This window comes from Sphingomonas sp. AC435, assembly GCF_979253005.1.
Map to the genome: position 1 here is coordinate 108711 of NZ_CEEDCJ010000007.1, position 53464 is coordinate 162174.

The 53464-nt window shown below is 68.0% G+C and carries 60 protein-coding genes and 1 tRNA gene (2 of these 61 only partly in view); 27 read left to right on the plus strand and 34 right to left on the minus strand.

The window, feature by feature from the left end:
• Positions 1-1712, minus strand: the 5' portion of a protein-coding gene (locus tag AC0CH8_RS14025) for an acyl-CoA dehydrogenase (protein ID WP_465240434.1). 4 nt of this gene lie to the left of the window's left edge; the window shows 1712 of its 1716 coding nt (coding positions 1-1712); its start codon is at positions 1710-1712; its stop codon lies beyond the left edge, outside the window.
• Positions 1713-1752: 40 nt separating this feature from the next.
• Here AC0CH8_RS14025 and AC0CH8_RS14030 point away from each other — a divergent pair, with 40 nt between their 5' ends.
• Entirely contained in the window at positions 1753-2703 is a 951-nt protein-coding gene (locus tag AC0CH8_RS14030) for an L-threonylcarbamoyladenylate synthase (protein WP_465240435.1), read from the plus strand.
• A 21-nt stretch (positions 2704-2724) separates the two neighbouring features.
• On the opposite strand, the gene AC0CH8_RS14035 is transcribed toward AC0CH8_RS14030, so the two are convergent.
• Together AC0CH8_RS14035 and msrA (AC0CH8_RS14040) are read right to left on the minus strand one after the other, a co-directional pair.
• Complete coding sequence (locus tag AC0CH8_RS14035; protein WP_465240436.1) at positions 2725-3012, minus strand: hypothetical protein; 288 nt, start codon at positions 3010-3012, stop codon at positions 2725-2727.
• Between the two features lie 93 nt (positions 3013-3105).
• Positions 3106-3642, minus strand: coding sequence for a peptide-methionine (S)-S-oxide reductase MsrA (gene msrA, locus AC0CH8_RS14040; RefSeq protein WP_465240495.1), 537 nt, complete (start codon positions 3640-3642; stop codon positions 3106-3108).
• Positions 3643-3710: 68 nt separating this feature from the next.
• On the opposite strand from msrA (AC0CH8_RS14040), the gene galE reads away from it, so the two are divergent.
• Together galE and AC0CH8_RS14050 are read left to right on the plus strand one after the other, a co-directional pair.
• Positions 3711-4700 carry a UDP-glucose 4-epimerase GalE gene (galE, locus tag AC0CH8_RS14045; RefSeq protein WP_465240437.1) on the plus strand — a complete coding sequence of 330 codons (990 nt, stop codon included), beginning with the start codon at positions 3711-3713 and terminating at the stop codon, positions 4698-4700.
• A complete protein-coding gene (locus AC0CH8_RS14050; RefSeq protein ID WP_465240438.1) occupies positions 4697-5533 on the plus strand; it encodes an HpcH/HpaI aldolase/citrate lyase family protein in 837 nt (278 codons plus the stop codon). Before galE ends, AC0CH8_RS14050 begins: the two co-directional genes overlap by 4 nt.
• Here the strand turns inward: AC0CH8_RS14050 and AC0CH8_RS14055 are convergent.
• Positions 5513-6181 (minus strand): phosphatase PAP2 family protein, encoded by a 669-nt coding sequence (locus AC0CH8_RS14055; RefSeq protein WP_204198555.1) that lies wholly within the window; start codon positions 6179-6181, stop codon positions 5513-5515. The genes AC0CH8_RS14050 and AC0CH8_RS14055 overlap by 21 nt on opposite strands.
• Positions 6182-6238: 57 nt before the next feature.
• On the opposite strand from AC0CH8_RS14055, the gene AC0CH8_RS14060 reads away from it, so the two are divergent.
• Positions 6239-6562 (plus strand): PilZ domain-containing protein, encoded by a 324-nt coding sequence (locus AC0CH8_RS14060; protein ID WP_204198554.1) that lies wholly within the window; start codon positions 6239-6241, stop codon positions 6560-6562.
• A gap of 133 nt (positions 6563-6695) precedes the next feature.
• Positions 6696-7220, plus strand: a complete 525-nt coding sequence (locus tag AC0CH8_RS14065) for a GAF domain-containing protein (RefSeq protein ID WP_465240439.1) — start codon at positions 6696-6698, stop codon at positions 7218-7220.
• A 40-nt stretch (positions 7221-7260) separates the two neighbouring features.
• Here AC0CH8_RS14065 and AC0CH8_RS14070 read toward each other — a convergent pair.
• Positions 7261-7336 (minus strand) — tRNA-Lys (locus tag AC0CH8_RS14070).
• A gap of 25 nt (positions 7337-7361) precedes the next feature.
• Positions 7362-7850, minus strand: a complete 489-nt coding sequence (folK, locus tag AC0CH8_RS14075) for a 2-amino-4-hydroxy-6-hydroxymethyldihydropteridine diphosphokinase (protein ID WP_465240440.1) — start codon at positions 7848-7850, stop codon at positions 7362-7364.
• Positions 7851-7872: 22 nt separating this feature from the next.
• Between folK and AC0CH8_RS14080 the strand changes: the two genes are divergently transcribed.
• Positions 7873-8538: a uracil-DNA glycosylase gene (locus tag AC0CH8_RS14080; RefSeq protein ID WP_465240496.1), complete on the plus strand. Its 666-nt coding sequence runs from the start codon at positions 7873-7875 to the stop codon at positions 8536-8538.
• Here the strand turns inward: AC0CH8_RS14080 and AC0CH8_RS14085 are convergent.
• The 7 genes from AC0CH8_RS14085 to rpsD form a co-directional block, all read right to left on the minus strand.
• Positions 8519-8905: a hypothetical protein gene (locus AC0CH8_RS14085; RefSeq protein ID WP_465240441.1), complete on the minus strand. Its 387-nt coding sequence runs from the start codon at positions 8903-8905 to the stop codon at positions 8519-8521. The two genes, AC0CH8_RS14080 and AC0CH8_RS14085, sit on opposite strands and share 20 nt — an antisense overlap.
• A 252-nt stretch (positions 8906-9157) precedes the next feature.
• A complete protein-coding gene (locus tag AC0CH8_RS14090) occupies positions 9158-9346 on the minus strand; it encodes a hypothetical protein (protein ID WP_465240442.1) in 189 nt (62 codons plus the stop codon).
• Positions 9346-10194, minus strand: a complete 849-nt coding sequence (aguB, locus tag AC0CH8_RS14095; RefSeq protein WP_465240443.1) for an N-carbamoylputrescine amidase — start codon at positions 10192-10194, stop codon at positions 9346-9348. The genes AC0CH8_RS14090 and aguB overlap by 1 nt, the downstream gene beginning before the upstream one ends.
• A gap of 10 nt (positions 10195-10204) precedes the next feature.
• Positions 10205-10555, minus strand: a complete 351-nt coding sequence (locus AC0CH8_RS14100; RefSeq protein ID WP_465240444.1) for a DUF3147 family protein — start codon at positions 10553-10555, stop codon at positions 10205-10207.
• A gap of 1 nt (position 10556) precedes the next feature.
• Positions 10557-11522 (minus strand): agmatine deiminase family protein, encoded by a 966-nt coding sequence (locus AC0CH8_RS14105; RefSeq protein ID WP_465240445.1) that lies wholly within the window; start codon positions 11520-11522, stop codon positions 10557-10559.
• Entirely contained in the window at positions 11519-13168 is a 1650-nt protein-coding gene (locus AC0CH8_RS14110) for a M28 family metallopeptidase (protein ID WP_465240446.1), read from the minus strand. The genes AC0CH8_RS14105 and AC0CH8_RS14110 overlap by 4 nt, the downstream gene beginning before the upstream one ends.
• A gap of 195 nt (positions 13169-13363) precedes the next feature.
• A complete protein-coding gene (gene rpsD / locus AC0CH8_RS14115) occupies positions 13364-13978 on the minus strand; it encodes a 30S ribosomal protein S4 (protein WP_204198545.1) in 615 nt (204 codons plus the stop codon).
• A 194-nt stretch (positions 13979-14172) separates the two neighbouring features.
• Here rpsD and AC0CH8_RS14120 point away from each other — a divergent pair, with 194 nt between their 5' ends.
• The gene (locus AC0CH8_RS14120; protein ID WP_204198544.1) at positions 14173-14475 is read left to right on the plus strand and encodes a chorismate mutase; all 303 of its coding nucleotides are present in this window, start codon (positions 14173-14175) and stop codon (positions 14473-14475) included.
• Here the strand turns inward: AC0CH8_RS14120 and AC0CH8_RS14125 are convergent.
• The 5 genes from AC0CH8_RS14125 to rpiB all read right to left on the minus strand — a co-directional run bounded on the left by AC0CH8_RS14125 (position 14410) and on the right by rpiB (position 18084).
• Positions 14410-15570 carry a TrmH family RNA methyltransferase gene (locus AC0CH8_RS14125; RefSeq protein WP_465240447.1) on the minus strand — a complete coding sequence of 387 codons (1161 nt, stop codon included), beginning with the start codon at positions 15568-15570 and terminating at the stop codon, positions 14410-14412. The genes AC0CH8_RS14120 and AC0CH8_RS14125 overlap by 66 nt on opposite strands.
• 81 nt (positions 15571-15651) lie before the next feature.
• A complete protein-coding gene (nrdR, locus tag AC0CH8_RS14130; RefSeq protein WP_465240448.1) occupies positions 15652-16116 on the minus strand; it encodes a transcriptional regulator NrdR in 465 nt (154 codons plus the stop codon).
• An 8-nt stretch (positions 16117-16124) separates the two neighbouring features.
• Entirely contained in the window at positions 16125-16298 is a 174-nt protein-coding gene (locus tag AC0CH8_RS14135; protein WP_168377296.1) for a small multi-drug export protein, read from the minus strand.
• 5 nt (positions 16299-16303) lie between these two features.
• Positions 16304-17614, minus strand: coding sequence for a serine hydroxymethyltransferase (gene glyA, locus AC0CH8_RS14140; protein WP_465240449.1), 1311 nt, complete (start codon positions 17612-17614; stop codon positions 16304-16306).
• Positions 17611-18084, minus strand: a complete 474-nt coding sequence (gene rpiB / locus AC0CH8_RS14145) for a ribose 5-phosphate isomerase B (protein ID WP_465240450.1) — start codon at positions 18082-18084, stop codon at positions 17611-17613. Before rpiB ends, glyA begins: the two co-directional genes overlap by 4 nt.
• Before the next feature lie 188 nt (positions 18085-18272).
• Here rpiB and AC0CH8_RS14150 point away from each other — a divergent pair, with 188 nt between their 5' ends.
• The 3 genes from AC0CH8_RS14150 to AC0CH8_RS14160 are packed head-to-tail and all read left to right on the plus strand — an operon-like array spanning position 18273 to position 20092.
• Complete coding sequence (locus tag AC0CH8_RS14150) at positions 18273-18797, plus strand: sigma-70 family RNA polymerase sigma factor (protein WP_239474426.1); 525 nt, start codon at positions 18273-18275, stop codon at positions 18795-18797.
• Positions 18787-19500, plus strand: a complete 714-nt coding sequence (locus tag AC0CH8_RS14155; protein ID WP_465240451.1) for an anti-sigma factor — start codon at positions 18787-18789, stop codon at positions 19498-19500. The genes AC0CH8_RS14150 and AC0CH8_RS14155 overlap by 11 nt, the downstream gene beginning before the upstream one ends.
• 22 nt (positions 19501-19522) lie before the next feature.
• Positions 19523-20092: a Uma2 family endonuclease gene (locus AC0CH8_RS14160; RefSeq protein ID WP_465240452.1), complete on the plus strand. Its 570-nt coding sequence runs from the start codon at positions 19523-19525 to the stop codon at positions 20090-20092.
• Between the two features lie 127 nt (positions 20093-20219).
• Here the strand turns inward: AC0CH8_RS14160 and AC0CH8_RS14165 are convergent, their stop codons facing one another.
• Positions 20220-20492, minus strand: coding sequence for a hypothetical protein (locus tag AC0CH8_RS14165; RefSeq protein ID WP_465240453.1), 273 nt, complete (start codon positions 20490-20492; stop codon positions 20220-20222).
• Positions 20493-20544: 52 nt separating this feature from the next.
• Complete coding sequence (locus AC0CH8_RS14170; RefSeq protein WP_204198535.1) at positions 20545-21543, minus strand: ligase-associated DNA damage response exonuclease; 999 nt, start codon at positions 21541-21543, stop codon at positions 20545-20547.
• 94 nt (positions 21544-21637) lie between these two features.
• Here AC0CH8_RS14170 and AC0CH8_RS14175 point away from each other — a divergent pair, with 94 nt between their 5' ends.
• From AC0CH8_RS14175 to AC0CH8_RS14185, 3 genes are all read left to right on the plus strand, one after another.
• Positions 21638-21844, plus strand: a complete 207-nt coding sequence (locus tag AC0CH8_RS14175) for a hypothetical protein (protein WP_055841837.1) — start codon at positions 21638-21640, stop codon at positions 21842-21844.
• 14 nt (positions 21845-21858) lie between these two features.
• On the plus strand, positions 21859-24246 hold the full coding sequence (locus AC0CH8_RS14180) for a ligase-associated DNA damage response DEXH box helicase (protein WP_465240497.1): 2388 nt from the start codon (positions 21859-21861) through the stop codon (positions 24244-24246).
• Positions 24247-24308: 62 nt separating this feature from the next.
• Positions 24309-25253: an aspartyl protease family protein gene (locus AC0CH8_RS14185; RefSeq protein ID WP_465240454.1), complete on the plus strand. Its 945-nt coding sequence runs from the start codon at positions 24309-24311 to the stop codon at positions 25251-25253.
• 119 nt (positions 25254-25372) lie between these two features.
• Here AC0CH8_RS14185 and AC0CH8_RS14190 read toward each other — a convergent pair whose 3' ends face one another.
• Positions 25373-25714, minus strand: a complete 342-nt coding sequence (locus tag AC0CH8_RS14190; RefSeq protein WP_465240455.1) for a hypothetical protein — start codon at positions 25712-25714, stop codon at positions 25373-25375.
• A gap of 102 nt (positions 25715-25816) precedes the next feature.
• Between AC0CH8_RS14190 and pdeM the strand changes: the two genes are divergently transcribed.
• On the plus strand, positions 25817-26479 hold the full coding sequence (gene pdeM / locus AC0CH8_RS14195; protein ID WP_204198531.1) for a ligase-associated DNA damage response endonuclease PdeM: 663 nt from the start codon (positions 25817-25819) through the stop codon (positions 26477-26479).
• Positions 26480-26763: 284 nt separating this feature from the next.
• Here pdeM and msrA (AC0CH8_RS14200) read toward each other — a convergent pair whose 3' ends face one another.
• The 4 genes from msrA (AC0CH8_RS14200) to pabB form a co-directional block, all read right to left on the minus strand.
• Positions 26764-27390: a peptide-methionine (S)-S-oxide reductase MsrA gene (gene msrA / locus AC0CH8_RS14200; protein WP_465240498.1), complete on the minus strand. Its 627-nt coding sequence runs from the start codon at positions 27388-27390 to the stop codon at positions 26764-26766.
• Between the two features lie 28 nt (positions 27391-27418).
• Positions 27419-27562 carry a hypothetical protein gene (locus AC0CH8_RS14205; protein WP_204198529.1) on the minus strand — a complete coding sequence of 48 codons (144 nt, stop codon included), beginning with the start codon at positions 27560-27562 and terminating at the stop codon, positions 27419-27421.
• A 183-nt stretch (positions 27563-27745) separates the two neighbouring features.
• A complete protein-coding gene (locus AC0CH8_RS14210; RefSeq protein WP_465240456.1) occupies positions 27746-28945 on the minus strand; it encodes a pyridoxal phosphate-dependent aminotransferase in 1200 nt (399 codons plus the stop codon).
• A gap of 60 nt (positions 28946-29005) precedes the next feature.
• The gene (pabB, locus tag AC0CH8_RS14215; RefSeq protein WP_465240457.1) at positions 29006-30742 is read right to left on the minus strand and encodes an aminodeoxychorismate synthase component I; all 1737 of its coding nucleotides are present in this window, start codon (positions 30740-30742) and stop codon (positions 29006-29008) included.
• Between the two features lie 69 nt (positions 30743-30811).
• On the opposite strand from pabB, the gene AC0CH8_RS14220 reads away from it, so the two are divergent.
• The gene (locus AC0CH8_RS14220) at positions 30812-31474 is read left to right on the plus strand and encodes an MBL fold metallo-hydrolase (protein ID WP_465240458.1); all 663 of its coding nucleotides are present in this window, start codon (positions 30812-30814) and stop codon (positions 31472-31474) included.
• A 37-nt stretch (positions 31475-31511) separates the two neighbouring features.
• On the opposite strand, the gene AC0CH8_RS14225 is transcribed toward AC0CH8_RS14220, so the two are convergent.
• Both AC0CH8_RS14225 and AC0CH8_RS14230 read right to left on the minus strand, forming a co-directional pair.
• The gene (locus AC0CH8_RS14225; protein WP_465240459.1) at positions 31512-33137 is read right to left on the minus strand and encodes a M28 family peptidase; all 1626 of its coding nucleotides are present in this window, start codon (positions 33135-33137) and stop codon (positions 31512-31514) included.
• Positions 33134-33571 carry an MAPEG family protein gene (locus tag AC0CH8_RS14230; RefSeq protein ID WP_465240460.1) on the minus strand — a complete coding sequence of 146 codons (438 nt, stop codon included), beginning with the start codon at positions 33569-33571 and terminating at the stop codon, positions 33134-33136. Before AC0CH8_RS14230 ends, AC0CH8_RS14225 begins: the two co-directional genes overlap by 4 nt.
• 248 nt (positions 33572-33819) lie before the next feature.
• Between AC0CH8_RS14230 and rpmF the strand changes: the two genes are divergently transcribed.
• The 7 genes from rpmF (at position 33820) to AC0CH8_RS14265 (ending at position 39873) form a co-directional block, all read left to right on the plus strand.
• Positions 33820-33999: a 50S ribosomal protein L32 gene (gene rpmF / locus AC0CH8_RS14235; RefSeq protein ID WP_055841808.1), complete on the plus strand. Its 180-nt coding sequence runs from the start codon at positions 33820-33822 to the stop codon at positions 33997-33999.
• Between the two features lie 24 nt (positions 34000-34023).
• Positions 34024-35097, plus strand: a complete 1074-nt coding sequence (gene plsX, locus AC0CH8_RS14240; protein ID WP_465240461.1) for a phosphate acyltransferase PlsX — start codon at positions 34024-34026, stop codon at positions 35095-35097.
• Complete coding sequence (locus AC0CH8_RS14245; protein WP_239474233.1) at positions 35094-36059, plus strand: beta-ketoacyl-ACP synthase III; 966 nt, start codon at positions 35094-35096, stop codon at positions 36057-36059. The genes plsX and AC0CH8_RS14245 overlap by 4 nt, the downstream gene beginning before the upstream one ends.
• A gap of 115 nt (positions 36060-36174) precedes the next feature.
• Entirely contained in the window at positions 36175-36480 is a 306-nt protein-coding gene (locus tag AC0CH8_RS14250; RefSeq protein WP_204198522.1) for an integration host factor subunit alpha, read from the plus strand.
• Positions 36481-36482: 2 nt separating this feature from the next.
• Positions 36483-36881: a MerR family transcriptional regulator gene (locus tag AC0CH8_RS14255; protein ID WP_465240462.1), complete on the plus strand. Its 399-nt coding sequence runs from the start codon at positions 36483-36485 to the stop codon at positions 36879-36881.
• A gap of 971 nt (positions 36882-37852) precedes the next feature.
• Positions 37853-38398, plus strand: a complete 546-nt coding sequence (locus AC0CH8_RS14260) for a hypothetical protein (RefSeq protein WP_465240463.1) — start codon at positions 37853-37855, stop codon at positions 38396-38398.
• Positions 38395-39873 carry a PepSY-associated TM helix domain-containing protein gene (locus tag AC0CH8_RS14265; RefSeq protein ID WP_465240464.1) on the plus strand — a complete coding sequence of 493 codons (1479 nt, stop codon included), beginning with the start codon at positions 38395-38397 and terminating at the stop codon, positions 39871-39873. Before AC0CH8_RS14260 ends, AC0CH8_RS14265 begins: the two co-directional genes overlap by 4 nt.
• On the opposite strand, the gene AC0CH8_RS14270 is transcribed toward AC0CH8_RS14265, so the two are convergent.
• Positions 39870-40880, minus strand: coding sequence for a histone deacetylase family protein (locus AC0CH8_RS14270; protein ID WP_465240465.1), 1011 nt, complete (start codon positions 40878-40880; stop codon positions 39870-39872). The two genes, AC0CH8_RS14265 and AC0CH8_RS14270, sit on opposite strands and share 4 nt — an antisense overlap.
• Positions 40850-42076 carry a Na+/H+ antiporter NhaA gene (gene nhaA, locus AC0CH8_RS14275; RefSeq protein ID WP_465240466.1) on the minus strand — a complete coding sequence of 409 codons (1227 nt, stop codon included), beginning with the start codon at positions 42074-42076 and terminating at the stop codon, positions 40850-40852. Before nhaA ends, AC0CH8_RS14270 begins: the two co-directional genes overlap by 31 nt.
• A 371-nt stretch (positions 42077-42447) precedes the next feature.
• On the opposite strand from nhaA, the gene AC0CH8_RS14280 reads away from it, so the two are divergent.
• Positions 42448-42657 (plus strand): hypothetical protein, encoded by a 210-nt coding sequence (locus tag AC0CH8_RS14280; RefSeq protein ID WP_465240467.1) that lies wholly within the window; start codon positions 42448-42450, stop codon positions 42655-42657.
• Between the two features lie 9 nt (positions 42658-42666).
• Here AC0CH8_RS14280 and AC0CH8_RS14285 read toward each other — a convergent pair whose 3' ends face one another.
• Entirely contained in the window at positions 42667-44244 is a 1578-nt protein-coding gene (locus tag AC0CH8_RS14285) for a lysine--tRNA ligase (protein WP_465240468.1), read from the minus strand.
• A 48-nt stretch (positions 44245-44292) separates the two neighbouring features.
• On the opposite strand from AC0CH8_RS14285, the gene AC0CH8_RS14290 reads away from it, so the two are divergent.
• Genes AC0CH8_RS14290 through AC0CH8_RS14305 form a run of 4 tightly spaced genes read left to right on the plus strand, consistent with a single transcriptional unit; the run spans position 44293 to position 49182 of the window.
• On the plus strand, positions 44293-45297 hold the full coding sequence (locus AC0CH8_RS14290; RefSeq protein WP_465240469.1) for a cupin-like domain-containing protein: 1005 nt from the start codon (positions 44293-44295) through the stop codon (positions 45295-45297).
• Positions 45298-45340: 43 nt separating this feature from the next.
• Positions 45341-45907, plus strand: coding sequence for a Uma2 family endonuclease (locus tag AC0CH8_RS14295; protein ID WP_465240470.1), 567 nt, complete (start codon positions 45341-45343; stop codon positions 45905-45907).
• A gap of 31 nt (positions 45908-45938) precedes the next feature.
• On the plus strand, positions 45939-48638 hold the full coding sequence (locus AC0CH8_RS14300; RefSeq protein WP_465240471.1) for an ATP-dependent DNA helicase: 2700 nt from the start codon (positions 45939-45941) through the stop codon (positions 48636-48638).
• Between the two features lie 10 nt (positions 48639-48648).
• Positions 48649-49182, plus strand: coding sequence for a SixA phosphatase family protein (locus AC0CH8_RS14305; protein ID WP_465240499.1), 534 nt, complete (start codon positions 48649-48651; stop codon positions 49180-49182).
• Positions 49183-49295: 113 nt separating this feature from the next.
• On the opposite strand, the gene nadB is transcribed toward AC0CH8_RS14305, so the two are convergent.
• The 4 genes from nadB to AC0CH8_RS14325 form a co-directional block, all read right to left on the minus strand.
• A complete protein-coding gene (gene nadB, locus AC0CH8_RS14310; protein WP_465240472.1) occupies positions 49296-50876 on the minus strand; it encodes an L-aspartate oxidase in 1581 nt (526 codons plus the stop codon).
• Positions 50877-51115: 239 nt separating this feature from the next.
• A complete protein-coding gene (locus tag AC0CH8_RS14315) occupies positions 51116-52975 on the minus strand; it encodes an ABC transporter ATP-binding protein (RefSeq protein WP_465240473.1) in 1860 nt (619 codons plus the stop codon).
• A gap of 139 nt (positions 52976-53114) precedes the next feature.
• Positions 53115-53357, minus strand: a complete 243-nt coding sequence (locus tag AC0CH8_RS14320; RefSeq protein ID WP_465240474.1) for a hypothetical protein — start codon at positions 53355-53357, stop codon at positions 53115-53117.
• A 90-nt stretch (positions 53358-53447) separates the two neighbouring features.
• Positions 53448-53464, minus strand: partial view of a hypothetical protein gene (locus AC0CH8_RS14325; RefSeq protein WP_465240475.1) — the end only. 151 nt of this gene lie beyond the right edge of the window; only the last 17 of its 168 coding nucleotides appear in the window; its start codon lies beyond the right edge, outside the window — the gene reads right to left on this strand; the stop codon is at positions 53448-53450.

A 53464-nucleotide genomic window follows, 5' to 3' on the forward strand; every position in this document is an offset into this window, starting at 1 on the left:
GCCGCAAACATCTCCGCCTGCACCGCATAGAGCGCCTCCGCCGACGCATTCGCGGCCGCGACCAGCCCCAGCGCCTCCGGCACGATCTGCTCCAGATAGAAGCGCGCGCTCGCCCGCTTCATCGTCGCAAAGTCGTCATCCCCGGTCGCCGCCGCGGCCTCGCGCTCCATCAGCCAGCCGCAGGTCGCGACCGACAGCATCGTTAGGAACGGATAGCTCGCCGCCAGCTTGTCGTCGGCGTCCGCGGTGGCGAGCCGGCGACCGGCGGCGTCGCACGCCTCGACCAGCTCGACCAAACCCGCCGTCTTCGCCTCCGCCCGCATGTCAGCGATCAGCGCCGCAAACACCGCGCCGTTCTCCAGCCCCAGCTTACGCCCCACCAGATCGGCCGCCTGAATCCCGTTCGTCCCTTCGTAGATCGGTGTAATCCGCGCATCACGGAAGAAGCGCGCCGCCCCCGTCTCTTCGATATAGCCCATGCCCCCGTGCACCTGGATGCCGATGCTCGCGACCTCGTTGCCGAGATCGGTCGCGTGCGCCTTCGCCAGCGGCGTGACGAGTTCCAGCCGCCCCTTCGCCGCCGCATCGCCCAGCGTCGCACGATCGACCTGTCCCGCCGCGTAATAGACCAACGCCCGCGCCGCTTGCGTCTGCGCCTTCATCCGCAGCAGCATGCGGCGCACGTCGGGGTGATCGACGATGCGGATCGGTGCCTTGTCCGGCGACCCCGCCCGCGCCGACTGCACGCGGTCCAGTGCATAGGCGACCGCCGCCTGCGTCGCGCCCTCCGCGATCTGCACGCCCTGAAGCCCAACGTTGAGGCGCGCGTTGTTCATCATCGTGAACATCGCCCGCAGGCCGCCATGCTCCGGCCCGATCAGCTCGCCGAGACACTCGTCGTGATCGCCGAACGACAGCACGCAGGTGGGGGAGGCGTGCAGCCCCATCTTGTGCTCGATCGACACGACGCGGACGTCGTTGAACGCGCCCGGCTTCCCGTCCGCATCCAGCCGGTATTTCGGCACGAGGAACAGCGAAATGCCGCGCGTGCCCGGCGGCGCGTCGGGCGTCCGCGCCAGCACGAGGTGGACGATGTTCGGGGCCATGTCGTGGTCCCCGAACGAGATGTAGATCTTCGTCCCCTTGATCGACCATTGGTTGCCGCCGCGCGGCGTCGCCATCGTCCGCAGCGCGCCGACATCGCTGCCCGCCTGCGGTTCGGTCAGGTTCATCGTCCCCGTCCATTCCCCGGTCGCAAGGTGCGGCAGGTACAGCGCCTGCTGTTCCGGCGATCCGTGATGCCGGAGCGCCTCGATCGCCCCCACCGTCAGCGTCGGGCACAAGGCGAAACCGGTATTGGCCCCGCCCAGCGTCTCCAGCACCGCGGTCTGGAGCGCGAAGGGCAGCCCCTGACCGCCCCACGCTTCCGGCGCGCCGATCGTGCCCCAGCCACCCTCAACATAGGCGCGGTACGCCTCCGGATAGCCCGCCGGCATGATCACGCCCTTGGTCGTCCAGGTCGCGCCCACGGTATCGCCGACCTTCGCGAGCGGCGCCCACTCACCCTCTGCGAACTGGCCGGCGCCTTCCAGCACGGCATCGACCACGTCCTCGCTCGCAGCGGCGAACAGGTCGGTTCGGGCAAGTTCGGGCAGGCCGACGACGTGATCGAGGACGAAGCGCTGTTCCGCGACGGGGGCTGCGAAGGCCAAGATTTCTCTCCTGTGTTTGGCAAGGCTATAGCCCGCGGCGATGACCGCTCCAAACGCCTCCATCTTCCCCTACGGCCCGGCGGCGATCGCGGCGGCGGCGGACATGATCCGGGGCGGCGGGATCGTCGCGGTGCCCACCGAAACCGTCTACGGCCTCGCTGCCGACGCCAGCGATTCGGCGGCGGTGGCGCGCATCTACGCGGCCAAGGGTCGTCCGGCGTTCAACCCCCTGATCGTGCATGTCGGCGACCTCGCGGCGGCCGACGCGCTGGCGGAGTTCGACGACGATGCGCGCGCGCTGGCGGCGGCGTTCTGGCCGGGGCCGCTGACGCTGGTGCTGCCACTGCGCCCCGGTGCTCCGGTTGCGTCGATCGTCACGGCCGGCTTGGGGACTGTGGCCATCCGCATACCGGCACACCGAGCCATGCAGGCGCTGATCACGGCGAGCGGTCGCGCCTTGGCCGCTCCGTCCGCCAATCGCAGCAACGGCATCAGCCCCACCCGAGCGGAGCATGTCGTCGCCAGCCTCGGGGACGCGGTACCGCTGGTGATCGACGACGGACCGTGCGCGGCCGGGCTGGAATCGACGATCGTCATGGGGCGCGACGTGTTGCGGCCCGGACCTATCACCTCGGCGAACCTGATGTCGGTCCTGTCGTTGTCGGCACCCGGCGGGACGCGATCCCCGCCGCTTCTGGCCGGCGACATCGTCGCACCCGGCCAGCTTGCGACGCACTACGCGCCGCACAAGCCTCTGCGGTTGAACGCCCTGACGGCCGAGCCGGACGAATGGCTGATCGGGTTCGGAGCGATTCTCGGTGACGAGACGCTCTCGGCCAGCAGCGACCCCGTGGCGGCGGCAGCACAGCTGTTCGATGCCCTGCACCGGGCCGATGCCTCGCCGAAGGCGCGCATCGCCGTTGCTCCCATTCCATCGGACGGCATCGGCGAGGCGATCAACGACCGCCTCGCCCGCGCCGCGACGCGCTAGACGTCGCCAGCGCGATTGCCGTTAGCGAACGGCCGCTGCCTCGTTGGCGACGATGTCCGCCTTGCGCTCCGGCGACATGGCCTGGGCATTCACATCGGCCGCGTCGATCGCGTCGGCACGCTGTTCGCCCACATCGCGCGTCCGCTCCGCCCGCTCCTGAAGATTGTCCGCCATGGCTTCCAGCGAGTCGGCGCGGTTGTCGGCGGCATCCTCCACCCGTTCGGCCAGCTTGTCGTCACCTTTGCCCCCGCAGGCAGCCAGCGGCAGGGCGAGCAACGACAGGCACGCGAGCGGGAGGATGGCTTTCATCGGAAAATGTCCTGTTGGCATCGCTCCGGGTCCGGAACGGTCGGCATCAGCGATCCTGATCCATGATCGTTCCTCGGCGAGAGCGCCTTGCGATCAGACACTCACCGCCCGTGACCGCGCCGCGAAGCTCTTCCGCAGCTTTTGCAGCTTGGGCGGGATGACGGCCATGCAATACGGGTTCGACCGGCCCGACGTTTCCCAATAATCCTGATGATAACCCTCCGCCGGGTACCACGTCGTCATCGGCTCGATCGTCGTCACGATCTTTCCTCCCGTTTCGCCCGCTCGCTCGATCGCGGCGCGCGCTTCGGTTTCCTGCGCCTCGTCGGCGGGGAAGATCGCCGAGCGGTACTGCGTCCCGACATCGTTGCCCTGACGGTTCAGCTGCGTCGGGTCATGCGTCGCGAAAAAGATGTCGAGCAGGTCGGCATAGCGAAGCTGGTCGGGATCGTAGCCGACCCGGATCGCCTCGGCATGACCCGTGTCGCCGCCGCACACCTGCTTGTAGGTCGGATCGGGCACATGCCCGCCGATATAGCCGCTCTCGACGCTTTCGACGCCGATCACGTCCTTGAACACCGCTTCCGTGCACCAGAAGCAACCACCGGCCAACGTGGCATATTTGGTCATCATCGTCTCCTTTGATCGGCAGATAGGAAGTCGCTAGGGCCACCGTAAGGGTCAGGGAGCATGCGACGATGGCGGTGATGGTGACGGGCGGTGCGGGCTATATCGGCAGCCACGCCGTACTGGCGCTGCTCGATGCGGGGGCGGAGGTCGTCGTCGTGGACAATCTCGTCACCGGTTTCGACTGGGCGGTGGACGACCGCGCGACGCTGATCGAATGCGACGTGTCGGACGAGGGCCGTGTGCGCGCTGCGATCCGCGGGCACGACGTGGACGCGATCCTCCACTTCGCAGGATCGGTGGTGGTGCCGGAGTCCGTCAGCGATCCGCTCAAATACTACCGCAACAACACAGCGGCTTCGCGCTCCCTGATCGAGAGTGCAGTGACGGAGGGCGTGAAGCACTTCATCTTCTCCTCCACCGCCGCGACCTACGGCACGCCGGACAAGGTGCCGGTGGCGGAGGGCGACCCGACCGTGCCGATCAACCCGTACGGCATGTCGAAGCTGATGACGGAGACGATGTTGCGCGATGTCGCGGCCGCCCACCCGATCAACTATGCGGCACTGCGCTATTTCAACGTCGCAGGCGCGGACCCGCAGGGGCGTACCGGCCAGTCGACGGCGGGCGCGACTCACCTGATCAAGGTCGCGGTCGAGGCGGCGACGGGCAAGCGCGACAGCGTCGCGGTCTTCGGTACGGACTTCCCGACCACGGACGGCACCGGCGTGCGCGATTACATCCACGTCAGCGACCTCGCCGCCGCGCATGTCGCCGCCCTTGCCCTGTTGCGCAGCGAGCCGGCGCGCAGCCACACGCTCAACTGCGGCTATGGTCGCGGCTTTTCCGTCAATCAGGTGCTCGACGCCGTCGCCCGCGTCACGAACGTCACGATCGCGCGCCGCTACGAAGGGCGCCGCGCCGGCGACCCCGCGGAGCTGATCGCCGACAACCGTGCGATTCTGGCGGCGACCGACTGGCGGCCGGAACGCGACGACCTCGACCTGATCGTCCGCGATGCGCTGGCGTGGGAGCGCGCACTGGCCGAACGCGGCGTATGAGGCTGCGCTCGCTGCTGTTCGTACCCGGCGACCGGCCGGAACGAATGGAAAAGGCGCTGACTCTCGGGGCCGACGCGCTGATCCTCGATCTGGAGGATGCGGTCGCGCCGCCGGCCCGGCCGATCGCGCGCGACGCGGTCACCGATTTCGTCACGCGCCGACGCGGGCATGGCCCGACGCTCTTCGTCCGCATCAATCCGCTGGATGGCGAGGAAGCGGCGCTCGATCTTGCGGCGATCCTGCGCGCTGTCCCGGACGGCATCGTCCTGCCCAAGGCGGAGGGTGCAGACGGCGTTCGGACGCTGGCGGAGCGGCTGCCGGGCACCCCGATTCTGCCGATCGCAACGGAAACGCCCTCGGCATTGTTCCGGCTGGGCGACTATGCCGCCGTCTCGGGTCAGCTTGCCGGCCTGACCTGGGGCGCGGAAGATCTGCCTGCGGCGATCGGCGCCACAACCTCGCGAGAGCAGGACGGCAGCTATACCGCGCCCTACCAGCTGGCGCGGTCGCTCACGCTGTTCGGCGCGCACGCGGCGGGCGTGGCGGCGATCGAGACGGTGTACCCGGATTTCCGGGATCTCGACGGCCTTGCCAGCTATGCCGCACGCGGACGGCGCGATGGGTTCACCGGCATGATGGCCATCCACCCGGCGCAAGTGCCGATCATCAACGCCGCTTTTTCGGCCACGCCCGAGGAGCTCGCGAGGGCGCAGGCGATCGTCGACCTGTTCGCGGCGAACCCCGGCGCGGGCGCGTTGCAACTCGACGGCCGGATGGTCGATGCGCCGCATCTGAAGGCGGCCCGCCGCCTGCTAGCGCTCGCCGCCGATTGACGCGCGGATACGCGCGGTCGCCCACCAGCTGCCGAGTGTCCAGAGCGTCCCGAAGCTCCACCCGGCCAGCACGTCGGACGGCCAGTGCACGCCCAGATACACCCGGCTGAGCCCGATCGCCCCGACCAGCAGGATCGCACACGTCATCAGATAGCGCCGAATTGGTGGTTCCGGCGCGACCTGACTGGCGAGCGCGGCGAGGGTCAGGTACACGATCGCGCTGTTCGCTGCGTGCGCGCTCGGAAAGCTGGCGCTGGAGACCGGCACCAGATGCGCGACGACATCCGGGCGCGTCCGCCCGACGATGTCCTTCGCCAGCCCCACCAGCCAAGCCCCGGACGCGCAGGCCACGACGATCGCCGCTGCCGTCAGCCACAGTCGCCGCACCAGCAGCAAGCCCGCCACCAGCGCGACCGCCAGCGTCAGCACGGTGCCGCCGCCAAGCGCGGTCAGGTCCACCGCCACTTTGCCGAGCCACCGCGGCCCGCCCCATGCGCGTAAATTCGTCAGGATCGTCTGGTCCCACGCCAGCGGCCACCGCCCGAGCAGCGTGCCGGCGATCAGCAGCAGGGCCACCGCCACCGATGCAGTGGCTGCTCCCGCCAGCAACGGCGGCAAGGGCCGACGGTGCGCGCCTTCAGCTTTCATTTACGATGTTTCTCCTATCGTGCGGCTCATGATCGGACAGCTTGCAGGACCCCGGCGATGACCATCCAGCGTGTCGAACCGCAACGGGACGGGCGCGGCGCGCTGCGCATCCCGGTCCGGTTGCAATCCACCATCTGTAGCTCCGCCGTGCGCAAGGTCGCCGCCGACCTCGTCGATCTGTCGACCGGGGGATGCCGCATCGCGACCGGCCTGTACATGGCCGACGGCGCGCACCTGACGGTCACGATCCCGACCCTCGAACCGGTCGGCGCGCGCGTCCGGTGGTGCCATCATTTGGGTCTTGGCGTCGAATTCCTGCGACCGCTGCATCCGCTCGTCGTACAAAGGCTGGCCGGGATGAGTGTTTCGCAACTTCACTGACAACAGGTCGCCGGCTTTCTGCACCGTTCCGGCGGTGACGATGAACCATTTCTGTTCCGATACAGTTTGCCCCATTGTAGCTGTTATGCAACCATTTTGGTGCAGCGTGTGTATCGCAGACGAGGAGCGGCCCGTGGGCATTACTTTCTATACCCCGCCGCCAGAGCCTCATGACGAGGACGAACGCTCGCGCGCCGTCATCGCATCGGGCGCGCTGGAAATCATCGACGATCCCGAATTGAACCGGTTGGTCGAACGCGCCCGCGCGTCGCTCGGCACGTCGGTGGCCGCGGTGTCGATCGTCCACCAGGAATGGCAGTATCTGATCGCGACTGCCGGGCTGAAGCCGGGCGTCTACAGCCGGCGCACGTCGTTCTGCGGACACACCGTCGTCGCGTCGGACGATGTATTCCTCGTCCCCGATGCCGGACAGGATGCGCGGTTCGCCGGCAACCCTGCGGTGGTCGACGGCATGCTGCGCTTCTACGTCGGTGCGGTCTTGCGCGACGATCACGGGCAGCCGCTCGGCGCTCTGTGCGCTTTCGATCCCCTTCCCCGCACCGGCGTGACGCAGCGGCAGGAGCAGCAGTTCCGCGACCTCGCCGCGGCCGTGATGGTCAGGCTGGAAGAACTCCGCGAGTTCGTCTCCAGCGACTGAACGCCGCCGTCCGTCCATGCGCGGGCCAAGCGGCAGGCGATGGTGGGTCCGCCGGGGCTCGAACCCGGGACCTCTCGATTAAAAGTCGCTTGCTCTACCAACTGAGCTACGGACCCCGGCCATCGCGTGCCGCGGCCGGACCTAGGTGGATGGTCGGCGGCGGTCAACCAGCGACGACATCTGGCGCATCGTTCTGCCCGTACGGGAGTCGCGCCAATCGGGGGCGATCGCGGTCACCGGCGTCAGCACGAACGCTCGCGCGGCATAGGCAGCATGCGGGATCATGAGCGATCGACGGCGCCACTGCCCTCCTGACCACAGGACGATATCCAGATCGATCGCTCGCGCGCCCCAGCGGCGCCCCGCCCGCCGGCCGAGCGCGCGCTCGATGCGCTTCAGCCGGGCGAGCAGTGCCGGGGGGCTCTCGACCGTTTCGACCACAGCCGCGGCGTTGGCGAAACGGCGGATGGAAGGACCGAGCGGCGCGGTGGCGATCACCGGCGACACCGCGCGCACCCCGCCGATCTGCTCCAGCGCGACCGTAATCGCCTGCGTCGGGCTGCCATATCGTCCCCGCCGGTTCGAACCGAGCGCGACGACGTAGCGATAGGGGGGCGTTGCCGGGGACACCGTGCCGACCTACCTCGGAATGATGTATTTCGCACCCTCCCCCATCGCCGACACCGAACCGCCCCGCGACTGCCCGCTCTGTCCGCGGCTCGTCGGCGTGCGCGCGGCATTGCGCGCCGAGTATCCGGACTGGTGGAACTCCCCGGTCAACGCGTTCGGCGATCCGGCGGCGTGGCTCGCTATCGTCGGACTGGCGCCCGGCAAACATGGCGCGAACCGTACCGGGCGCCCTTTCACCGGCGACTATTCGGGCGACCTGCTATTCTCCACGCTGGCGAAATACGGACTGGCGACGGGCGTCTATGCGGGGGCACCCGAGGACGATCTGGCGCTGACCGGCGCGATCATCGTCAACGCGGTCAAGTGCCTGCCGCCGGCCAACAAGCCGACGCCGGAGGAAATACACACCTGCCGCCCCTTCCTGGCTGGCCAAATGGGCGTGCTGCCGAATGTCCGCGTGGTCGTGGCGCTTGGGCAGATCGCACATCAATCGGCGGTGAAGGTCCTCGGCGGGCGCCTGCCAAAGGCAAAGTTCGGTCATCTGGCGGAACATCTGATGCCGAGCGGCGTGACGCTGATCGATAGCTACCACTGCTCACGTTACAACCAGAACACCGGCCGCCTGACGACCGAAATGTTCGAAGCCGTCTTCGCGCGGGCCGTGGAAGTCAGGCGTCGGCCGGAATGAGACTGTCGACACCCTTGGCCGCGACCGCCCAACGATAAACCGCATCGGCGATGTACATGCGGAATTGGGAAGGGTCGAAATAGACGCGTTTGGCATTGCCGACGCAGGCGAGACCACCATTCACAATTAACGCCTCCAGCCGGGCGATCTGGCTGGCATCGTCGGTCTTGACCAAACGGACGGACAGTTCAGGCTGCAGGCGTACGAGGCAGATCGCCATTTCGAAATATGTACGATCTACCGGAAGCCGGAATTTCGCGAGCTCGATCTCCCGAGCGTTGAAAAGCGCCTGCACGCCGGGATCAGCCGTTTGCGATTTTGCTAGGTGAAGGTCGGGCGCGAACAAAGTGATCGCGCGGATGAACATCGCCCCCCGGTCATAATAGGTCGTATCGTACCCGTCGATAATCGTGGCTACGCCCGTTTGCCTAGCGATTTCGGCGTCTTGGGCGCATCCCGATCGCGTCTGGACAAGGCGAGCCTGGGCAAACCGCTGACCCGCGCCGTTGATCGCACCGTCCAGTGCTCCGCGCAATAAAGAAGTAGCCGCATCTTTTTTGATGGCGCATGTCGCAAATCGCGACGCTAGCGTCAGAGCCTCCTGACTTCGCCGCGCTCCTCAGCCGGTACGTCCGCTCCCGAGCGTCGAATGCGTTACGGCCGACGCCGGATCGTCGATATCCCGCAAACCATCGACAACGATGTCGTCAGACGGCACCGTCGCCGGCGGCGGAAGCGTCTGCTGTGGAGCCGTCAACGACGACATGGCGGCGGCGGCAAGAAGGAAGGTCACCGCCGCTGCCAGCATCACCGATCCTCCACCAACCTGCCGTAAAGCTCCGGCCGCCGATCGCGGAAGAAGCCAAAGGCGGCACGGTGCCGCTTGATGCGGTCGAGATCAAGCGTGGCTGCGATCACCCCTTCCTCCTCGCGGCCCAACTCCGCGACGATGTCGCCGCGCTCATCCGCGATGAAGCTGGTGCCGTAGAAGGTCTGGCCATGTTCGGTACCGATCCTGTTGGCGGCGACGATCGGGACCACGTTCGACACCGCATGACCGACCATCGCCCGCCGCCAAAGCCTTGCCGTATCGAGAGAAGTATCGTGCGGCTCGCTGCCGATAGCGGTGGGGTAGAACAGCACTTCAGCGCCCATCAGCATCATCGCGCGCGCGGTTTCGGGGTACCACTGGTCCCAACACACGCCGACGCCGAGCGTCGCGGCGGGATGCGGCCAGACCTTGAAGCCCGTGTTGCCCGGGCGGAAATAAAATTTTTCCTCGTACCCGGGTCCGTCGGGGATGTGGCTCTTGCGATAGACGCCCTGCACCTCCCCGTCCGGGCCGATCATCGCCAGCGAATTATAATGATGCGGCCCGTCCACCTCAAAGAAACTGGTCGGGATCGTCACCCGCAGCGCCTCGGCGAGGGCCTGCATCGCCAGGACCGCCTTGTGCTCGCCGACCGGCTTGGCATTGGCGAACAGCCCCTCGTCCTCGACGCGGCAGAAATATTCGCCCTCGAACAACTCCGGTGGCAGGATCACCTGCGCGCCCTGTCCGGCCGCCTCGCGGACCAGCCGCGACACGTTGGCGATGTTCGTTTCGAGGTCGTCGGAAAACGCCAGTTGCAAGGCGGCGACGGTGATCTGGGTCATCGGTTCAGTCCTACAGCGTGACGCCGAAGCGCGCCGCAATCGCGACGGTGGCGAGGTAAAGAAGCATCGTCAGCACGCACCCCGCGGCCAGCGCCAGCGGAAAGCCGACATCGTGGCGGAGCAGCGCCGGGATCAACAGGAACATGGGAAGCGACGGCAGCACGTACCAGAAGGTCGCCTCCGCATGCGCCGCCATCCGCACGCGGTCGCCCGTGTCGCGCCACAGCCAGATCATGCCGAGCACCGACACCAAAGGCAGCGATGCCATCAGCGCGCCCGCTGCCGGACTGCGCCGCGCGATCGACGCCACGAGCGCGACGATCACGCCCGACAGCGCCGCCCGAACGACGAAGGCCAGCATGTCAGGCCGGGATCTGCTGCGATATGCAGTGGAAGCTGCCGCCGCCGGTCAGGACGTGGTCCGCACGCTGACCGACCACCTCGCGCGTGGGGAACAACGCCTGGATCGCGGCGACCGCGGCATCGTCGTTCTGCGCACCGTACAGCGGCACCACGACAGCGGCGTTGCCGATGTAGAAGTTCATGTAGCTGGCCGGCACGATCGCCTCGTCGCGCAGTACGCGGCCCGGCGACGGGATCGTCACCACCTCCAGCCCCGCCGCTTCCAGATCGCGGCGGGCATGCATGTACACCTGCCAGTTCGGGTCGTTCTCCGCCGGCTCGGGAATGGCGACGCGTCCCGGCGCAACGAACCGCGCGAGGTTGTCGACATGCCCGTCGGTATGGTCGTTCAGCAGCCCCTCGCCCAGCCACACGACCTCCCGAAAACCGAGATCGCGCTTCAGCCGCTCCTCGGTCGCGGCCCGCGTCGCGCCGGGATTGCGGTTGGGATTGAGCAGGCATTGCTCGGTCGTGACGACGATGCCGGTCCCGTCGCCGTCGATCGCACCGCCCTCCAGCACCCAATCATGCGCCTCCGCCGGAACCTCGCGGCTGGCGGCGAGACGGCCGCCGATGCTGTCGTCGCCCGGCAGGTCGTACTTGCCGCCCCAGCCGTTGAAGCGGAACAGCGCCGCCCCACCGTCACCGCGCAGGATCGGACCGGTGTCGCGCAACCAGATATCGCCGAACGGTTCCACCAGCGTCTCCGCGAACGGCGCGAGTTGGGCCGCAGCCTTCTCCGCCTCGCCGTCCGCACAGACGAGGATTACGCGCTCCCCGCGCCCGTCGGCATGGACGGCACGAGCGAACGCGACGACCTCTTCGCGCGCGGGGTCGAGGTCGTCCTCCCATAGTTCGGGATGGCTGGGAAAGCCGATCCAGACGGCTTCGTGCAAGGCCCATTCGGCAGGCGGGCAGTTGGTCATCGTGCGCTTCCCCGGCTCTTGTCGCGCGCCGCCCTGAACTCGGCCGTCGGGTACCAGTTGGGCCACAGCGTCGTGTCGTCCGCCAGCTTGCGACCGAGATTATAGTAGATCGTCAGGTCCGATACCGCCCCCGACCAGTCCCAGTTCGCGTCATACTCGTCCGCCGGCTTATGATAGCGATTGGTGGTGTAATCCTCCGCCGCCTTCCTGCCCGCCGCGGGGCCGCCGACGACGAGGTTCTCTCCCGATGTTCCATCAAGCATCGGCACGCCCAGCTTGGCGAACGAGAAATGGTCGGAGCGATAGTAGAGCCCCTTCTCGGGGCTAGGCTCGGGCGAGATCGTGCGCCCCTCCGCGGCGACGATCGGCTTCACCAGATCCTCGATCTGCGACTTCCCCGCGCCCGTCAGCACGAAGTCGCGCGCGCGGCCGGCAACGTTCAGTGAATCCATGTTCACGCCGCCGACCGTCTGCGCCAGCGGGAATACCGGATGCTCCGCGTAATAGCGCGAGCCCAGCAGCCCCGACTCCTCCGCCGTCACCGCCAGAAACCCGATCGACCGCTTCGCCGGTCCGGCCTCGGCATTGGCCTGCGCCAGCGCGATCAGCCCTGCGATGCCGCTGGCGTTGTCGACCGCGCCGTTGCAGATGTCGTCGCCATCCACCGCGTCGCAGCGGCCGAGATGATCCCAGTGCGCGGTGTACAGGACATAGGCGTTCGGATCCGCCGTACCCGGCAGCACGCCCAGCACGTTCTTCGAAGCCTGACGCCGGACGGTCGTGTCGAAGCCGACGGACATGCTCACGCCGAGCGGCACCGCGCGGAAGCCCTTGACCTTGGCGGCGGCGGAGAGCGCCGCGAAGTCCTTGCCGGCGCTGGCGAACAATTCGCGCGCCTTGGCGAGCTGCATCCAGCCCACGACCTGGCTCTGGTCCATATGGTCGCCCTTCTCGTCCAGCTCCAGCTGCGGACCCGTCCACGACGACTGGACGACACCCCAGGGATAGGCCGCCGGCTCCGTATCGTGAACGATGATCGCCGCGGTCGCGCCCTGCCGCGCGGCCTCCTCGAACTTGTAGGTCCAGCGACCGTAATAGGTCATCGCACGACCCTCGAATGGGCCGTCCTGCGTCATTGTCTGCCAGTCGGGATCGTTGACGAGGATGACGACCGTCTTCCCCTTCACGTCCAGCCCGGCATAGTCGTTCCAGCCCTTCTCGGGCGCGTTGATGCCATAGCCGACGAAGACGACCGGACTGTCCTTCACCGCAACGCGCGGCGTCACGCGGTACGTACCCGCGACCACGTCCGTGCGATACGCCATGCTGACCGGCGTCTTGCCCCCTGCGAACGTCATCGGCGTAACGTTGGCCGCGGTGATCTCCACCATCGGCACGTCCTGCGTCCACTGGCCCTTGTTGCCGGGCTTCAGCCCCGCCGCCTTCATCTGCGCGATGATGTAGTCGACCGTCTTGGCTTCGGCCGGAGTCGTCGGCGCGCGGCCTTCGTAGCTGTCGTCGGACAGTTCCTTCGTCACCGTCTTCAGCGTGTCGACAGCGATGGCGGGGGCGGTCTGCGCATGCGCCACAATGCTGGTGGACAGGGCGAGTGCGGCGAGCATCGTGCGCGATAGGGTCGGGATCATGGCGGCTCCGCTGAGCGATGGGTTAGCCACCATCTGCCAGCGGGCCGCGGCGTCGGCAACCTCGCTATGGCGGAGGAATGCTCCATGCCTTGGGTAAGCGCACCCGCCATAACGAGAAAGGGCGGCCCCTCAGGACCGCCCTTTCTTTTGCATCCGAAGCGGCGCGGAACACCGCGCCATCGGACCAAGCTCGTCTTAGCGCGAGTAGAACTCGACGACCAGATTCGGCTCCATCTTCACCGGATAAGGCACTTCGTCCAGCGTCGGCACGCGCACGAAGGTGATCTTGGCGTTGCCGTCCGGCGCGACATAGTCGGGGATCTCACGCTCGGCGAGACCCTGCGCCTCGAGCACCAGCGCCATTTCCTTGGCCTTCGTGCCCAGCGTGATCTCGTCACCGACGAAGCAGCGACGCGACGCGATGTTGCACTTCACGCCGTTGACGCGAATGTGACCGTGGCTGACGATCTGACGGGCCGCGAAGATCGTCGGCGCGAACTTGGCGCGATAGACGATCATGTCGAGGCGCTGCTCCAGCAGGCCGATCAGGTTCTGGCTGGTGTCACCCTTCATGCGGGCCGCCTCGTGATAGCACGCGCGGAACTGCTTCTCGGTGACGTCGCCGTAATAGCCCTTCAGCTTCTGCTTGGCGCGCAGCTGGATGCCGAAATCGGACACCTTGCCCTTGCGGCGCTGACCATGCTGGCCGGGGCCGTATTCACGCTTGTTCACCGGGGACTTCGGACGACCCCAGATGTTCTCGCCCATCCGGCGGTCGAGCTTGTGCTTGGCGCTATGGCGCTTCGACATGTATATTCCTTGCAATCACGAACAACGTTGGTTCCGGTATCGCTCTGCTGGATTTCCAGGAGGAAAAGGCAGGGCCGCCGCTTCACCGGAGTGCGGAGCCATTGCGAAGCGGCGCGCCTAGCCGAGGGTACAGGCGAAGTCAAGAATGGCGCGCCTGCTGGACAGGCGGCGCAGCGCGAGCCACTAGGCCGATCATGACGATCCTCGCGCCCGCCGACTGTTCCACGATGACCGAGGTCCGCGCCGGCGTGGATGCGACCGATCGCGAGCTGGTGGCCCTGCTCGCCCGCCGGTTCGGCTATATGGACGCCGCCGCCCGCATCAAGCCGGAGCGCGGCCACGTCCGCGACGAGGCGCGCAAGGCGGAGGTGATCGCCAACGCCCGTGCCGACGCCGAAGCGCACGACCTGCCGGCCGATGCGATCGCCGATCTATGGGAGCGGCTCGTCGAGGTCTCGATCGCGTACGAACTCGCCGCCTTCGATCGGCGCGGCTGAATTCCGCCGCATCTTCGCGCCGTCGAGCGCGGACAGGATGCCACGCAGCGTTCGCACCTCCTGCGTCGACCAGCCCGGCTTCGTCAGCAGCGTTCGCAATGTTCGCCGCGTGGTTTCGGTACGCGCCGGCGGGAAGTAGAAATTGGCGTGAACGAGCATCGCGTCGAGCTGGCCGATCATGCCGTCCAGCTCCTCCTGCGGCGCGGGTTCCGGCAGCTCGGTTTCCGGCGGCTGCGCCAGATCCTGATACTTCGACCATTCGTACGCGACGAGGATCACCGCCTGCGCAAGGTTCAGGCTCCCGAATTCGGGATTGATGGGCACGGTGATGATCGTCCGCGCCACGGCGACATCGTCGGTTTCGAGCCCGGAGCGCTCCGGTCCGAACAGGATCGCCGACCGGCCGGGACCGGCGTGGATCGCCGTGGCCGCTTCGTCGGGCTTGACCACCGGCTTCGTGACGCCGCGCTTGCGGACGGTGGTGGCATAGACATGCGCGCAGTCGGCCACGGCGTCGGCAACGGTGTCGAACAGCTGCGCGCCTTCGAGGACGATGTCCGCCCCCGACGCGGCCGGCCCGGCGGCGGGGTTCGGCCACCCGTCGCGCGGCGCGACCAGCCGCAGATCGACCAGCCCGAAATTCAGCATCGCCCGCGCCGCCTTGCCGATATTCTCGCCGAGTTGGGGGCGGACGAGGACGATGACGGGGGGTGGGGTGGTGCTCGGGAAGGTGTTTCGACTGCGCTCGCCGCCGCTAGCGATCTCCACCTCCCGTTCGTCTCGAGTAGGCGTCGAGCCCGTCGAGACGCCGTATCGAGCGACCTTGCGAGCCGCCTCCGACACGCCGTCCCAATCTCCCCGGAACAGCGCCTCCTTCTTCTTGCGGGACCAGTCCTTCACCTGCGTCTCGGATGCGAGAGCCTCCTGACGCGAGGGGAACTCCTGCGACCACATCAGCGCAACCGGGCGGCGCGTCTGTGTATAACCCGGTATCTCGCCAGCCTGATGTTGGCCGACGCCGCGCTCCAGATCGTCGGTATGCCCAGTATAATAGCTGCCGTCGGAGCAGCGGAGGATGTACGTCCAGAAGGTCATGCGACGGGACCTATCCCTCGATACGCGGTCTCGACAAGCTCGACCGCTACTCGGGACGAACGGTTCTTTCGATCAGAAACGCTACTCCGCCCGTCCCGCCTCCTCCACCGCCCCGGCGAACGCCTCGAAATCACGTGCCTCGTTGAAATCGCGGTACACGCTGGCGAAGCGGATATAGGCGACGGAATCCAGCCCCTTAAGCCCGTCCATCACCAGCTCGCCGATCCGGGCGGAGGTCACCTCGCCCTCGCCCAGCGTCTCCAGCCGGCGCTGAATACCGGTCACCAGCTTCTCGATCCGCGCGGCCTCGACCGGCCGCTTGCGCGCGGCGATCGACACGGAGCGCATCAGCTTCTCGCGATCGAACGGCTCGCGCCGGTTCTCGCTCTTCAACACCGTCAGTTCGCGCAACTGGATGCGTTCGAACGTCGTGAAGCGCGCTCCGCACGCCTCGCATTGCCGCCGCCGGCGAATGGCCGCTCCATCTTCGGTGGAGCGGCTATCCTTGACCTGGCTGTCCTCGTGACTGCAAAACGGACAGCGCATTCAGCAGCTCAGCCCTTGCGCTTGGAATAGGCGAATGCCGCGCCCGCGATCGCGCCCAACACCGGGCCGACGACCGGAAGGGGAATCGCGATCACGGCGCCGATCGCGCTATACTTGGCCATCTTCTTCCCCAGGCCAGGGGTGTTCTTCACTTCGCTCTGGATTTCTTCGATCTTCGACATGCCGTTTAGCCCTGATAGATGGGGAAGCGCGCGCAGAGTGCCCGCACGCGGGTCCGAACGTCCGCCTCGACCTCGGGGTCCCCATGCTCGCCCTTCTTGGCGAGACCGTCGAGCACATCCGCGACCATATGGCCGATCTCGCGGAACTCCGCCGGGCCGAAGCCGCGCGTGGTGCCGGCGGGCGAGCCGACGCGGATGCCGCTGGTCTTCACCGGCGGCAGCGGGTCGTTGGGAATGCCATTCTTGTTGCAGGTAATGCCGGCCCGTTCCAGCGCCTCGTCCGCATCGCGACCGGTGATGCCGAGCGGCGTCAGGTCGATCAGCGCGAGATGCGTGTCGGTGCCGCCGGATACGACATCGCTGCCGCGCTCCTTCAGCGTGGCCGCGAGCACCTTGGCGTTCTCCACCACCGCGGCGATGTAGCTCTTGAAGTCGGGCTGGAGCGCCTCGCCGAACGCGACGGCCTTCGCCGCGATGACATGCATCAGCGGCCCGCCCTGCAGTCCCGGGAACACAGCCGAGTTGATCTTCTTCGCGATTGCCTCGTCGTTGGTCATGATCATGCCGCCACGCGGGCCGCGCAGCGTCTTGTGCGTCGTGGTGGTCACGACATGGGCATGGCCGAACGGCGTCGGATGATGGCCGGCAGCGACGATTCCCGCAAAATGCGCCATGTCGACCATGAAATACGCGCCGACCTTGTCCGCGATGGCGCGAAAGCGGGCGAAGTCGATGACGCGCGGATAGGCGCTGCCGCCGGCGATGATCAGCTTCGGCTGATGCTCCACGGCCAGCGCCTCGACCTGATCGTAATCGATCAGGTGCGTGACCGGGTCGACGCCATACTGGATCGCGTTGAACCACTTGCCCGACATCGCCGCGCGCGCGCCGTGCGTCAGGTGACCGCCCGCGTCCAGGCTCATGCCCAGGATCGTGTCGCCCGGCTTGACCAGCGCCAGCATGACAGCGCCATTCGCCTGCGCGCCCGAATGCGGCTGCACGTTGACGAAGCCGCACCCGAAGATCTGCTTGGCGCGCTCGATCGCCAGCGTCTCGACCGTGTCGGACGGTGCGCAGCCCTGATAATAGCGCTTGCCCGGATAGCCCTCCGCATACTTGTTCGTGAACACAGACCCTTGCGCGGCGAGCACGGCCTTCGACACGATGTTCTCGGACGCGATCAGCTCGATCTGCGTCTGCTCGCGCTCCAGTTCGGCGGCGATCCCGGCGAAGACGGCGGCGTCGGCGTCGGCCAGCTCGCGGGTGAAGAAGCCGTCCGGCTGGACGTCGGACAGGGTGCGGGGCTGCGTGCTCATGCGGCGAACTCCTTGGCCGACAATGTGTCGACAGAACTGAAACTGGTCGACAATTTGTCGACGCGGCGTTGATGACGGCCACCTTCGAATTCGGTGGTCAGGAAGGCGGCAATACAAGCCTTGGCCATGTCCTCACCGATCAGGCGAGCGCCCATCGCAATGGCGTTGGCATCGTTGTGCTGGCGCGCGAGCGCAGCGGACAGCGGTTCCGACACCAGTGCACAGCGGCAGGCGGGATGGCGATTGGCGGCAATCGCAATGCCGACCCCGGAACCGCACAGCGCGATACCCCGCTCGGCACGGCCGTCCCCGATCGCAGCAGCCAGCGCAAAGCCATAATCCGGATAATCGACCGACGCCGTCCCGTCCGCCCCCAGATCGAACACGTCATGCCCCTGCTCCGACAGCCAGCTCGCCAGCGAGGATTTCAGCGCGACGGCGGCGTGATCGGAGGCGATGGCGATACGCAAACGCTGGAGTCCTTTGATCGCGTGGGATGGCGCGCGCCATAGCCGCAGGCCGCCGCAAACGCCACCCCGAAGCATCACCCGCAAAGCATTGCGATCGCAGCTTGCCGCCACCGCGCCAGCCGCTACGCTGCCTGGCTGTGACCCAACCCCGCCCCGCCAGCGACGAAGCGCGCGCCCACCTCGCCCGGATGCTGATCGCGACCGGCAGCGAGGATCGCGCCGCGTTCCGCGAATTGTACCACCTGACCTCCGCGAAGCTTTTCGGCGTCGTGCTGCGTATCTGTGGCGACACCCAGGCGGCGGAGGATGTGCTTCATGACGTCTACCTCATCATCTGGCGCCGCGCCGGTGCGTGGGAACCCGGCCGCGCCAGCCCGATCACGTGGCTCGCGACGATCGCCCGCAATCGCGCGATCGACTGGCGACGGGCACAGAAGGTACGGCGCGCCGGCCCGATCGACGATGCATCCGACATACCCGACACAGCGCCCGACGCCGAATCGGAACTCGTCGCCGCGGGTGAGCGCCACTCGCTGCGTCACTGCCTGGAAGAACTCGAACCGCGTCAGGGAGAGGCTATCCGCACCGCCTTCTTCGACGGCATGACCTATGCCGACTATGCGGAGGCGCGCGGCGTCCCGCTGGGCACCGCGAAAAGCTGGATAAGACGCGGCCTCGCGCGGCTGAAGGAGTGCCTAGACCGTGACGCCTGAGCCCGACACCCACGATCCCGAGCCACAGGACGTGGCTGCCGCGGAACTGGCGCTGGGGCTGCTCGACGGCGAAGAGCGCGCGGCGGCGTTGCGCCGCGTGCTGGCCGAACCCGCTTTCGCAGCGGAAGTGGAACGCTGGCGGCTGTATTTCGCGCAACTGTTCGACCTGTGGCCGGAGGCGGAAGCGCCGGAGGGGCTGATCGACCGCATCGACGAGTCGCTCGGCGGACCGAAGCCGTCGCGCACCCGGCGCGCACCGTGGCCGCTGATCGCGGTGGCGATGAGCGCGCTGGCCGCCGTGCTGCTGGTCGTCATCGCGCTCCGCCCCGCACCGACACCGCTGCCGGCACCCGTGCCGCAGGTTCAGGAGGGCTCGCGCACGCTGCTGATCGCGGCGCTGGGCGACGCCAAGTCTCCGGTCGCGGCGGCCTATCATCCCGAGAACGGGCTGCTGCGCATCGCCGCCGCACCCACCGTGCCCGCCGCGCGCGTCGCGCAGCTATGGGCGATCGGCGGCGACGGCGTACCGCACCCGCTCGGCCTGCTGACAGCGGCGGGCACGGAACTGCGACTGGCGGCCGCGGATCGGGCTCGACTGGTGCCGGGAACGACGCTGGCGATCTCGGTCGAGCCAACGGGGGGATCGCCGACCGGGCTGCCGACCGGTCCGGTCGTCGCAACGGGTGCGCTGTCGGCGGTCTGACGGCTGTGGTAGGAGGATGGGCATGAACAAGCCTGCGCGATTTCCATCAGTCACCGGCGATACCGGCGGCACGGCGCGCTTCACCGCGGCGGAATTCCTGCACATGGTCGAGGCGGGGGCCTTCGACGATATCCAGATCGAGCTTGTCCAAGGGGAACTCGTCCGCATGAACCCGCCAATGAACGAGCATGCGGGTCGGCAGGCCGAACTGATCGGGCAACTGTGGGCGGTGCTTCCCAATGCTCGCAATCGTCTTCGCGGGGAGGTCGCGATCGACTTGGGCGACGACACGATCGTCGCCTGTGATGTCGGACTGTTGTCCGCCCCGTACGAAGGACATCGTTCCGTTGAGGCGGGTGCGATATTGCTGGCAGTCGAGATCGCCATGACGACCGCGGACCGCGACCTCGGCGTGAAACGCCTGCTCTATGCCAGCGCCGGTGTCCCGCATTACTGGGTCGTAGATGGCAAGCGATCGGTCACCCACGTCTTCGAGCATCCCGTCGACGGGGACTACGCCTCACTACGGCTAGTGCCGTTCGGCGAAACGCTGGCTGTCCCCGGCACATATGCGACCATCACGCTTGACTGATACTGGCGCCGCCATCATGCAAGCGTAGCGAAGCAATCCAGAGCGTCATGGTCTTGGCCTGACCGCCTCGCTGAGGCAGACGTAACGTCCGAGTCAGCGACGCCCCCATCCTCTCAACACTTCCACCTCAATCCAGATCGTTCTCGCTGATCACCACCAGCTCCTCGTCCTCGTTACGCGCCAGCGCCTTGGCCCCGATCGCCGAGATCGTGTCGACATGCTTCCGGAACACCGCGACCGCGCGATCGTCCGGCACTTCGGCCCCCAGCGCCTCCAGCAGGTCGTATTGCGCGGCGAACGCCCGGCGCTGGTCGCCGATGTCCGCGGCGAACTCGACGCGGCGGTCGTCGACATTGTCGAATACGGTGGCAGGGTCGATCGTAAGTCGGTCTGCGGCCATGAAAAATCTCCTCTTCTCAACCTGAAGCGCACAAGCGCGGCGGCCTGTTCCCTCAATCGTCCTCGTCCTCGAACCCGACCAGCGCCAGCGCCCGCGCCTTGATCTGGCGGGTCATGCACCAGTGGACCAACGCGTCCTCGCGCCCGTGCGTCACCCATACCTCCTTGGGCGCGATCTCGGTCAGCGTATCGATCAGTTCATCCCAGTCGGCATGATCGGACAGGATCAGCGGCAGCTCGACATTTTTCTGCCGCGCGCGCTGCCGTACCCGCATCCATCCCGATGCCATCGCCGTGATCGGATCGGGCAGCCGCCGCGACCAGCGATCGTTGAGTGCGGACGGTGGACACATCACCACATGCCCCGCCATTGCCGCCTTCGGCACGCCGGTCGCCGGGATCAGCTCCCCCAGACGGACACCCAATTCCTCGTACAGTTCGCACAGGCGCTGGAGTGCGCCGTGGATGTAGATCGGCGCGACGTGACCGCGGTCGCGCAGTTCCGCGATCACGCGCTGCGCCTTGCCCAGTGCATAGGCCCCGACCACGACGCAGCGATCGGGATTGGCGTGCAATCGCTCCAGCAGCTTGTCGATCTCGTCGCCGGTATCCGGGTGGCGGAACACCGGCAGCGCAAAGGTCGCCTCGGTGACGAACACGTCGCACTTCACCGGCTGGAACGCCGCGCAGGTCGGGTCCGGGCGGCGCTTGTAGTCGCCCGACACGACGACCCGCTCGCCGCGATAGTCCAGCACGATCTGCGCCGATCCCAGCACATGCCCGGCAGGGACGAAGCCCACCTCCACATCGCCCATCCGGATGCTTTCGCCATAGGCGACCGGTTCGCCCGTTTGCGGACCGTAGCGCGCATCCATGATCGCCAGCGTCTCCGGCGTCGCCCACACCCGCTCGTGCCCGCCGCGTGCGTGATCGGCGTGACCGTGCGTCACCAGCGCCCGCGGTGTCGGTTCCGACGGATCGATCCACGCATCCGCGGGGCGGACATAGATGCCGTGGGGATGCGGTTCGATCCAGTCGCCGAGTTTCGCCATGCGGCTAGTACGCGCGACCGGGTCGGATGGAGCCGCCCGGATCGAAAACCTTGCCCCTGTCGTTCTTTAGCCCGACATAGAGAAGGAATGGATCATGAACGATCAGGTGGCGAGCAACTGGGCGGACGGCAGCCTCTGGGTGATCGTGGTGTTCGTCGGAGCATTCGTCCTGCTGGGCGTGATGATCTGGGCGCGCCAGAAGAACAAGGCGATCACGCCCGAGGAACATCGCCGGACGGAGCAAGCGACGCACGACCTGTACAAGGACGGGGCGACGGAAAAGCCGCACGACCGGACCTGACGCTCCCAGCACCGCTGGCGGACTGGTTCGCCGCGCGCGGCTGGCGACCGCGGCGGCACCAGTGGGACATGCTGGCAGAGGGTCGCGCCGGGCGGCATGCGCTGCTCGTCGCGACCACCGGCGCGGGCAAGACCCTCGCCGGCTTCCTGCCTACGCTCACCGAACTGATCGAGGTCCCGACCGAGGGACTGCACACGCTGTACGTGTCGCCGCTGAAAGCGCTGGCCGTCGACATCCAGCGCAATCTGGTGACGCCGGTCGAGGAGATGGGCCTCGACATCCGGGTCGAGACGCGGACCGGCGACACCCCGTCCGATCGCAAGGCTCGGCAGCGGGTCAAGCCGCCGCACATCCTGCTGACCACGCCCGAATCGCTGTCGCTGCTGCTCAGCTATCCCGACAGCCTGACGATGTTCGCCGGCCTGCGCACGATCGTCGTGGACGAGGTCCATGCCTTCGCCACCGGCAAGCGCGGCGACCTGCTGTCCCTGTGCATGGCGCGCCTGCAACGGATCGCGCCGGCCATGCGCCGCGTTGCACTGTCGGCGACGGTCGCGGATCCCGACGGCTACCGTGCGTGGCTCGCGCCCGACGGCGACATCGACACCGTGAGCCTGGTGCAAGGCGAGCCGGGCGCGGACCCCGACATTTCCATCCTGTTGCCCGAGGATCGCGTCCCCTGGGCCGGGCATTCCGGGCGTTACGCCGCGGCGCAGGTGATGAAGGTCATCGAGGAGAACCGGACCAGCATCGTCTTCTGCAACACCCGCAGCCTGGCGGAACTGATCTTTCAGGATTTGTGGAAGGCCAACGACAAGGGCCTGCCGATCGGCGTCCACCACGGCAGTCTCGCGCTGGAGGCACGGCGCAAGGTCGAGGGCGCGATGGCGGACGGCAAGCTGCGTGCGCTGGTTGCGACCGCCAGCCTCGATCTCGGCGTCGACTGGGGCGATGTCGATTGCGTCGTGCAGATGGGCGCGCCCAAGGGATCGTCGCGGCTGTTGCAACGGATCGGCCGCGCCAACCACCGGCTGGACGAATCGTCGAAGGCGATCGTCGTGCCCGGCAACCGCTTCGAATATCTGGAGGCGCGCGCTGCGCTCGATGCGGTGGAGGCGGGCGAACTCGACCCCGACCTGTTCCGCCCCGGCGCGCTCGACGTGCTGGCGCAGCACGTCATGGCGTGCGCCTGCGCGGGTCCGTTCCGTCAGGAGGACCTGCTGGACGAGGTGCGCTCCGCCCTGCCCTACTCTGCGTTGACCGCGGACACGTTCGAACGCGTGCTCGGCTTTATCCGCGACGGCGGCTATTCGCTGCGCGCCTATGACCGGTTCAAGCGGCTGGTGCAGGAAGCGGACGGGCTCTGGCGGATCGCGCACCCGAAGTTCGTCGCGCAGCACCGCCTGAACGCCGGCATCATCGTCGAGGCGACGATGCTCAACGTCCGCTTCCGCAACGGGCGCAACCTCGGCAAGGTCGAAGAGGGCTTCGCCGCGACACTGAGCCACGGCGACACCTTCTTCTTCGCCGGCCTGAGCCTGGAGGTGGAGAAGATCGACACCGAGGATTTGATCGTCCGCGCCACCAGCCGCCCCGCCCGCATCCCGACCTATGGCGGCAGCCGGATGCCGCTGTCGACCAACCTCGCCGACCGCGTCCGGCGCTTCCTCGCCACGCCATCGGAATGGGACCGCTTTCCGCCCGACGTGCACGAATGGCTCGACATGCAGGCAGCCCGCTCGATCCTGCCCAAGCCCGATCAGTTGCTGGTCGAAACCTTCCCGCGCGAGGGAAGAAACTACATGGTCGCCTATAGTTTCGAGGGATGGAACGCGCACCAGTCGCTCGGCATGCTCGTCACGCGCCGGATGGAGACGCAGGGGCTGAAGCCGCTCGGCTTCGTCGCCAACGATTACGCGATCGCCTGCTTTTCCGCGGAGAAGGTCACGGACCCCGCCTCGCTGTTTTCCGCCGATATCCTCGAACATGAGTTCGTCGACTGGGTGCAGCAGTCGCACCTGCTGAAACGCGCCTTCCGCGAGGTGGCGGTGATCGGGGGGCTCGTCGAGCGCCAGCATCCCGGCAAGCGCAAGACCGGGCGGCAGGTGACCTTTTCCACCGATCTGATCTACGACGTGCTCAGGAAATACGAGCCATCGCACCTGTTGTTGCAGGCGGCATGGGACGATGCCCGCGCGCGGATGACCGATGTCGGCCGGCTCGCTAATCTGCTCGACCGCGCGGCCGACACGATGGTGCACATCGACCTGCCCCGCGTGTCGCCGCTGGCGGTGCCCGTGCTGGTGCTGATCGGACGCGAGAAGGTGTCGACCAATGCGGGCGACGACGCGCTGCTGATCGAAGCCGAAGCACTCGCGGCGGAAGCGATGCGCGCCGATTGAAGCCGCCCCGCGTCCCCGCGCGGCCCATTGCCAAACCCGCACCACAGGCGCAGCCTCTTGGCATGGAGAGGATCGCCGCCCTGGCGTTCGTCGCCGCCGCGGCGTTCGCCGTGCCGGCCACCTCCCAGATCGTGCCTCCGCAGCCCCTGGACATACCCGTCGACGAACTCGCGATCGGCGAGGCCGACCTGCGCATGACCGTGCCCGTGTCGATCGCGGGCAAGGGTTCGTGGCCCTTCGTCATCGATACCGGCGCGGAGCGGACGGTCGTGTCGCACGAACTCGCCGCGCGGCTGGCGCTGCTGCCCGGCCGCACCGTGAGGGTCATGACGATGAGCGGCAGCGTCGTCGCGCCGACCACGCTCGTGCCGATGCTGCGGCTGAAGGCGCTGACCCCCGATACGATCGAGGCGCCGACCTTCACGCGCGCCAATCTCGGCGCGATCGGCATGCTGGGAATCGACGCGCTTCAGGGGCAGAAGGTCGCGATCGACTTCGACCGCAACCGCATGACACTGACGCCCTCGAAGAAGCGGATGCTGCGTCGATCCTCGCCGGACGAGATCGTCATCGTCGCGCGGTCGCTCTACGGCCAGTTGATCGTCACCGATGCGCGCTGGCGGGGGAAGAAGATCGCGGTCGTCATCGATACCGGCTCACCGGTGACGATCGCCAACCCCGCACTGCTGCGGATCGCCACGCGCAAGCCACCGCCCTTCCTGGGCGCGATGTCCGTCATCACGCCGAGCGGCGCGACGCTCAGCGCCGATGCCTATCGACTGGAGCGGCTGGAGGTCGGCGGGGTCGCGTTCGACGGCGTGTCGGTCGCGGTCGCCGACGCCGCGCCGTTCGCGCGCTTCGGCCTCGGCGACACGCCCGCGCTGCTCCTGGGCATGGAGACGCTGCGCCTGTTCCGCGCGGTCGAGATCGACTTCGCCAACCGCGCGATCCGCCTCACCCTGCCGCGCGGTTCGCGGGTGTCGGGCACGAGCGTGACGGGTTTCTGAGCGCCCGTTCCGTTCATGGGACCATTGCAAACCTCGTCTGCCACCCGGGCGGAGGCCGGGGTCCAGTTGGAATGTCGGTGGTAATTTGTCGAGAACGTCAGCCCCCAACCCGACAGCCCTCAGCGCTTCGGCGCCGGCGCCTTGCCCGTGTTCACGCCGCGCAGCGACTGGCCGGCGACGTTCAGTTCCGCGCCGCACCGCTTCAACTCGTTCTGCGGATTGGCTTTCTGGGCGGTCGCCTGCTGTGCCGCCCGCATCACCACCGCGCCGACGTTGGTCGACGCGTTGCGCCCCTTCAGCTTACCGACGTAATAGAGGATCCCCGCCTGCGCCATCGCGGCGGTCTGCGGATTGCCCTTCGACCCCATCGAACCGAGAACGGCGATGCAACGCCCGTCCGCGTCGGCACCGGTCGGGGCGGCTTGGGGGGCCAGGAGCAAGGCGGCGGCGAGTAGGATCACGAGCTGGACTTTCTGCAATGTTCGTCGCCCACCCTGAACCGGTCGCGGCGGAAAGCCAATCCCGTGCTTGCGCGGGCCGGCGCGGCGGGGCATTGGCAGGCCATGGTTCCCTTTTCGTTCGGCGGCCACGCAGTGATGGCGATGCCCGAGGGCGCGGTGTTCTGGCCGGCGCGCGGCGCGTTGCTGGTCGCGGACTTGCATCTGGAGAAGGCGAGCTGGTTCGCCAGCAAGGGCCAGTTGCTGCCCCCCTATGACTCGATGGCGACGCTCGCCGCGCTGGAGGTGCTGGTGCAGCGGACGCAGGCGCGGGAGATCTGGTGCCTGGGTGATAGTTTCCACGATGTCGCCGGGTGCGACCGGCTGCCCGTGGCGGCGCAGGACACGCTGCGGGGGCTGACCACGACGACGCGCTGGACGTGGATCACCGGCAATCACGATCCCGCGATCCTCGATCGCTGTGGTGGCGAAGTTTTCGACGAGGCGATCGTCGACGGACTGGTGCTGCGTCACGAAGCCGACCCGAAGGACGTGCGGCCCGAAGTATCGGGGCATTTCCACCCCAAGCTGCGCGTGCGGGTGCGGGGTCGTCAGGTGGCGCGCCGCTGTTTCGTCGCCACCGCGACCAAGCTGGTGCTGCCGGCGTTCGGTTCGCTGACGGGAGGGCTGGACGTCGACCACCCCGCCCTCCGCGCCGCGGTCGGGCGCGAGGGTCAGGCGCTGATCCCGGTCGAGGACCGGCTGCTGCGGTTTCCGCTGGCGGCTTGATACACAGCCCCTTCCCTTCCGGGAGGCGGTGGGGTGAAGCGCTTCAGCGTACGGCCGGCCAAAGCTCCACCCGGCCCATCCATTCCCTTGCAGCGAACCGTTGCAAAGTACCTCCGCGGATGATCACCAAATCACCCCCGGCGTCAACCGGGGTCCATTTGGGCACCGTTGTCCGTCGATTACCGTAGAGAGCGCAACTGGACCCCGGCCTTCGCCGGAGTGGCAGAAGAAGTTTCGGAATAGTCCCCCCAAGGAGAGGGAGAACGACCGATACAGGACGATTGCTACCGCGCCAGCGACGGGAAGCCGGCGCGGAAGGCGGCCAGCTTCGGCTTGTCCCACATCCGGATATAGGGATGATCCGGGTTCCGGTCGAAGAAGTCCTGATGATAGGCTTCTGCCGGAAAGAACTGGCCCTGTTCCAGCTTCGTCGCGATCGGCTTCCTGAACGCGCGCGTCGCGTCTAGCTGCGCGATGTACGCCCGCGCGACGCGCGCCTGGTCGGGCGATTGCGCAAAGATCGCGGAGCGATAGCTCGGCCCCATGTCGGGCATCTGCCCGTTCACCTGCGTCGGATCGTGCGCGACCGAGAAATACACGCGCAGCAGCGTCGCGTAGCTGACCTGCCGCGGATCATAGGCGATACGGATCGCCTCTGCGTGACGCGTCGTCTCGGTCGACACTTGCGCGTAGGACGCGGTGGCGCGCGTGCCGCCGGCATAGCCCGCGGTGACGCTGCGGACGCCCTTCACATGCTCGAACACGGCTTCCATGCCCCAGAAGCATCCGCCGGCGAAGATCGCCGACTGGAGACCGGGCGCCGGCGCGACATCGGCGCGCGCCGCCGGAATCGGCACGGCGCGCTCGGCGTTCGCCTGGCTCATCGCAAAGGTCGCGGCGATCGCGACCATGCCCAGCCCCAGCGCCGCCGCCTTCATATCAGCGGACCTGATGCGTCGGAGCGAAGCGATGCTCCAGCTCGCGCGTGGCTTCGGCGGGCTGGATCGCCAGCAGGCCGACCGCGCCGAGCACGAAGCCACCGGCGAACTGCCACACGAAACTGGACTTCAGATGCTTCAACATAATCCCAAACCTTGATGACTTCGCCGGGTTGCCGACGAAGCTACGTTGCCTCCCATGTCGTGGATGCACCACGACACGACAAGATGACTGTCCTGAAACATAGCGTTGCAACACTGAACCTCGACTGGGTCGATCGTTCACGTGGCTGTCAGACTCTGCGCCCCCCGGTCCGGGAGCGCGCGATTACTTCAGCGCGGCACATGCCTCCGCGATGCGCGCGCACGCCTCGGTCAGCAGCGCGTCCGAGGTCGCGTAGCTGATCCGCATCGCCGGCGAGAGGCCGAACGCCGCGCCCTGCACCGCCGCGACCCGCGCATCGTCCAGCAGGTAGGTCACGAACGCCTCGTCATCGACGATCTCGACGCCTTTCGGCGTGGTCTTGCCGATCAGCGGCGCGAACGACGGATAGACGTAGAATGCGCCCTCCGGCGTCGGGCAGCTCATGCCGGGAATGTCATTCAGCGCCTTGACCACAAGGTCGCGGCGGACCTGAAAGGCGGCGGCGCGCTCTTTCAGGAACGACTGGTCGCCGGTCAGCGCGACCGCTGCCGCGGCCTGCGCCACGGAACAGGGGTTCGACGTCGACTGCGACTGCAACTTCGCCATCGCCTTGATGAGCCACGGCGCGCCCGCCGCGAAGCCGATCCGCCAGCCGGTCATCGAATAGGCTTTCGAACAGCCGTTCACGGTCAGCGTCCGCTCGTACAGCTCCGGCACCACCTCGGCGATCGTCGCGAAACGAAAGCCGTCATAGGTGATGTGCTCGTACATATCGTCGGCGAACACCCATACGTGCGGGTGCCGCAACAGCACCTCGCCCAGCGCCTTCAGCTCGTCGACGGTGTAGGCCGCGCCGGTGGGATTCGACGGCGAGTTCAGGATCACCCATTTGGTACGCGGCGTGATCGCGGCGTCCAGCACCTCGGGCGACAACTTGTAATCCGCCTCCGGCCCCGCCTTGACGATCACCGGCACGCCGCCCGCGAACTGGACGACATCGGGATAGCTGACCCAATAGGGTGCCGGGATCACCACCTCGTCGCCCGCATCGACGGTCGCGACGATGGCGTTGAACAGCGAATGCTTGCCGCCGACGTTCACGCTGATCTGGTTCGGGGTGTAGGTCAGGCGGTTGTCTCGCGCGAACTTCGTGACGATCGCGTCCTTCAGCTCCGGCGTGCCGTCGACATTGGTGTACTTGGTCTTGCCGTCGCGGATCGCCTGAATCGCGGCGTCCTTGACGAAGTCGGGCGTGTCGAAGTCCGGCTCGCCCGCGCCCAGGCCGATCACGTCAACGCCCGCGCGCTTCAGCTCGTTGACCCGCGTGGTGACGCCGAGGGTCGGCGACGGGCTGATGCGGTCGAGCGCAGCGGAGGCGTGCATGGCGGATGTCCCAAAGAGCAGCCCGGCAAGGGGCGGGGCCATTAGCCGCGCCGACGCCCTTTACGCAACCGCAACAATTGCCGGAATAAGTCCGCGCAACGCATTGCCGACGAAAAATCCGTCGGTCAGGTCGGCGCGGGTCAGCGTTGCGGGGCGCGCGCGGCCCGCCGCGATCAGGTCGGCGACCAGCACGCCGGGCAGCAGCGGGCCGGGTGGGGGCGTCAGCAATACACCGTCACGCTCCACGAACAGCGACGTGAAGCTACCCTCCGTCAGCACCCCGTCATGCTCGAACAGCACCTCGTCCGTGGCCGCCGCCCGGCGCGCCTCGTCGTAAAAGCCGCGGTCGCTGGTCTTGTGCCGCAGCCGCAGGTCGTGCGGCGGCACCGGCAGCGGGACGATCTCGACCGTCCACGCCTGCTCCGGGGTGCGCGGCAGCGGCGACATCTCGACCGCCACCGAGCCGGAGGGTGCCAGCAACAGGCGGATGCGGCACGGGTCGCGCAGGCGGAAAGTCGCCGCCTGCAACTCGTTGCGCGCACCGTGACGATCGAACGCGAAGCCGAACGTCTCCGCACTCGCCTTCATGCGCGCCAGATGACGCTCCAGCAGGGGCATGCCCTCTTCAGGGTCGAACGCCATCGTCTCGATCAGGTCGAAGCCGACATGCCCCTCCCCCACGAACGCTCCCTTGGCCAGACATTCCTCCCACTCCGCCGCCGGGTCCGAATCGGCGACGATGCCCGCGCCCAGCGACAGCGTCGCAACGTCGTCGCCGCCGGCTGTCGCCAACGTCCGGATCGCGACATTGAACATCGCCGTGCCGTCCGGGTCGATATGCCCGATCGCGCCCGTATAAGCCCCGCGCGGGGCTCGCTCGGTCTCCGCGATCGCCTGCATCGCGCGGACCTTGGGCGCGCCGGTGATCGATCCACAGGGAAAAGCCGCGGCCAACACGTCGACCGCGTCGCGATCCGGGGCGAGCGTCGCGACGACCGTGGAGACGAGTTGGTGGACGGTCGGATAGGTCTCGACCGCGAACAGGTCCGGCACCGCCACCGATCCGGCGACGGCGACGCGCGACAGGTCGTTGCGCATCAGGTCGACGATCATCAGGTTCTCGGCACGCTGCTTGGCATCGAGCGCCAGAGCAGCGGCCAGCGCGGCGTCGGCGGACGGGGTCGCGCCGCGCCGCGCAGTGCCCTTCATCGGCCGGCAGGTCAGCCGATCGCCGTCGAGTGCGAAGAACAATTCGGGCGACAGGCTGATGAGCGTGTCCATGCCGGTCGACACCACTGCGCCATATCCCGCCCCCGCCGCGCCGCGCAGCCGGGCGTAGACCGCGAGCGGGTCGCCGACGATGCGGACGGCCGCACGAAACGACAGATTCGCCTGATACAGATCACCCGCCGCGATCAGGCCGAGGATAGCGCGGACCAGATCCTCATAATCCTCCCGTTCGATCAGCGGCCGCGGCGCGCCGATCCACGCACCGGCCGGATCGGGCAGCGGCGGCGGCGGCGTCCAGCCGTCGAACAGGCCGAACCAGACGAGCGGCGTCGCCACCGCACCCGGAACCAGCTTCGCCTCGAACGCGACACCGGCTTCGTAGGACAGGAAGCCGGTGGCGTGGAGCCCGTCGCGGATGCCGGCGCGGACCCGATCGAGGACCGCGGCGACCTGTCCAATATCATAGGTTTCGACCACCTCCACCGGCCCGGCGTACAGCCGTGCGGGCGCGCCCCCCGGCCGGGCGTCGTCGAGCAGGACGAACGGTGTTTGCGGCTGCATGTCCATGCAGATGCATCCTGCGCGCGGTCAGGGCAAGCATTGACCATGCGCGCGATCCTGCGCCAAGCAGCCGCCATGACCCAGCCTCCCCTTCGCGCCGTTATCGTCCCCGTCACGCCGCTCCAGCAGAATTGCTCGATCATCTGGTGCACCGCGACGATGAAGGCGGCGGTGATCGATCCCGGCGGCGACCTGCCCCGCATCCGCGCCGCCATCGCGCAGGCGGGCGTCACGGTCGAAAAGATCCTGCTGACCCACGGCCATATCGACCACGCCGGCGAGGCGAAACCGTTGGCGGACGAACTCGGCGTGCCCATCGAGGGCCCGCACGAGGAGGACCGGTTCTGGCTCGCGCGGCTGGACGACGACGGCCGCACATACGGCATCCGCGGCGTGGTGTTCGAACCCGACCGCTGGCTGGTCGAGGGCGACATGGTGACGATCGGCGACCTGACGCTCGACGTATACGAGACGCCCGGCCACACCCGCGGCCACGTCATCTTCCACCACCCGCCGTCGAATCTCGCGCTGGTCGGCGACGTGCTGTTTCAGGGATCGGTCGGCCGCTCCGACTTTCCCGGCGGCGATCACGACCAGCTGGTGCGATCGGTGGTGGAAAAGCTGTGGCCGCTCGGCGACGACACCGCCTTCATCCCCGGCCACGGCCCCGCCAGCACCTTCGCGCACGAACGCGCCAGCAATGCGTTTGTCGGCGACGCGGTGCTGGCCGGGCAGTAGTGCGTCGGCCAACGATGCGGGCAAGGACGACGCTGGCCTAGCGCCGCTCCCCCGCCGTCTTCGCCCGAACCGCCGCGAACTCGGACCCCGGCTTCCAGTCCGGCCATGCGCGCGAGGTCGCCAGCCGCATCGTCACCGTCCGCACAAGATCGACATCCGCCGCCGCGCCGCGCAGGTCCCAGCCGGCATCCCACGCATCGCACGTCTGGTGGTAGCAGCGCATATAGCCGTCCAGCCAAGCCTGCCCCGCCGCCCGCCCGCCGGTGACGAGGTCGGGCGCACCGCTGATCGCCATCAGCAGCAGCGTCGGCACGCCGCGCCGCGCGAGGCTGAAGTGATCCGCACGATAGAACAGCCCCCGCTCCGGCAGCGCCTCTGGCGTCACCACCCGGCCCTGCGCGGTGACGGCGTCGCGCAGCATGTCCTCCAGCGCGTTCTGACCGTCGCCGACCAGCATCACGTCGCGCGCGGGGCCACCCGTCTGGAGGATGTCGAGCGTCAGGTTCGCGACCGTTTTCGCGGCCGGATACACCGGATCGGCGGCATAGGTTTCGGACCCGAGCAGCCCCCGCTCCTCCCCCGTCCAGACGCCGAAGACGAGGCTCCGGTCGGGGCGCGGCCCCTTGGCAGCGGCGCGGGCGATCTCCAGCAGCCCGGCGACGCCCAGCGCGTCGTCGTTCGCACCGGGGCGGATGCGGCGGCCCTGTGCGTCCGGCGCACCCTCGCCATACGCGTCCCAGTGCGCGCCGAGCATCACGACTTCATCCGCGTGGCCGCTGCCGGGCAGGCGCGCCAGCACGTTGCGGCTGACCGCCCTCGTGACCGTCACCGGCAGGTCGGCTGCGAACGCCTGCCCCTTCAGCATCACCGGCCGAAAATCGGCGCGCCGGGCCGCTCTCCGTTGCTGGGCCAGATCGAGCCCCGCGGCGGCGAACAGGCGGGTCGCCGCCGCCCCCTCCAGCCACCCCTGCAGCAGCACGCGCGAGGCAGCCGGTTTCGCGACGTCGTAATTCTCGCCCGCCGGCGCAGTGACGGTCGCCCAGCCATAGCCGGCCCCGGCGGTGTCGTGGACGATCAGCGCGGCGATCGCACCGCGCCGCGCGGCTTCCTCGAACTTGTAGGTCCAGCGCCCGTAATAGGTCATGCGCCGGTCGCCGAACTTGCCCGCCGTGTCGTCGCCCGGCTTCGCCTCGAAATCGGGATCGTTGACCAGGATGACGGCGACCTTGCCCTTCAGGTCCACACCCTTGAAATCATCCCAGCCCCGCTCGGGCGCGGAGACACCATAGCCGACGAAGACCATCGGCGCGGCGGCGATCGTCGCGCGCGCCACCGGGCGGACCGTGCTCAGATACACGTCGCGCCCGATCGCGAGGGGCGCCCCGCCCGCCGATACCGTGCCGCTGCCGAGCTGCGTCCGCACGAGCGGCACGTCCTGCGTCCAGCTATCGCCGCGCCCGCCCGGTTGCAGCCCGGCATTCCTGAACGCGGCGATCAGCCAGTCGACCGTCTTCGCCTCTCCCGGCGTGCCCGGCGCACGGCCGCCGAACGAGTCGGAGGCGAGCGTCTTCACGTCCGCGGACAGGCGTTCCGGAGAGATCGCCTGTGGCGGCGCGGAGGCGGCACCGAGCAACAGCGCCGCAAGGGGAAGCAGGCGGATCATTGCGGCGCCACCGTCAGCACGATCGGATGCCCCGCGGCGACGCGCGGCGCGGCCACCACGATCGCCAGCGCCCATCCTGCCAGCCCCGCGAGCAGCAGCCACGTCAGCACCGCGCCACCCGCGCGCAGGATGTTGGGCGCGGGTCGCAGCATGCCGATCCCGTGCGCGATCCGGGCGAGAACGAACGCGCTCCCCAGCAACCACAAGGTCGTCGGCGATCCGCCCGCCAGTTCGATCAGCGCGATCAGGATCAGCACGAACGGGGCGTATTCCGTCAGGTTCGCATGCGCCCGCGTCCGCGCCAGCATCGTCGGATCGCCGCCATCGCCGATCATCACCTTGCCCTTGACCCGACCGACGCTGGTCCTGAGCGCCAGCCACAGGTTGAGCGCACCGCACGCGGCGGCGATGGTAAGCGAAATGGGCAGGATCATCGTCGTCGGCCTTCCTGTGGTATCGGATCCGGGATGGACCGCCCGTGGCGGCACGGCAAGCCGCCAGTCCCCGCCGTCGAAACGCACCTCCGACCGCATCGGAAGCACGTCGCGACGCTTGCAACCGCAGCCGAATTCGCTATAGCGCCACGCTTCGCGACGGACCCGGAATGCCGGCGCGGCCAATTCGGCCGTGCCCGATTTTTTCGCGTTCGTCTCCACCGGTATAAACACGACAAGGTGCCGCAATGGCCGTTCCCAAGCGAAAGACCTCTCCCTCCAAGCGTGGCATGCGTCGCGGTCACGATTCGCTGACCGTCGCGGCCTTTCAGGAGTGCCCGAACTGCGGCGAGCTGAAGCGCCCGCACGTGCTGTGCGGCGCCTGCGGCCATTATAACGGCCGCGAGGTCGTGTCGGTCGAGGCGTAAGCCTCCGAACGACTGGAACCGACGATGACCGAACAGCCCTGGATCGCCATCGATGCGATGGGCGGTGACGAAGGGCTGGCGGTGATGCTCGCCGGCGTGGCGCGGGCGCGCCGCGCGTTCGAGGGCAGCCGGTTCCTGCTGGTGGGCGACGAGGCCGCGATTCGCGAAGCCCTCGTCGCGCACCCCAATCTCAGTCAGAACGCCGAGGTCGTACACGCGCCCGAGGTAGTCGGCCCGAGCGAAAAGCCGAGCCAGGCGATCCGTCGCGCCAAACGCACGTCGATGGGTGTAGCGATCGATCTGGTGAAGCAGGGTCGCGCGGCAGCCGCCGTGTCGGCCGGCAACACGGGCGCGCTGATGGCGATGGCCAAGGTCGCGTTGCGCACGCTGCCCGGCATCGACCGGCCGGCGCTCGCTGCGCCGTTGCCGACATTGGGTGACAACGACGTCGTGATGCTCGACCTGGGTGCCAATACCGAGGTCGATGCCCGCAACCTTGTCCAGTTCGCGGTGATGGGCGCGGCCTATGCCCGTACGATCATGGACCTGGAGCGGCCCCGCGTGGCGCTGCTCAACATCGGGTCCGAGGATCAGAAGGGCACCGACGTGATTCGCGACGCCGCGACTCAGTTGAAAGCCGCGGGGCACCTCCCGCTCGCGTTCACCGGCTTCGTCGAGGGCGACAAGCTGGCGCGCGGCAATCACGACGTGATCGTGTGCGACGGCTTTGCGGGCAACATCGCGCTGAAGACCGCGGAAGGGACGGCGCGGTTCGTCGCCGACCTGCTGAAGCGGGCCTTCACCAGCTCCATCCGGTCGAAGGTCGGCTTCCTGATCTCCCGCCCCGCGACCGAGCTGCTGAAGCATCATCTCGATCCCAACAACCACAATGGCGCGGTGTTTCTGGGCCTCAACGGCATCGTCGTGAAGAGCCACGGCAGCGCCAACGAGCGCGGCGTCGCCACCGCCATCGGCAACGCGACGAAGATGGCGCGCGCCGACCTCACCCGCCGCATCGCCGAGGATCTGGGGCTGGAGCATGTCGCTCGCCCCGCCCGGCGTGCCGGCACTCCCAAGCCGCAGGACGCAGCGGCATGATCCGCTCGGTCGTGACCGGCACCGGGTCGGCCCTGCCGGCCCGCCGCGTGTCGAACGCGGAACTGGCGGCGCAGGTCGATACCAGCGACGAATGGATCGTCGAGCGGACCGGTATCCGCTTCCGCCACATCGCCGGCCCGGACGAGACGACGGGCACGCTCGCCACCGACGCCGCCCGGCGCGCGATCGAGGCGGCGGGGATCGCCGCCACCGATATCGACCTGATCGTGCTGGCGACGGCTACGCCCGACCAGACGTTCCCCGCTACCGCGACCAAGGTCCAGGCGGCGCTGGGCATCCTCGACTGCGTCGCGTTCGACGTGGCGGCAGTGTGTTCAGGTTTTCTGTACGCCGTGCAGGTCGCCGATTCGATGCTGCGCACCGGCGTCCACCGCCGCGCGCTGGTGATCGGGGCGGAGACGTTCAGCCGCATCCTCGATTGGGAGGATCGCACCACCTGCGTCCTGTTCGGGGACGGCGCCGGCGCGATCGTGCTGGAGGGGCAGGAAGTCGAACAGGACGGCCGCGGCATCCTTGCGACGAAACTGCACGCGGACGGTCGCTACAACGACCTGCTCTATGTCGATGGTGGACCGTCGACCACCGGTACCGTCGGCAAGCTGCGGATGAAGGGGCGCGAGGTATTCCGCCACGCCGTGACCAATCTGGCGGCCGTGATGACGGAGTCGCTGGGGATCGCCGGCATCGCCGCCGACGATGTCGACTGGGTCGTGCCGCATCAGGCCAATGCCCGCATTCTCGATGCGACCGCACGCAAGCTGGGCCTGGCACCCGAGACGGTCATCGTCACCGTCGACCGCCATGCGAACACCTCCGCGGCGTCGGTGCCGCTGGCCCTCGATGTCGGCGTCCGTGACGGGCGCGTGAAGCAGGGCGACATCGTCGTGCTGGAGGCGATGGGCGGCGGATTCACCTGGGGGGCCGCCGTCATCCGTTTTTAGTGGCAAAAACTTCATTCATGTGCGGTTCTCCTCTTTTCAACTATGTGTAACATAGAGCAAAGGGGCTTTCGAATCGCCTTGTGCCAGTGTAGGCGCGGCGAATGGGGAGCCTGGAATGAGTGAAGCAGGGACGTTGACGCGGGCCGATCTGGCCGAAGCACTGCATCATCAGGTCGGTCTGAGCCGCGCGGACTCAGCGGATATCGTCGAGCAGATCCTGTCGGAAATGTGCGAGAGCCTCGCCTCGGGCGAGAACGTCAAGATTTCCGGTTTCGGTACCTTCGTGCTCCGCGACAAGGGTGAGCGCGTCGGTCGCAATCCCAAGACCGGCATCGAAGTGCCGATCGCACCCCGCCGCGTCCTCACATTCCGAGCCAGCCAGATGATGCGCGACCGCATCGTCGGGGCTCCGGAGGCATAATCGTGGTCGGCGCGCCCACGCCCAAGGCGAGTGGCGCGCTGAAAACGATTGGCGAGGTGTCGGCGGACACCGGTCTGCCGCATCACGTGCTGCGCTACTGGGAGACGCGCTTCCCCCAGTTGCGGCCGTTAACGCGTGCCGGCAACCGCCGTTACTACCGCACCGACGACGTCGCACTGGTGCGGCGTATCGACGCGCTGCTGAACCACGAGGGCTACACGATCCGCGGCGTTCAGCAGTTGCTGGCCGCGGAGAAGAAGGGCACGGCTTCGCCACCTCCCTCGCCCGTCGCGGAAACTGCTCCCTCACCTGCTGACCCGGACGCAACGGCATCGTTGCAGGCGATCCGCGCCCTGCTGGCGGATGCGCTGGTCGAGGACGGTGTGTCGTCGGGGGCCTGAGACGTACCTCCGCTCCGTCGGGGCTGCGGGAAGGAAGATCGTAGCTCGCGACAGGGCACGTCCGCCAATTTATATGACCGACTGCGCCTGTGCCGACATCTCGTTCCTGGGACTGATCGACTTCGCTTCGAGCTTTAAGACGATCGGCGCAAGTGCGCCTTTTCCCGCAGACGTGCCTGAGACTTGCCCCTCCTAATTAGGACTTACAACTTTCCCCGCATCCATGTGCTCCCGCGAAGGCGGGAGCCCAGTACTGTGCTCCCGCCTTCGCGGGAGCACATGAGCGGGATGTATCTAGCGGGAACAATGACCGACCTATCCGAGGCCTTTCAAGCGCGGCTTCATTGGCAAGAGGCTCAGCGGGCGGCGCTCGCTGCTCGGTCGACGCCGACCACGTCCGGGGAGATGAGGCTTCGACTGACGGCACAGGGCAGAAGAACCGCCGCGCTGCTCCGTCAAACCATTGCCGCCAGCCTCGGATCGTATCGATGCCTCGAGAGCGACCTTTACGTCCCGAACTTCAGGAGTGTCGCCTGCACCTTGTCCCATGTGACTTGCCGGACGACAGTTCGGAATGGGACGTTATCGCGAGCGGCTCGCTGGTGGAGGGGCTTTGCGAAACAGCCTCCTGCTGTTGGCAAACGACCACCCCGGCGGAGGCCGGGGTCTAGTTGGGCAACGTGCCCGATCTCTTACCGCCGTAGTCCCAAGTGGACCCCGGCCTGTCCGGGATGGCAGACGAGGTTCTGCTACGGTCCCCGTAGCGGGAGTGAAGATGCACGTCGACGCCGTGCGGTGCGCCCCCAAAGACATCGGCGCATTCGCGGGGCGCTGACCTCAGCGTTTTCCGACCCGCTCCACTATGCGATTGATTTGCAATAGCGTGGCTTGTACCGGTGCGGCCATGCCGATCAGCGTCGTAGTAGCGGAGAACCGTCGATGAAGCCCAGCCCTGGCATGGACTTGGCGGCATGACGACGCCGGTGATGCTGCTGATGGCGGTCGCCGCGATGATGGTCGTGCGGTTCGGTTGGGACGGCCGTCGCGGGGTGGCACTGGCGGGTTGGCTGATCGCCGCCGTCGCGGCGATCGGCGCGACCGTCGCCGATGGCGCGTGGGGCCTCGCGGTGACGATCCTCGCCGGCTCGGCCGCGGCGCTGGCGATGCTGCTCTACGCAGGCTGGACCTCCCCCGCCCGGCCACAGCGTCCCGCCCGCGTGGCGGCGGGGATCGCCTTGCCGCAACGCGCCTCCGAAATCGCGGCGCGGGTGTCGGTCTTCGTTCTCGTCGTACCCGTCGCCTTCGTCGCGGCGCAGTGGCTGGCGTTCGGCGTGCAGGCCGCGGCTCGGCGGGCTGGTGCGGTGGAGACCGATGCGGTCGTCATCACGCTGTTCCTGCAACCGATCGCCTGGGCGATCATCATCGCGGTGCAGATGACTCGCGCCGGCCCGTCGCGGATGATCGCCGCGCCCGCGTCCGCCGCGATCCTCGGAACCCTCTTCTGGAGCGTCGGATGAACGCGCCCTTCAAAATTGACACGCCGACCACGACGCCGGCCCCCGCCACGCTCGTGCAGCGCGCGCTCGGCGGCCACGCCGCGATCGGCCTGCTGGCGAGTGCCCTGCTCTATATCATCGCGCTGACCGGATCGCTGATCGTAATCCACGATCGCTGGCAACGCTGGGAACAGCCCAACGTCGCCGAGACGGCATCGCTGTCGCCCGCCGCGGCACAGGCAGCCATGACCGCGGTCGTCGCCGGCGAGGCGGGCAAGCCGCGCACCACGCACCTCTACATCCGCATGCCGACGCCGGACCTACCGCGCGCGGTGGTCACCACCGACAACGGTGCCTGGTATGTCGACGGTGCCGGAAAGGTCGTGGGGCGGGAGGCGCATGCCTGGACCGAGTTCGTCATCGGCCTGCACGAATATCTGCATCTTCCCGCAACGTTGGGCCTGATCGTCGTCGGTGCGTTCGGCGTGATGCTCGTCGGACTGGTCGTGACCGGCGTCCTCGCCCACCCCCGGATCTTCCGAGACGCCTTCCGCATCCGCACCCGCCACAACAACCAACTCGCCCGCGCGGACTGGCACAACCGGCTGGGCGTATGGACACTGCCGTTCGTGCTGGCGGTGGCACTGACCGGCGCGTTCATCGGGCTGGGCAGCGTCGGTGCGACGCTACTAGCGCGCGCCTACACGAACGGCGCGATCGAGCCGGTCTATGCGACGATCTTCGGCCACGAACCGAAGCCGGACGCGGCTCACGCGCCCCTGCCCGATCTCGCGACTGCGATCCGCGCGCAGGCCACACAGGCACCCGGCACGACACCAACCTACGTCATCGCGCACGATCCCGGCACGCGCGGCCAGCACGTCCAGATCATCGCCGAGCATCCCCGCCGGCTGATCTACGGCGAAACCTATGCCTTCGACGGGCGCGGCCTCGCGAAGGGCAAGGTCGGGCTGTCCGATGGACCGATCGGCCGACAAACGGCAGCGTCTGCGTACAATTTGCATTTCGGCAATTTCGGCGGGCTGACGGTCGAACTGGCCTATATGCTGCTGGGCGTGGGACTGTGCGTCGTCACCGCCACGGGCACGTCGCTGTGGCTGGAGAAGCGCCGCCGTCGCGGGCTACACAGCCGGCGCATGGCGGCGTGCTGGGCGGTAGTGGTCTGGGGTACCCCGCTGGCGCTGCTCGCGGCGCTGTGGCTTCGCGGCGGCGCCGGGCCGGACGCGCCGCTGGTGGGCATGTTCTGGGGCCTGATGGCCGCGATGCTGGTGGCTGCGATCGCGTGGCCGCTCTGGGCCACGGCAGCACGGTTGCGGACGGTAGCGGCGGCAGCGGTGCTGGCGACGGCGGCCGGGCATGCCGCGCTGCTGCGGCCGGAGACGGGGGGACCGATCGCGATTGACCTGATCGCGGCGGTATCGGCGGGCGCGGTCCTGTGGCTGTTTCGCGGCGTGCGGACGGTTCGGTCGATCTAGCCCTCGAACCCCGACAGGAAGCCAGCGACGTTCGCCCCGAGCGCGTCGACCGCATAGCCGCCTTCCATCACGATCACCGTCGGCCACCCGCGATCGCAGATGTCGGCGGCGAGCAGCGGGTAGTCGTCAGTCGTCAGCGCGAAGCGGGAGATCGGGTCCCCCTCCCACGTGTCCGCGCCGAAGCTGACGACCAGCAACCCCGGATCGAACGCGGCGATCGCGTCCAGCGCTTGGGCCTGCGTGGCACGGAAAGCGGCCCGCGTCGTGCCGTGCGGCAGCGGCAGGTTGAGCGTTGCGCCCCTGCCCTCACCCTCGCCCACTTCATCGGCATGGCCCCAGTAGAAGGGATAGTCGCGCGCCGGATCGGCGTGGACCGAGGCGTAGAACACGTCGCTGCGCGTCCAGAAGATATCCTGCGTGCCGTTGCCGTGATGATAGTCGATGTCGAGGATCGCGACCCGCTCCATTCCCCCGTCGCGCGCCGCCTGCGCGGCGATTGCGGCGACGTTCAGGTGACAATAGCCTCCGCAGTAATCCGCGCCCGCGTGATGGCCTGGTGGGCGGCACAGCGCGAACGCAGCCTGCTGGCCGTCCAGAACTGCGTGGGTCGCGGCGAGTACGGTCTGCGCGCTGGCATAGGCAGCCGCCCACGTGTCGGGCGTGATCGGCGTCGTCGCATCGAAGCCGTGGCGGCCGAGCAGCGCGTCGATCCGGTCGAGCTTCAGCGGGCGGCGGCCGACGATCGGAAAGGCATAGGGGATGGCGTCACCCGGCCGCCCCGCCTCCCGCCACAACCGCGCGGCATCCTTCAGGAACGCAACGTAATTCGGCGTATGGACCGCCAGGATCGGGCCTTCGCCACGATCATCGGGTTCCGCCGCACCGCCGATCGCCCGCAGGATAGCTTCCGCGCGCGCCGGGGTTTCGGCATAGTCGGTGAAGCTACCGTTGTGCAGTTCGCGCGCCGGCGCGTGGATCAACTGGGTGGGAGAGAAGAAGCGTTGCATACGGGCTTTTTGGCGGCGACGAGGCGCAGGACGCAATAGCCGATCAGCGCCGATGCGATCGATCCGCCCAGCACGCCCAGTTTCACCTCCTCCGCCAGCACCGGGTCCTCCGGGAAGGCGAGTTGACCGATGAACAGGCTCATCGTGAAGCCGATCCCCGCGAGCAACGCGACGCCGTAGACCTGCATCCACCCCGCGCCGCCCGGCCGTTTGGCGAATCCGAGCCGCTCGGCCAGCCAGATCGCGCCGAGCACACCCACCTGCTTGCCGACGAACAGTCCGGCCGCGATGCCGACGACCAGCGGATGCAGCAGCGTCTCGGCGCTGATCCCTTGCAGCGACACGCCGGCATTGGCGAAGGCGAACAGCGGGACGACGCCGTACAGAACAGGTCCGGCCAGCGCGTGCTCGATCCGGTGCAGCGGCGAATCGGGCTCGTCGGGAACGCCCGGCGACAGCGTCAGCGGGATCGCCGCCGCCGCCAGCACGCCCGCGACCGTCGCGTGGACGCCGGACAGCAAGACGCAATACCATAACACCACGAACCCGAGCAGATACGGCCAGACCGCCCCGACCTTGTGCCGGTTGAGCGCCATCATCGCCGCCAGCGTTCCCGTCGCCGCCGCCAGCGCCCCGAGATCGACCGCAGGCGTGTAGGCGAGCGCGATGATCGCCACCGCGCCCATATCGTCGACGATCGCAACGGCGGTCAGGAAGATCTTGAGTGACGGGGGCACCCGGCTGCCGAGCAGCGCGAGGATGCCGACCGCGAAAGCGATATCGGTCGCCGCCGGGATCGCCCAACCCCGCGCAAGACCGGGCGTACTGCCGGCGACCGCGAGATAGATCAGCGCAGGTACAGCCATCCCCGCCGCCGCGACTATGATCGGCAGGCGGCGCTTTTTGGGATTGGCAAGCTGTCCATCGACCAGCTCCCGCTTGATCTCCAGCCCGACGAGCAGGAAGAACAGCGCCATCGCGGCATCGTTGATCCACAAATGTACCGTCATCGGTCCCAGCGCGGGAGCGATGACCGGTCCAGTGGTCCAGTGCAGGAACGCCTCATAGGCCGGCGCGGTCGCCGGCAGATTTGCCGTGACCATCGCCACGACCGCCGCCGCCGTCAGCACGGCGCCACCCCCCGCTTCCCCGACGAGGAAGGCGCGGAGGGCGGAGAGGGGGCGACGACGGATCATGACCACAGGCCTAGCCGATCGGGGGCGCGTTCTGAATACGGCTTAGAGGGTTGGCGCGATCCGGTGCCTCCCAAAGTGCCGCGACACGACCGGAGACATCAGCCGGGCGGGACCGGCGGTTGTCACGCATTTGTCGTCTAACGTCCCTATCGTTCCGACACGCCGGGGGGACCGTGCGAGTTCCGGGGAGTGGTGGATGAAACTGGCGATCGTCGCGATACTGTCCATTATCGGAAGCAGCGCCTCCACGGCACAGCAACGGCGGCCGAGCTTCTGCGCGCGGCTCGCGCCGCAGATCGGGTTGAGCGCCACGAGCAAACCGGACCTGTGGCAAGGCCGGCTCAGCGTCGATCGGGTTCAGCGTCGAATCGGTGGGAAATCCGTCTGCCGACGACGCAGCCGCGTTGCGGCGCGCCTGCACCGTGACCAAGGCCGAATATCGCTGCGTAGTCGATCGCCCGATGATCCTGGTAGTATCGAGCAGCAAGGGCGACGGCCGGGTCGAGGCGCAACCCGGCGAAACCGCGCTGGTGACGACCAAGGGGATGCGTATCCGCTGTACCGATGGCGTCGTCAGCTAGGCGGAACGGTCACCGCGCCAGCGCCTCGGCGATCAGCTTGCGGCTGTTGTCGACGCCGTAGAGCGCGAAGAAGCTGCCCATTCGGGGGCCCTGCGACGAGCCGAGCAGCGTCTCGTACAGGGTTTTGAACCAGTCGCGCAGCGCCTCCTTGCCGTAGTGCGCCTTGCCGATCTCGTAGACGCGATCCTGCAACACGCCGGCGACGTCGTCGCCCTCGACCGGTTCGGCCAGCGCCGCGTCGAGGTCGGTCAGCGCGGCGCGTTCCGCGTCGGTCGGCGCACGGCGGACGAGCGTCGGCGCGACGAAATCGCGGCCGTAGGCGACCGCATAGCCGACCAGTCGATCGAGCGCAGGGTTCGCCTCCGGCGATAGGCTGGCGTCGTAGCGTTGCAGGAAGCGCCATATCGTCTGCGCATCGCCGACACCGGGCAGGCTGGCGAGATTGAGCAGCAACCCGAACGTCACCGGCAACTTTTCGGTCGGCACTTGCCCGTCGTGAATGTGGTGAACGGGGTTGCCGAGGCGCTGCTTCAGGTCCTGCGTGGGGTAGTTGGCCCGAAACTGCCAATACTCGTCCACCGCGCGCGGGATCACGCCCATGTGCAGTTGCTTGGCCTTTTTCGGCTCGCGATAGGCGAAGAAGGCGAGCGACTCTTCGGGGCCGTAGGTCAGCCATTGGTCCATCGACAGGCCGTTGCCCTTGGACTTCGATATCTTCTCGCCATGCTCGTCGAGGAACATTTCATAGTTGAACCCCTCCGGCGGGCGGCCGCCGAGGACGCGGGCGATCTTCGACGACTGCACGACCGAGTCGATCAGGTCCTTGCCCGCCATCTCGTAATCGACGCCGAGCGCGACCCAGCGCATCGCCCAGTCGACCTTCCATTGCAACTTCGACAGGCCGCCGAGCGCGGACTGGACGATGCGCTGGCCGTCCTCGTCCACGAACGCGATGGTGCCGGCGTCGGCGTCGACCACCTCGACGGGGACCTGCAACACGACGCCCGTCGTCGGGCTGATCGGCAGCACCGGCGAATAGGTCGCGCGGCGCTCCGCGCGCAGCGTCGGCAGCATCACGTCCTGAATGCCCTGAAAGTGGCGCAGCACCAGCTTCAGCGCCTCGTCGAAACGGCCGCCGATGTAATATTCGGTGGACGAGGCGAACTCGTAATCGAAGCCGTAGCGGTCGAGGAAATCGCGGAGGCGGGCGTTGTTGTGCGCGGCGAAGCTGTCGTGCGTGCCGAACGGATCGGGGATCGTCGTCAGCGGCTTGCCGAGATGCGCGCGCAGCATGTCGCCGTTCGGCACGTTGTCCGGCACCTTGCGCAGGCCGTCCATATCGTCGCTGAACGCGATCAGCTTGGTCGGCTGGTCGGACAGGGCGTGGAACGCCTGACGCACCATCGTCGTGCGCAGCACTTCGTTGAAGGTGCCGATATGCGGCAGGCCCGAGGGGCCGTAGCCGGTTTCGAACAGGATCGGGCCGCTGGTTTTCCCGTCCGGATAGCGCGCGAGCAGCTTGCGCGCCTCTTCATAGGGCCATGCCTTGGAGGCCAGCGCCTCCGCTCTCAGTGTTTTGTCGACCATCGTCCCGGCTCCTAGCCCCACCTGCGGCGCGCTGCTACCCTGTGGGCCGTGACGAGCAGCGTTCCGAACCATTACGAAGTCGACCGCGCGCGGTTCGAGGCGGAGATCGTGCCCGCGGGACGGCCGGCGGTGCTGCGTGGACTGGTGGCGGACTGGCCGGTCGTGGCGGCGGCGCGTGAGGGGGCCGAGGCGCTGGCCGCGTATCTGCGCGCGCGGGCGACCGAGGAGCCGGCGGAGGCGTGGTTCGGCGACCCCGCGATCGATGGGCGGTTCGGCTTCACCGAGGATTTCGAGGAGTATAACCACGACCGCCGGCTGGCGACGATCGACCAGCTGCTCGACCTGTTGCTGCGCCAGCGGGGGAGCGCCAGCCCGTTCGCGATCTATGCCGGGGCGCTGCCGGTAGGGAAGCACGTGCCGGGCTTTCGGGCGGAGAATGCGATGCCGCTGCTGGATGCGGATCGGCGGATGCTGGTGTCGATGTGGCTGGGCAACCGGACGAAGACGGCGGCGCATTGGGACCTGCCGCAGAACCTGGCGTGCGTGGTCATGGGGCGGCGGCGGTTCACGCTGTTCCCGACCGATCAGGTGGGCAACCTGTATGTCGGGCCGCTCGACCTGACGCTGGCGGGGCAGCCGTCGAGTCTGGTCGATGTGGACGCGCCCGATTTCGCCCGGCATCCGAAGTTCGCCGCGGCGCTGGAGCAGGCGCAGGTCGCCGAGCTGGAGCCGGGGGACGTACTGTATATGCCCTCGCTCTGGTGGCACGCGGTGCGCGGGCTGGATGAGGTTGGTGCGATGGTCAATTACTGGTGGCGGGATGCACCGGCGGGGACGACGACGCCGCTGAGCGCGCTATATCATGCGATCCTGACGCTGGGGCCGGCCCCTCAGCGCGAGCGCGAGGCGTGGCGGGCAATGTTCGACCATTATGTCTTCCGCGCCGACGATCCGGTCGAGCATCTGCCGCCCGTCGCGCGCGGGGTGCTCGGCGAGCGGACGCCGGGAATGCTGGCGCGGTTGAAGGATCTGATCGCGCGCTCGTTGCGCTGAAAGGCTTGGGGTCCGTCGCCGCGAGTGGTAGAAGAGGGGCGCCATGAACATGATGCCGTCATCCGACCTGCAACCGTTCAAGTTGCGTATCGAGGATTACGAACTGCTCGACCGGGCTGGCGCGTTCGATGGTCGTCGCACCGAATTGATCGAGGGGGTCATCGTCGCGGTGAATTCGGAAATGTTGCCGCACACGCGGATCAAGAACGAGCTGATGTTCCGCCTGCGTCTGGCGCTCCGCGACCGCAGCGACCCATACGACGCTTACGTCGAGGGCAGTCTGGCATTCGCGCCGCATAATATGCCGCAACCCGACGTTCTCGTGGCGCGGATCGACGCCAAGGGCGCGTATTTCAACCGGGACGACGTCGTGCTGGTGATCGAGGTAGGCGCGACGTCGCTGCGCGGGGACCTCGGGATCAAGCGCACGCTGTATGCGGATCAGCACGTCCCGGAATATTGGGTCGTCGATGTCGACGGACAGCAGGTGCATCAGTTCTGGACGCCCGCGGACGGCAGCTACGTGAACAGCCGGATCGTGCCGCTGGCGGGTGCATTGCAGAGCGCGACGGTGCCGGACCTGACGATCGACGGGCACGGCATTCTCTAGCATTCACTCTTCGTTCCGCTAGAACGGTCGCGTGTCCCCCTACCCCGCCCTTCACGCCAGTCATGGCGGCATCTGGATCGCGACCGCCGAAGGCACGCGGCCGGTGGGACGTGGCGAGGCGATCCGCGTCGCCGCCGATACGCCGGTGATCCTGCTGAACGCGCCGCTGGTCGGGCAACGGCTGGGATATGCGGAGTTGTCCGGCCTCGACATCCTCGAACTCTACGCGTTCCTGCATCCGGCGCGGTTCGCGGTGCCGACGCCGGCCGGGCTGGCGCGCGCCGTCGACCTGTCGCCGCCGGAGCGGGACGAGGACGTGGCGGCGTTCCTGCTGGAAGCGACGGCGGCGTTGCTGGCGGTGCCCGACGGCGACTGGCGCGAGCGGGAGGGGGCGTGGGCGTCGGTCCAGTCGCTCGGCCGGTTGCGGTGGGCCTGGGCCCCCGTCGTCGGACCGCGCATCGTCAAGCCGCGGGTCGACGAGCGCTGGCTGTTCTCCCGCCTGCCGGAATGGGAGGAAGGCGCGCCCCGCCCCGCGCCGCGCACGATCGAGATCGAGCCGGGCGATAGCGAGGCGCGGCTGGCGGAACTGACCGGCGGGATGGCGGAGGAACGGCCGGGGCAGCGGGCCTATGCCGCCGCCGCGACCGCCGCCTTCGCGCCGCGCGCGGTGCGCGAGTCGCCGAACATGGTGCTGGCGGAGGCGGGTACCGGCATCGGCAAGACCTTGGGCTATCTCGCGCCCGCGTCGCTGTGGTCGCAGCGGGCGGGCGGCGCGGTGTGGATTTCGACCTATACCAAGGCGCTGCAACGGCAATTGTCGGCGGAGACGCAGCGGCTTTACCCCGACCCCGTTCTTCGGCGCGAGCGGGTTGTGACGCGCAAGGGGCGCGAGAATTACCTCTGCTTGCTGAACCTGGAGGACGCATTGCAGGGCGGCTTCGCGGGCCGGGCCGCGGTGTTGGCGCAACTGGTGGCGCGATGGGCGGCGTATAGTGCGGACGGGGACATGGTCGGCGGGGACCTGCCCGGCTGGCTGCCGACGCTGTTCCGGCGCAACGGTCCGGCGGCGCTGACCGACCGGCGTGGCGAGTGCGTCTATGCCGGGTGCCCGCATTACCGGAAATGCTTCATCGAGAGGGCGGCGCGGGCCAGCGCGGACGCGGACATCGTCATCGCCAACCACGCACTCGTCATGGTCAACGCGGCGCGCGGACGCGAGGTGGCGACGCGCCCGACGCGCTACGTCTTCGACGAGGGACATCATCTGTTCGACGCCGCCGACGCGATGTTCGGGGTGGCGCTGACCGGATCGGAGACGATCGAGTTGCGCCGCTGGATTTTGGGTCCCGAAGCGGGCGGGCGGGGGCGGCGGCGCGGGCTCCAGGCGCGGCTGTCGGATGTCGCCAGCTATGATGAGGGTGGCGGGGTCGCGATCGCCGATGCGGTGCGGGCGGCGCAGGCGCTGGCGGCGGACGGCTGGCTGGGGCGGCTGAACGAGGGCCAGCCGTTCGGGCCGATCGAGGCATTGCTCGCGGCGGTACGCGGCCTGACCTATGCGCGCGCCGAGCAGCCGGGCGACGCCGGATACGGGCTGGAGACCGAGCTGGCCGAACCGACGCCCGAGTTGATCGAGGCCGCCGCCCCCGCCGCCGCCGCGCTCGATGCGCTGGTGCGACCGCTGGTGACGCTCGGCCGGCGGCTGGAAGCGGTGCTGACCGAAGGGCCGGACTGGCTTGACGGACCGGCGCGGGCGCGGGTCGAAGGCGCGATCGCCTCGATCGGGTGGCGGGCGGAGACGGTCGCGGCGTGGCTGGCGCTGCTGGCGCGGGTCGGCGGGCCGGTGGATCCCGATCATGTCGACTGGTTGTCGGTCGAGCGCGTCGAGGGCCGCGAGTACGACATCGGCCTGCATCGCCGCTGGCTCGATCCGACGCGGCCCTTTGCGGAGATCGTGCTGAAGCCGGCGCACGGGGCGCTCGTCACGTCGGCGACGTTGACCGGCGGCGGCGACTGGTCGGTGGCGGAGGCGCGGACGGGAGCCCCGCATCTGGCTCGCGCACCCGCCCGGTTTCAGGTCGAGAGCCCGTTCGATTACGCGAACAACGCCGAGGTGCTGATCGTCACCGACGTCAAGCGCGGCGACATTCCGGCGCTCGCCAATGCCTATGCGCGGCTGATCGAGGCGGCGAATGGCGGCACGCTGGGGCTGTTCACCGCGATCCGCCGGCTGCGCGCGGTGCATGCGCGGATCGCCGACCGGCTGGCGCGCGGCGGGCTGCCGCTGCACGCGCAGCATGTCGATCCGATCGACACGGGGACACTGGTCGATATCTTCCGCGACGATCCGGCCGCATCGCTGCTGGGCACCGATGCACTGCGCGACGGGGTCGACGTGCCAGGCACGTCGCTGCACCTCGTCGTCATGGAGGGGGTGCCGTGGCCGAAGCCGACGGTGCTGCATGCCGCGCGAAAGCTGGCGGGGGGTGGTTCGGCGTATGACGACCGCATCGTCCGGGCGCGGCTGGCGCAGGCGTTCGGGCGGTTGATCCGGCGGGCGGACGATCGCGGCGCGTTCGTGCTGCTGTCGGCTGCGATGCCGTCGCGGTTGCTGGATGCGTTTCCGTCCGGCGTGCGGGTATCGAGGGTGACGCTGGAAGACGCGGTCGCCCGCGTTGCGGAGCGGCTTTCCACCACCATCCGGATCGGGCATGACGCAGATCAAGCCGGCTGACGGAGACGCCATGAAGACGCTGACGCTGCTGCGCCACGCCAAGTCGGGCTGGGACGACGCCGTTCCCCGCGATTTCGACCGACCGCTGAACCCCAAGGGCCGCCGTGCGGCGCAGGTAATGGGTCGGTTCCTGAAGACGCAGGGCGCGGCGTTCGACCATGTCCTCGCCTCCCCCGCGCTGCGCGTGGTCGAGACGCTGGTCGAGGTGGAATATGGCTATGGCCGGGCGCTGACGCCGGCATGGGACAAGCGCGCGTATCTGGCATCGGCCGCGACCCTGCTCGACCTGATCCGCGAGTTGCCGGAGGCGGCGGGGACGGCGCTGGTCGTCGGTCATAATCCCGGGCTGGAGGACCTCGTCCTCGATCTGGTGGCGGACGGGGGCGATTTGCGCGACGCGGTGGAGGCGAAATATCCGACCGCGGCGGTGGCAGTGATGACCTGGGACGGAGGGTGGGCGGACCTGCGGTCGGGGGCAGCTACGCTGGAGGCGTTCACCCGGCCGCGCGACCTGGATGCGACGCTGGGGCCGGACGAGGACTGAGGGGGGTCTTGGTCGTCATCCCAGCGGAAGCTGGGACCTCCTGCCGAAGCGGTCGATATGCGAAGGGAGACCCCAGCTTTCGCTGGGGTGACGGACTGGGCGGAGCTTACGTTTTACGGCACCAATATCGTGTCGACCGCCTCCGCGTCGGTGGTGGGATAGTCGAGCGTGTAGTGGAGGCCGCGGCTTTCCTTGCGGTGGAGCGCGGATTTCACAATCAGGTCCGCGGTTTGCAACAGGTTACGCAGCTCGATCAGGTCGGGCGTCACGCGGAAATGGCCGTAATAGTCGCCGACCTCGTCGGTCATCATGCGGATGCGATTGGCGGCGCGCTGGAGCCGCTTGGTGGTGCGGACGATGCCGACGTAATTCCACATGAACCGGCGGATTTCCGTCCAGTTCTGCTTGATGACGACCTCTTCGTCGGAGTCGGTGACGCGGCTTTCGTCCCAGGCGCGGATCGCGGGCGGGGCGGGCAGATCATCCCAGCACTCCGCGATGTGCGTTGCCGCCGCTTCGCCGAACACGAAGCATTCGAGCAGCGAGTTGGAAGCGAGACGGTTCGCGCCGTGCAGCCCCGACTGCGTGCACTCGCCCGCGGCATAGAGGCCGGGCAGGTCGGTGCGGCCGTCGCGATCGACCATGATGCCGCCGCAGGTGTAATGCTGCGCAGGCACGACCGGGATCGGCTCCTTGGTCATGTCGATGCCGAGGCCGATCAGCTTTTCATAGATGTTCGGGAAGTGCGCGCGAACGAACTCCGGCGGCTGGTGACTGATGTCGAGGTGGACGTAATCGAGGCCGTAGCGCTTGATCTCCGCATCGATCGCACGCGCCACCACGTCGCGCGGGGCCAGTTCCATCCGGTCGGCATCGTATTCCGACATGAAGCGCTTGCCGGTCGACGGGTTGATGAGCCGCCCGCCCTCGCCGCGCACGGCCTCCGTGATGAGGAAGTTCTTGACCTCCAGATGGTAGAGGCACGTCGGGTGGAATTGCATGAATTCCATGTTCGACACGCGCGCACCCGCGCGCCACGCCATCGCGATACCGTCGCCCGTCGCCCCGCGCGGGGCGGTGGAAAAGAGGTAGGTGCGCCCCGCCCCGCCCGTCGCAAGGATCGTGGCGCGTGCGACATGCGCCTCGACCCGGCCGGTGCGGCGGTCGAGCGCGTAGACGCCCCAGACATGACCCGCGCCGGAATAGCGTTCCTCGTGCCGGCTGGTCGCAAGGTCGATCGCAACCTGATCGGGGACGAGCGTGATGTTCGGATGCGCCTCGGCGGCGCGTTGCAGCGCCTCCTGCACGGCCCAGCCGGTCGCGTCAGCGACGTGGACGATGCGGCGGTGGGAATGGCCACCTTCGCGCGTCAGGTGCAGGATGTCGTTTTCCTGCGCGAAGGGAACGCCGAGTTTCTGGAGCCGCTCGATCGCGGCGGGGGCGCGTTCGACGACGAATTCGACGGTGGCGCGGTCGTTCAGGCCCGCGCCGGCAATCATCGTATCCTCGATATGGCTGTCGAACGTGTCGCCCGGCTCCAGCACCGCGGCGATGCCGCCCTGCGCCCAGGCGGTCGAGCCCTCGTTGAGCGCGCCCTTGGCGAGCACGGCGACCCGGAAGCGTTCGGCGAGGTTGAGGGCCGCGGTCAGTCCGGCCGCGCCGGAGCCGACGATCAGGATATCCGCCTGACTCACAAGGCGAACCCGGCAATGGGAGCGCGGAAGGTTAGGCTAAGGTTAGTCCAACGCGCACGATAGGCGACATCGGAGCGACGGGAGGGCGCGGCGGGCATGACGGGTCTGTGACATGATTGCGCGGTGTAGGACAGGGGGTTGGCGGGTGACGGCGCAATGGTGTCTGCCGGAGGAGGCATGAGCCTCATCTGTGCTTCGACCAGCCCAGCACGAACGGTTCAGGTCGATACCGACAGCCTCTAGACGCGTTCGGTGACCCCCGCCCAGGCGCTGCGCATCATGCGCTGGATGTGCTGGCGGCTCTGGTCGGAGAGGTGACGGATGCGCTGGCCGGCACCGGAGATGCCGGTGGAGCGGTCCAGCCCCTCGACCTGCATCACCCATAGCTGGCGGAACGCGCCGCCGGGCATGCGGAGCAAATCCTGCGGCGGTCCGTCCTCGACGACGCGGCCGTCGACCACGACGACAACGCGGTCGAAGTTGGCGATCGTCGACAGGCGATGCGCGACGGCGATGACGGTGCGGTTCTTGATGAGCGCCTCCAGCCCGTTTTGCACCTCCAGTTCCGATTCCGAGTCGAGCGCGGAGGTCGCCTCGTCGAGCAGGACGACGGGTGCGTTCTTCAGGAAGGCGCGGGCGATGCCGATGCGCTGACGCTGGCCGCCCGACAGGTTGGTGCCGCGTTCGCCGACGATGCTGTCGTAACCGTGCGGCAGGCGGCGGATGAAGTCGTCGCAGCCGGCGGCTTCGGCGGCGCGGTGGACTTCCTCGTCGCTGCTGTCGGGTTTGGCGAAGCGGATATTCTCCATCACTGTCCGATGGAACAGCAGCACCTCCTGCGGGACGACGGCGAGCGTGTCGCGCAGGCTTTCCTGCGTGACGCTGTCGATGCGCTGGCCGTCGATCGCGAGGTGGCCGGCCTGCGGGTCATGGAAGCGCTGGATCAATTGCAGCAGCGACGACTTGCCGGCACCCGAAGGGCCGACGACGCCGACTTTCTGCCCCGCCGGGATGACGAGCGACAGGTCGTGCAGCACGGGGTGGCGCGGATCGTAGCCGAAGGTGACGTTGGTCAGTTCCACCCGCCCCTCGCCGACGCGCAGCCGGGCGGCGTCGTCGGCGTCGCTGAGCGTCTGGGGCACGCCGATGATGTCCAGCGTCTCGCGCAGATAGCTGAATTGCTGGCTGGTATCGATCAGCGCCATCGCCAGATCGCGGGAGCCGTGCAGGATGCGGAAGGTCATCGTGCTGATGATGACGACATCGCCGGTGCTGATCGCACCCGTCGACCATCGGCCGATCGCCCAGACGAGCGTGCCGCCGACGAGGACCGCGAGCGCCAGATCGTGCAGTCCGCGCATGCGTTCGACGAAGAACCAGCCGCGTTTCTGCGCGCTCGCCTCGTCGTCGAGGAAACCCTGAAGCCGTGACAGTTCGCGCTGGCGGGCGGCGAACGCTTTCACCACCCAGATATTGCCGATCAGGTCGACCAGTTCGCCGCCGACGGTGCCGGCATGCTCCGCGAACGCCTTGTGGTGGACGTGGCCGCGTAGCCCCAGCATGACGAGGCCGGCGGTGACGAGGACGAAGATCGCGCCCAGCACCGCGGCCATGCGTACGTCGATCGTGGTGAAGATCATCATCGCGCCCACGAAGACGATCAGCGGCGGCGTCACCTCCTGCAACAGGCGGTGGACGATCGCGCCGAAGATACCCGCCAGCCCCGAGACGCGGTGGCCGAGCGAGCCGGCGCGCTGGTTCTGGAAGAACGGCATCTGGTGGCCGGTCAGATAATCGATCATATCCAGACGGATGCCGACGCCGGACGCGACCGTCGCCTGCCCCAAAGTCAGCGCCGCCGCCCGCTGAAGCAGGCTTTCGAGCACCACCAGCCCGAGGAACGCGGCGAGCGCGTCGTAGACGGCGGAGCGGATGCGATCGGTGCCGGTCATCGCGTCGATCAGCAGCTTCATCGCATACTGGACGCTGATCGCGCAGATCGAGGCCCCGGCGACCAGCAGCGCGAGCGCGAGGAATATCCACGGCCGCGCCCGCACGTAATGCAGGATGAAGCGCGTCGGGCTGACGAGAAAAGGCAAGGCGCACTCCACCGATGACCTGCTTATGCTGCGCCGCAACACACGGGAGCACCATCGGGTTGCGACGGCGGGAGTGGATTCTTCGTCGGTGGGGGCGAATCATGTGCTTCTGCGTGTTCGAACCGCGTCTCGCGGCTGCTTACCGGGTTGCGGCGACCATTTGGCGGACGAGCCGAAGCTCGACGCCGGTCCTGGTTGCCTTCTTCGGATCGGCCGGCTTCATGCGCATGAGATAGAAGGTCTCCGCCGAGCCGTCGGCGCCGCGTTTCTGTTCGCCGATCACGTGCGTCTGCATGGCCCCAAGGAGGATATCCTGCGGGGGCATTGCGGTGAAACCACCGCCCGACCGCTGCTTCGCGACATCGACGATGCGCCCCCACATCGCCTCGTCGATCTCTCCATCGGTCCCAAGCATGCGCACGGCGCAGGCGTGGATCGGCGGGGCTTCGACGGTGATGATGATCGGTGGCGATTAGCCGTCGGGATACT

What these genes read in the sequence shown, in the direction of transcription:
- AC0CH8_RS14030 (WP_465240435.1), top strand. Translation starts at nt 1,753, where the DNA reads ATGACCGCTCCAAACGCCTCCATCTTCCCCTACGGCCCGGCGGCGATC.
- AC0CH8_RS14035 (WP_465240436.1), bottom strand. Translation starts at nt 3,012, where the DNA reads ATGAAAGCCATCCTCCCGCTCGCGTGCCTGTCGTTGCTCGCCCTGCCG.
- msrA (WP_465240495.1), bottom strand. Translation starts at nt 3,642, where the DNA reads ATGACCAAATATGCCACGTTGGCCGGTGGTTGCTTCTGGTGCACGGAA.
- galE (WP_465240437.1), top strand. Translation starts at nt 3,711, where the DNA reads ATGGCGGTGATGGTGACGGGCGGTGCGGGCTATATCGGCAGCCACGCC.
- AC0CH8_RS14050 (WP_465240438.1), top strand. Translation starts at nt 4,697, where the DNA reads ATGAGGCTGCGCTCGCTGCTGTTCGTACCCGGCGACCGGCCGGAACGA.
- AC0CH8_RS14055 (WP_204198555.1), bottom strand. Translation starts at nt 6,181, where the DNA reads ATGAAAGCTGAAGGCGCGCACCGTCGGCCCTTGCCGCCGTTGCTGGCG.
- AC0CH8_RS14060 (WP_204198554.1), top strand. Translation starts at nt 6,239, where the DNA reads ATGACCATCCAGCGTGTCGAACCGCAACGGGACGGGCGCGGCGCGCTG.
- AC0CH8_RS14080 (WP_465240496.1), top strand. Translation starts at nt 7,873, where the DNA reads ATGTATTTCGCACCCTCCCCCATCGCCGACACCGAACCGCCCCGCGAC.
- AC0CH8_RS14085 (WP_465240441.1), bottom strand. Translation starts at nt 8,905, where the DNA reads ATGTTCATCCGCGCGATCACTTTGTTCGCGCCCGACCTTCACCTAGCA.
- AC0CH8_RS14090 (WP_465240442.1), bottom strand. Translation starts at nt 9,346, where the DNA reads ATGCTGGCAGCGGCGGTGACCTTCCTTCTTGCCGCCGCCGCCATGTCG.
- aguB (WP_465240443.1), bottom strand. Translation starts at nt 10,194, where the DNA reads ATGACCCAGATCACCGTCGCCGCCTTGCAACTGGCGTTTTCCGACGAC.
- AC0CH8_RS14100 (WP_465240444.1), bottom strand. Translation starts at nt 10,555, where the DNA reads ATGCTGGCCTTCGTCGTTCGGGCGGCGCTGTCGGGCGTGATCGTCGCG.
- AC0CH8_RS14105 (WP_465240445.1), bottom strand. Translation starts at nt 11,522, where the DNA reads ATGACCAACTGCCCGCCTGCCGAATGGGCCTTGCACGAAGCCGTCTGG.
- AC0CH8_RS14110 (WP_465240446.1), bottom strand. Translation starts at nt 13,168, where the DNA reads ATGATCCCGACCCTATCGCGCACGATGCTCGCCGCACTCGCCCTGTCC.
- rpsD (WP_204198545.1), bottom strand. Translation starts at nt 13,978, where the DNA reads ATGTCGAAGCGCCATAGCGCCAAGCACAAGCTCGACCGCCGGATGGGC.
- AC0CH8_RS14120 (WP_204198544.1), top strand. Translation starts at nt 14,173, where the DNA reads ATGACGATCCTCGCGCCCGCCGACTGTTCCACGATGACCGAGGTCCGC.
- AC0CH8_RS14125 (WP_465240447.1), bottom strand. Translation starts at nt 15,570, where the DNA reads ATGACCTTCTGGACGTACATCCTCCGCTGCTCCGACGGCAGCTATTAT.
- nrdR (WP_465240448.1), bottom strand. Translation starts at nt 16,116, where the DNA reads ATGCGCTGTCCGTTTTGCAGTCACGAGGACAGCCAGGTCAAGGATAGC.
- AC0CH8_RS14135 (WP_168377296.1), bottom strand. Translation starts at nt 16,298, where the DNA reads ATGTCGAAGATCGAAGAAATCCAGAGCGAAGTGAAGAACACCCCTGGC.
- glyA (WP_465240449.1), bottom strand. Translation starts at nt 17,614, where the DNA reads ATGAGCACGCAGCCCCGCACCCTGTCCGACGTCCAGCCGGACGGCTTC.
- AC0CH8_RS14150 (WP_239474426.1), top strand. Translation starts at nt 18,273, where the DNA reads ATGCTGATCGCGACCGGCAGCGAGGATCGCGCCGCGTTCCGCGAATTG.
- AC0CH8_RS14160 (WP_465240452.1), top strand. Translation starts at nt 19,523, where the DNA reads ATGAACAAGCCTGCGCGATTTCCATCAGTCACCGGCGATACCGGCGGC.
- AC0CH8_RS14165 (WP_465240453.1), bottom strand. Translation starts at nt 20,492, where the DNA reads ATGGCCGCAGACCGACTTACGATCGACCCTGCCACCGTATTCGACAAT.
- AC0CH8_RS14170 (WP_204198535.1), bottom strand. Translation starts at nt 21,543, where the DNA reads ATGGCGAAACTCGGCGACTGGATCGAACCGCATCCCCACGGCATCTAT.
- AC0CH8_RS14175 (WP_055841837.1), top strand. Translation starts at nt 21,638, where the DNA reads ATGAACGATCAGGTGGCGAGCAACTGGGCGGACGGCAGCCTCTGGGTG.
- AC0CH8_RS14185 (WP_465240454.1), top strand. Translation starts at nt 24,309, where the DNA reads ATGGAGAGGATCGCCGCCCTGGCGTTCGTCGCCGCCGCGGCGTTCGCC.
- pdeM (WP_204198531.1), top strand. Translation starts at nt 25,817, where the DNA reads ATGGTTCCCTTTTCGTTCGGCGGCCACGCAGTGATGGCGATGCCCGAG.
- msrA (WP_465240498.1), bottom strand. Translation starts at nt 27,390, where the DNA reads ATGGTCGCGATCGCCGCGACCTTTGCGATGAGCCAGGCGAACGCCGAG.
- AC0CH8_RS14205 (WP_204198529.1), bottom strand. Translation starts at nt 27,562, where the DNA reads ATGTTGAAGCATCTGAAGTCCAGTTTCGTGTGGCAGTTCGCCGGTGGC.
- AC0CH8_RS14210 (WP_465240456.1), bottom strand. Translation starts at nt 28,945, where the DNA reads ATGCACGCCTCCGCTGCGCTCGACCGCATCAGCCCGTCGCCGACCCTC.
- pabB (WP_465240457.1), bottom strand. Translation starts at nt 30,742, where the DNA reads ATGGACATGCAGCCGCAAACACCGTTCGTCCTGCTCGACGACGCCCGG.
- AC0CH8_RS14220 (WP_465240458.1), top strand. Translation starts at nt 30,812, where the DNA reads ATGACCCAGCCTCCCCTTCGCGCCGTTATCGTCCCCGTCACGCCGCTC.
- AC0CH8_RS14225 (WP_465240459.1), bottom strand. Translation starts at nt 33,137, where the DNA reads ATGATCCGCCTGCTTCCCCTTGCGGCGCTGTTGCTCGGTGCCGCCTCC.
- AC0CH8_RS14230 (WP_465240460.1), bottom strand. Translation starts at nt 33,571, where the DNA reads ATGATCCTGCCCATTTCGCTTACCATCGCCGCCGCGTGCGGTGCGCTC.
- rpmF (WP_055841808.1), top strand. Translation starts at nt 33,820, where the DNA reads ATGGCCGTTCCCAAGCGAAAGACCTCTCCCTCCAAGCGTGGCATGCGT.
- plsX (WP_465240461.1), top strand. Translation starts at nt 34,024, where the DNA reads ATGACCGAACAGCCCTGGATCGCCATCGATGCGATGGGCGGTGACGAA.
- AC0CH8_RS14245 (WP_239474233.1), top strand. Translation starts at nt 35,094, where the DNA reads ATGATCCGCTCGGTCGTGACCGGCACCGGGTCGGCCCTGCCGGCCCGC.
- AC0CH8_RS14250 (WP_204198522.1), top strand. Translation starts at nt 36,175, where the DNA reads ATGAGTGAAGCAGGGACGTTGACGCGGGCCGATCTGGCCGAAGCACTG.
- AC0CH8_RS14260 (WP_465240463.1), top strand. Translation starts at nt 37,853, where the DNA reads ATGACGACGCCGGTGATGCTGCTGATGGCGGTCGCCGCGATGATGGTC.
- AC0CH8_RS14265 (WP_465240464.1), top strand. Translation starts at nt 38,395, where the DNA reads ATGAACGCGCCCTTCAAAATTGACACGCCGACCACGACGCCGGCCCCC.
- AC0CH8_RS14270 (WP_465240465.1), bottom strand. Translation starts at nt 40,880, where the DNA reads ATGCAACGCTTCTTCTCTCCCACCCAGTTGATCCACGCGCCGGCGCGC.
- nhaA (WP_465240466.1), bottom strand. Translation starts at nt 42,076, where the DNA reads ATGATCCGTCGTCGCCCCCTCTCCGCCCTCCGCGCCTTCCTCGTCGGG.
- AC0CH8_RS14285 (WP_465240468.1), bottom strand. Translation starts at nt 44,244, where the DNA reads ATGGTCGACAAAACACTGAGAGCGGAGGCGCTGGCCTCCAAGGCATGG.
- AC0CH8_RS14295 (WP_465240470.1), top strand. Translation starts at nt 45,341, where the DNA reads ATGAACATGATGCCGTCATCCGACCTGCAACCGTTCAAGTTGCGTATC.
- AC0CH8_RS14305 (WP_465240499.1), top strand. Translation starts at nt 48,649, where the DNA reads ATGAAGACGCTGACGCTGCTGCGCCACGCCAAGTCGGGCTGGGACGAC.
- AC0CH8_RS14320 (WP_465240474.1), bottom strand. Translation starts at nt 53,357, where the DNA reads ATGTGGGGGCGCATCGTCGATGTCGCGAAGCAGCGGTCGGGCGGTGGT.